Annotated in this window: 50 protein-coding genes and 1 pseudogene (1 of these 51 only partly in view); 16 read left to right on the top strand and 35 right to left on the bottom strand. The window is 75.7% G+C overall.

Going from position 1 to position 57,421, the window contains the following annotated elements; genetic code table 11:
- From HDA31_RS07280 to mraZ, 22 genes are all read right to left on the bottom strand, one after another.
- Positions 1–707 carry the 5' portion of an RluA family pseudouridine synthase gene (locus HDA31_RS07280; protein ID WP_074474445.1) on the bottom strand. It extends 238 nt beyond the left edge of the window, so only the first 707 of its 945 coding nucleotides appear in the window; its start codon is at positions 705–707; its stop codon lies beyond the left edge, outside the window.
- Entirely contained in the window at positions 704–1,312 is a 609-nt protein-coding gene (lspA, locus tag HDA31_RS07275; protein ID WP_074474446.1) for a signal peptidase II, read from the bottom strand. The genes HDA31_RS07280 and lspA overlap by 4 nt, the downstream gene beginning before the upstream one ends.
- Positions 1,313–1,374: 62 nt before the next feature.
- Positions 1,375–1,794, bottom strand: coding sequence for a TraR/DksA family transcriptional regulator (locus tag HDA31_RS07270; RefSeq protein WP_043969309.1), 420 nt, complete (start codon positions 1,792–1,794; stop codon positions 1,375–1,377).
- A gap of 223 nt (positions 1,795–2,017) precedes the next feature.
- Positions 2,018–3,523 carry a potassium/proton antiporter gene (locus HDA31_RS07265; RefSeq protein ID WP_074474447.1) on the bottom strand — a complete coding sequence of 502 codons (1,506 nt, stop codon included), beginning with the start codon at positions 3,521–3,523 and terminating at the stop codon, positions 2,018–2,020.
- Positions 3,524–3,545: 22 nt separating this feature from the next.
- Positions 3,546–3,845 (bottom strand): DUF167 domain-containing protein, encoded by a 300-nt coding sequence (locus HDA31_RS07260; protein WP_178065844.1) that lies wholly within the window; start codon positions 3,843–3,845, stop codon positions 3,546–3,548.
- Between the two features lie 6 nt (positions 3,846–3,851).
- Positions 3,852–4,469 carry a hypothetical protein gene (locus HDA31_RS07255; protein WP_178065845.1) on the bottom strand — a complete coding sequence of 206 codons (618 nt, stop codon included), beginning with the start codon at positions 4,467–4,469 and terminating at the stop codon, positions 3,852–3,854.
- A 73-nt stretch (positions 4,470–4,542) separates the two neighbouring features.
- Positions 4,543–5,346, bottom strand: a complete 804-nt coding sequence (locus tag HDA31_RS07250) for a DivIVA domain-containing protein (RefSeq protein WP_043967314.1) — start codon at positions 5,344–5,346, stop codon at positions 4,543–4,545.
- Between the two features lie 55 nt (positions 5,347–5,401).
- Entirely contained in the window at positions 5,402–5,701 is a 300-nt protein-coding gene (locus tag HDA31_RS07245) for a YggT family protein (protein ID WP_043967312.1), read from the bottom strand.
- Positions 5,702–5,730: 29 nt separating this feature from the next.
- Positions 5,731–6,453 (bottom strand): cell division protein SepF, encoded by a 723-nt coding sequence (locus HDA31_RS07240; RefSeq protein WP_074474450.1) that lies wholly within the window; start codon positions 6,451–6,453, stop codon positions 5,731–5,733.
- Between the two features lie 190 nt (positions 6,454–6,643).
- The gene (locus HDA31_RS07235; RefSeq protein WP_178065846.1) at positions 6,644–7,405 is read right to left on the bottom strand and encodes a YggS family pyridoxal phosphate-dependent enzyme; all 762 of its coding nucleotides are present in this window, start codon (positions 7,403–7,405) and stop codon (positions 6,644–6,646) included.
- Between the two features lie 9 nt (positions 7,406–7,414).
- Complete coding sequence (gene ftsZ / locus HDA31_RS07230) at positions 7,415–8,527, bottom strand: cell division protein FtsZ (protein ID WP_043967306.1); 1,113 nt, start codon at positions 8,525–8,527, stop codon at positions 7,415–7,417.
- A gap of 299 nt (positions 8,528–8,826) precedes the next feature.
- The gene (locus HDA31_RS07225) at positions 8,827–9,645 is read right to left on the bottom strand and encodes a cell division protein FtsQ/DivIB (protein WP_178065847.1); all 819 of its coding nucleotides are present in this window, start codon (positions 9,643–9,645) and stop codon (positions 8,827–8,829) included.
- Positions 9,642–11,096, bottom strand: coding sequence for a UDP-N-acetylmuramate--L-alanine ligase (murC, locus tag HDA31_RS07220; protein ID WP_178065848.1), 1,455 nt, complete (start codon positions 11,094–11,096; stop codon positions 9,642–9,644). Before murC ends, HDA31_RS07225 begins: the two co-directional genes overlap by 4 nt.
- 34 nt (positions 11,097–11,130) lie before the next feature.
- Positions 11,131–12,237, bottom strand: a complete 1,107-nt coding sequence (gene murG / locus HDA31_RS07215; protein ID WP_178065849.1) for an undecaprenyldiphospho-muramoylpentapeptide beta-N-acetylglucosaminyltransferase — start codon at positions 12,235–12,237, stop codon at positions 11,131–11,133.
- Positions 12,237–13,643 (bottom strand): FtsW/RodA/SpoVE family cell cycle protein, encoded by a 1,407-nt coding sequence (locus HDA31_RS07210; protein WP_246384708.1) that lies wholly within the window; start codon positions 13,641–13,643, stop codon positions 12,237–12,239. Before HDA31_RS07210 ends, murG begins: the two co-directional genes overlap by 1 nt.
- A gap of 309 nt (positions 13,644–13,952) precedes the next feature.
- Positions 13,953–15,089, bottom strand: a complete 1,137-nt coding sequence (gene mraY / locus HDA31_RS07205; protein WP_043967300.1) for a phospho-N-acetylmuramoyl-pentapeptide-transferase — start codon at positions 15,087–15,089, stop codon at positions 13,953–13,955.
- A complete protein-coding gene (locus tag HDA31_RS07200) occupies positions 15,086–16,486 on the bottom strand; it encodes a UDP-N-acetylmuramoyl-tripeptide--D-alanyl-D-alanine ligase (RefSeq protein WP_178065850.1) in 1,401 nt (466 codons plus the stop codon). Before HDA31_RS07200 ends, mraY begins: the two co-directional genes overlap by 4 nt.
- The gene (locus tag HDA31_RS07195) at positions 16,483–18,006 is read right to left on the bottom strand and encodes a UDP-N-acetylmuramoyl-L-alanyl-D-glutamate--2,6-diaminopimelate ligase (protein WP_178065851.1); all 1,524 of its coding nucleotides are present in this window, start codon (positions 18,004–18,006) and stop codon (positions 16,483–16,485) included. The genes HDA31_RS07200 and HDA31_RS07195 overlap by 4 nt, the downstream gene beginning before the upstream one ends.
- Positions 18,007–18,097: 91 nt before the next feature.
- The gene (locus tag HDA31_RS07190) at positions 18,098–20,302 is read right to left on the bottom strand and encodes a peptidoglycan D,D-transpeptidase FtsI family protein (protein ID WP_184871942.1); all 2,205 of its coding nucleotides are present in this window, start codon (positions 20,300–20,302) and stop codon (positions 18,098–18,100) included.
- A gap of 5 nt (positions 20,303–20,307) precedes the next feature.
- Positions 20,308–20,946 (bottom strand): cell division protein FtsL, encoded by a 639-nt coding sequence (gene ftsL / locus HDA31_RS07185; protein ID WP_178065852.1) that lies wholly within the window; start codon positions 20,944–20,946, stop codon positions 20,308–20,310.
- Positions 20,943–22,037 (bottom strand): 16S rRNA (cytosine(1402)-N(4))-methyltransferase RsmH, encoded by a 1,095-nt coding sequence (rsmH, locus tag HDA31_RS07180; protein ID WP_178065853.1) that lies wholly within the window; start codon positions 22,035–22,037, stop codon positions 20,943–20,945. Before rsmH ends, ftsL begins: the two co-directional genes overlap by 4 nt.
- 202 nt (positions 22,038–22,239) lie before the next feature.
- Complete coding sequence (gene mraZ, locus HDA31_RS07175) at positions 22,240–22,671, bottom strand: division/cell wall cluster transcriptional repressor MraZ (RefSeq protein ID WP_043967289.1); 432 nt, start codon at positions 22,669–22,671, stop codon at positions 22,240–22,242.
- Between the two features lie 354 nt (positions 22,672–23,025).
- On the opposite strand from mraZ, the gene HDA31_RS07170 reads away from it, so the two are divergent.
- From HDA31_RS07170 to HDA31_RS07160, 3 genes are all read left to right on the top strand, one after another.
- The gene (locus tag HDA31_RS07170) at positions 23,026–24,273 is read left to right on the top strand and encodes a MurT ligase domain-containing protein (protein ID WP_178067681.1); all 1,248 of its coding nucleotides are present in this window, start codon (positions 23,026–23,028) and stop codon (positions 24,271–24,273) included.
- Complete coding sequence (locus HDA31_RS07165; protein WP_074474460.1) at positions 24,263–24,982, top strand: type 1 glutamine amidotransferase; 720 nt, start codon at positions 24,263–24,265, stop codon at positions 24,980–24,982. Before HDA31_RS07170 ends, HDA31_RS07165 begins: the two co-directional genes overlap by 11 nt.
- 70 nt (positions 24,983–25,052) lie before the next feature.
- Entirely contained in the window at positions 25,053–25,775 is a 723-nt protein-coding gene (locus HDA31_RS07160) for a TVP38/TMEM64 family protein (RefSeq protein ID WP_178065854.1), read from the top strand.
- Between the two features lie 105 nt (positions 25,776–25,880).
- Here HDA31_RS07160 and leuS read toward each other — a convergent pair whose 3' ends face one another.
- Positions 25,881–28,718, bottom strand: coding sequence for a leucine--tRNA ligase (gene leuS / locus HDA31_RS07155; RefSeq protein ID WP_178065855.1), 2,838 nt, complete (start codon positions 28,716–28,718; stop codon positions 25,881–25,883).
- A 482-nt stretch (positions 28,719–29,200) separates the two neighbouring features.
- Here leuS and HDA31_RS07150 point away from each other — a divergent pair, with 482 nt between their 5' ends.
- The 3 genes from HDA31_RS07150 to HDA31_RS07140 all read left to right on the top strand — a co-directional run bounded on the left by HDA31_RS07150 (position 29,201) and on the right by HDA31_RS07140 (position 34,102).
- Positions 29,201–30,256 (top strand): AAA family ATPase, encoded by a 1,056-nt coding sequence (locus tag HDA31_RS07150; protein ID WP_074474466.1) that lies wholly within the window; start codon positions 29,201–29,203, stop codon positions 30,254–30,256.
- Between the two features lie 2 nt (positions 30,257–30,258).
- A complete protein-coding gene (locus tag HDA31_RS07145; protein WP_074474467.1) occupies positions 30,259–31,557 on the top strand; it encodes a DUF58 domain-containing protein in 1,299 nt (432 codons plus the stop codon).
- A 67-nt stretch (positions 31,558–31,624) separates the two neighbouring features.
- The gene (locus tag HDA31_RS07140; protein ID WP_178065856.1) at positions 31,625–34,102 is read left to right on the top strand and encodes a transglutaminase TgpA family protein; all 2,478 of its coding nucleotides are present in this window, start codon (positions 31,625–31,627) and stop codon (positions 34,100–34,102) included.
- Positions 34,103–34,145: 43 nt separating this feature from the next.
- On the opposite strand, the gene HDA31_RS07135 is transcribed toward HDA31_RS07140, so the two are convergent.
- The 10 genes and pseudogenes from HDA31_RS07135 to HDA31_RS07090 all read right to left on the bottom strand — a co-directional run bounded on the left by HDA31_RS07135 (position 34,146) and on the right by HDA31_RS07090 (position 45,867).
- Positions 34,146–34,676: a DUF6036 family nucleotidyltransferase gene (locus HDA31_RS07135; RefSeq protein WP_178065857.1), complete on the bottom strand. Its 531-nt coding sequence runs from the start codon at positions 34,674–34,676 to the stop codon at positions 34,146–34,148.
- A complete protein-coding gene (locus HDA31_RS07130) occupies positions 34,673–35,065 on the bottom strand; it encodes a hypothetical protein (RefSeq protein ID WP_178065858.1) in 393 nt (130 codons plus the stop codon). The genes HDA31_RS07135 and HDA31_RS07130 overlap by 4 nt, the downstream gene beginning before the upstream one ends.
- 140 nt (positions 35,066–35,205) lie before the next feature.
- A complete protein-coding gene (locus HDA31_RS07125) occupies positions 35,206–35,604 on the bottom strand; it encodes an SCO2097 family morphological protein (RefSeq protein ID WP_043967266.1) in 399 nt (132 codons plus the stop codon).
- A gap of 115 nt (positions 35,605–35,719) precedes the next feature.
- Positions 35,720–36,979, bottom strand: a complete 1,260-nt coding sequence (locus HDA31_RS07120; protein WP_178065859.1) for a DNA polymerase IV — start codon at positions 36,977–36,979, stop codon at positions 35,720–35,722.
- A gap of 59 nt (positions 36,980–37,038) precedes the next feature.
- Complete coding sequence (locus tag HDA31_RS07115; RefSeq protein WP_178065860.1) at positions 37,039–38,256, bottom strand: alkaline phosphatase family protein; 1,218 nt, start codon at positions 38,254–38,256, stop codon at positions 37,039–37,041.
- Positions 38,253–39,020 (bottom strand): class I SAM-dependent methyltransferase, encoded by a 768-nt coding sequence (locus tag HDA31_RS07110; protein WP_178067682.1) that lies wholly within the window; start codon positions 39,018–39,020, stop codon positions 38,253–38,255. Before HDA31_RS07110 ends, HDA31_RS07115 begins: the two co-directional genes overlap by 4 nt.
- A 67-nt stretch (positions 39,021–39,087) precedes the next feature.
- Positions 39,088–42,498, bottom strand: coding sequence for an error-prone DNA polymerase (locus HDA31_RS07105; protein WP_178065861.1), 3,411 nt, complete (start codon positions 42,496–42,498; stop codon positions 39,088–39,090).
- Positions 42,499–42,588: 90 nt separating this feature from the next.
- On the bottom strand, positions 42,589–44,445 hold the full coding sequence (locus HDA31_RS07100) for a Y-family DNA polymerase (protein ID WP_178065862.1): 1,857 nt from the start codon (positions 44,443–44,445) through the stop codon (positions 42,589–42,591).
- A gap of 95 nt (positions 44,446–44,540) precedes the next feature.
- Positions 44,541–45,299 (bottom strand): annotated as a pseudogene (gene imuA' / locus HDA31_RS07095) (DnaE2-dependent mutagenesis accessory factor ImuA'); the annotation flags it as partial.
- 118 nt (positions 45,300–45,417) lie between these two features.
- Positions 45,418–45,867: an SAV_6107 family HEPN domain-containing protein gene (locus tag HDA31_RS07090; RefSeq protein WP_074474473.1), complete on the bottom strand. Its 450-nt coding sequence runs from the start codon at positions 45,865–45,867 to the stop codon at positions 45,418–45,420.
- Between the two features lie 421 nt (positions 45,868–46,288).
- Here HDA31_RS07090 and HDA31_RS07085 point away from each other — a divergent pair, with 421 nt between their 5' ends.
- From HDA31_RS07085 to HDA31_RS07040, 10 genes are all read left to right on the top strand, one after another.
- Positions 46,289–47,272, top strand: a complete 984-nt coding sequence (locus tag HDA31_RS07085; protein WP_219824940.1) for an EamA family transporter — start codon at positions 46,289–46,291, stop codon at positions 47,270–47,272.
- Between the two features lie 104 nt (positions 47,273–47,376).
- Entirely contained in the window at positions 47,377–48,777 is a 1,401-nt protein-coding gene (locus HDA31_RS07080; RefSeq protein WP_178065863.1) for a ferredoxin reductase family protein, read from the top strand.
- Positions 48,778–48,797: 20 nt separating this feature from the next.
- Entirely contained in the window at positions 48,798–49,259 is a 462-nt protein-coding gene (locus HDA31_RS07075; protein WP_178065864.1) for an FMN-binding protein, read from the top strand.
- Positions 49,260–49,276: 17 nt separating this feature from the next.
- Complete coding sequence (locus tag HDA31_RS07070) at positions 49,277–50,089, top strand: FAD:protein FMN transferase (RefSeq protein WP_178065865.1); 813 nt, start codon at positions 49,277–49,279, stop codon at positions 50,087–50,089.
- Between the two features lie 66 nt (positions 50,090–50,155).
- Positions 50,156–50,644 carry a YbaK/EbsC family protein gene (locus tag HDA31_RS07065; RefSeq protein WP_074474476.1) on the top strand — a complete coding sequence of 163 codons (489 nt, stop codon included), beginning with the start codon at positions 50,156–50,158 and terminating at the stop codon, positions 50,642–50,644.
- On the top strand, positions 50,641–51,378 hold the full coding sequence (locus HDA31_RS07060; protein ID WP_178065866.1) for a monooxygenase: 738 nt from the start codon (positions 50,641–50,643) through the stop codon (positions 51,376–51,378). Before HDA31_RS07065 ends, HDA31_RS07060 begins: the two co-directional genes overlap by 4 nt.
- Positions 51,375–52,001, top strand: coding sequence for a GNAT family N-acetyltransferase (locus tag HDA31_RS07055; RefSeq protein WP_074474478.1), 627 nt, complete (start codon positions 51,375–51,377; stop codon positions 51,999–52,001). The genes HDA31_RS07060 and HDA31_RS07055 overlap by 4 nt, the downstream gene beginning before the upstream one ends.
- Positions 51,998–52,840: a carotenoid biosynthesis protein gene (locus HDA31_RS07050; protein ID WP_178065867.1), complete on the top strand. Its 843-nt coding sequence runs from the start codon at positions 51,998–52,000 to the stop codon at positions 52,838–52,840. The genes HDA31_RS07055 and HDA31_RS07050 overlap by 4 nt, the downstream gene beginning before the upstream one ends.
- Positions 52,837–53,964: a glycosyltransferase family 2 protein gene (locus HDA31_RS07045; RefSeq protein WP_178065868.1), complete on the top strand. Its 1,128-nt coding sequence runs from the start codon at positions 52,837–52,839 to the stop codon at positions 53,962–53,964. Before HDA31_RS07050 ends, HDA31_RS07045 begins: the two co-directional genes overlap by 4 nt.
- A gap of 11 nt (positions 53,965–53,975) precedes the next feature.
- Complete coding sequence (locus HDA31_RS07040; protein ID WP_178065869.1) at positions 53,976–55,466, top strand: phytoene desaturase family protein; 1,491 nt, start codon at positions 53,976–53,978, stop codon at positions 55,464–55,466.
- Positions 55,467–55,571: 105 nt separating this feature from the next.
- On the opposite strand, the gene HDA31_RS07035 is transcribed toward HDA31_RS07040, so the two are convergent.
- Positions 55,572–56,261, bottom strand: a complete 690-nt coding sequence (locus tag HDA31_RS07035; protein ID WP_178065870.1) for a CDP-alcohol phosphatidyltransferase family protein — start codon at positions 56,259–56,261, stop codon at positions 55,572–55,574.
- A 43-nt stretch (positions 56,262–56,304) separates the two neighbouring features.
- Positions 56,305–57,222, bottom strand: coding sequence for a methylenetetrahydrofolate reductase [NAD(P)H] (gene metF, locus HDA31_RS07030; RefSeq protein ID WP_074474483.1), 918 nt, complete (start codon positions 57,220–57,222; stop codon positions 56,305–56,307).
- Positions 57,223–57,421 lie beyond the last annotated feature (199 nt).

Here is a 57,421-nt window from a genome sequence, read left to right as displayed (position 1 = left end):
CGGACGTCGAGCAGGCTCGCCGCCGGGAACGCCTCCAGCGTGTCGTAGTGGGTGATGCTCGGCTTGCCGCCGGAGACCACCGCCCACCGGTAGTCGTGGTGCGGGTGCCGGTCGATCGGGGCGTCGATGGTGCCGCGCGACGGGTCCGGATGCCCCTGCACCACGGCGTGGTAACGCTTCTCCACCTCGCGGTACTTGAAGGCCCGCTTCAGCGCCGTGTAAGCCTGCTCGCTCTTGGCCACCACCATGATCCCGGTGGTGCCCACGTCGAGCCGGTGCACCACGCCCTGCCGCTCGGCCGCGCCGCTGGTGGAGATGCGGTGCCCGATCCCGGCCAGCCCGCCGATCACGGTCGGCCCGGTCCAGCCGGGGCTGGGGTGGGCGGCGACGCCGACCGGCTTGTCCACCACCACGATGTCGTCGTCGGCGTACACGACCCGCAGGCCGGGCACCGCCTGCGGCACCACGGTCGGCGGGGCGACCGGGGCGGGCAGCGTCACCTCCAGCCAGGAGCCGGCCTTGACCTTGTGCGAGTTCGGCCGGACGACGCCGTCGACCAGCGCGTCCCCGCCGTCGACGAGGTTCGCGGCGGCGGTGCGGGAGAGCCCGAACAGCCGGGCCACGGCCTGGTCGAGCCGCATCCCGTCCAGGCCGTCGGGGACGGGCAGGGAACGATGGTCGCCGCCGGCGGCGAACGCGGCCGTCACGCCCGCTCCCGCTGCTCGACGGGGGCGTCGGCGGCGGGCTTGTCCCGGCCGAGCCGGGAACCGTCGCGCTGGCGGCCGGTCAGCTCCAGGAACACGGCGAGCACCACGCCGCAGACCAGCGCGCTGTCGGCCAGGTTGAACACCGGCCAGACCTGCCCGTACGGGTCGAACAGGCTGATCATGTCGACCACGTGCCCGACGAAGTGGCCGGGGGCACGGAAGATCCGGTCGGCCAGGTTGCCCAGCGCCCCGCCCAGCACCAGGCCGAGCGAGACCGCCCACGGCACCGAACGCAGCCGCAGCGCCATCCAGCCGATCCAGCCGATCACCGCGATGGTGATCAGCGGGAACACCCAGGTGTGGTCGCTGCCGATGCTCCACGCCGCCCCGCTGTTGCGGGTGAGGCTGAGGTAGACCGCGCCGCCGAGCAGCTTCACCGGCTCCCGGTCGCTGAGCGCCTGCAACGCGAGGTGCTTGGTGAGCAGGTCGGCCAGGAAGGCGAACAGGCCGACGCCGGCGAGGAGCACGATCGCCCGGCGTCGGGCCCTGCCCCCGCCCGGCTCGGCGGTGCCGGTCTCGGTTCCGGCGGGCGGTGTAGCCGTCATCTGCTCCCCATCGACGCTCCCGGCGGTGATCGCTCACCGCCCTGACCGGCCGGGGAGCGGGGTCAGCGCCGCTCCTCCAGCTGCTTGCACTTCACGCAGAGGGTCGCCGACGGGAAGGCCGCGAGCCGCTCCACCGGGATCGGGTCGCCGCACTTCTCGCACCAGCCGTAGCCACCCTCGTCGAGCCGCTCCAGGGCCCGCTCGACCTGCGTGATCCGTTCCCGGATGCTGTTGGCGAGTGAGATCTCCTGCTCCCGCTCGAACGTCTTGGTGCCGGTGTCGGCCTGGTCGTCCCCGGCCGAGTCGGTCAGCCGGTCGCGCTGCAGCTCGGTGATCTCGCTCAGCGTCTGATCGTACTCGGCGCTCAGCTCGTCGCGGCGGGCCGCCAGCGCCGCCCGGATCTTCTCGGTCTCCGCCGCGCTGCGGGTGGTCCTGGCCACCGGCTTGCGCCCGGCGGTCCTGGTGTCGGCTGGCTTCACCATCGTCACTCCCTCGCGCCACGGGACCGCGGCATGCCACGGCCTCTGGACAGGGGGCACCGGCCTGGCGCCCCCAGGTAACAAAACGGGCGCGCAGCGAGGACCGCCGCGCACTCCGGAGGTTGGCAAGAATACGGAACGTACAGGCGTCCGACAACGTGCCGCACCGCCGCACCGCTAATCCGCCTCGAAAAGCCCTCAAATGGGCAAAACGAACGCTAGCAGATCAGTCGTCGCGGTCGTCGCCGTACTCGCCAAACCACCGCGCCAGACGGCCCCGGCGGCTGACCGCCCGCAGCCGCCGCTCGGCGGCGTCCCGCACCCCGGCGGTGGCCACGATCAACAGGCTGTCGCCCGCCTTCAGCCGGGTGTCCGGGCCGGGCACGAAGCCCACCCCGTCGCGCAGCACCAGCGTCACCGACGCGCCCACCGGCAGCCGCAGCTCGTCCACGTGCACCCCACCCAGCCGCGAGCCCGGCGGCACCTCCAACTGGAGCAAGTCGGCCCGCATCCGCTCCAGCGGCGCGGTCTCGACCCGGATCTCCGCCGGCTCGGCGGGCGCGGTGACCCGCAGCCGGCGCGCGGCCGGGGCGAGGGTGCCCGCCTGGAGCACCGTGAAGATCACCACCAGCACGAAGACCGCGTCGAAGAGCTGCTCCGCCCCCGGGACCCGCTGCGACAGCGGGATGGTCGCCAGCACGATCGGCACCGCCCCGCGCAACCCCGCCCAGGACAGGAACGCCTGCTCGCGCGGGCCGACCCGGAACGGGGTGGCCGACACCGCCACCGACAGCGGCCGGGCCAGCAGCAGCAGCGCCAGCCCGGCGACCACCGCCGGCAGCACCGCCGACTCCAGCCGGCCCGGCGAGACCAGCAGCCCGAGCAGCACGAACAGGCCGATCTGGGCCAGCCAGGCCAGCCCGTCGGCGAAGCCGAGGATCGCCTGCCGGTGCGGCAGCCGGGCGTTGCCCAGCAGCACCCCCGCCACGTAGACGGCGAGGAAGCCCGAGGCGTGCAGCACCGCGCCGGCGGCGTACGCGAGCACGGTGAAGCCGACCACCGCGATCGGGTACAGCCCCGCCGACGGCAGCGCCGCCCGGCGCAGCGCCGCCCGACCGGCCAGCCCCGCGCCCACCCCGACGGCCGCGCCCACGCCCAGCTCGTAGCCGAGCAGCAGCACCTCGTACCACCAGGGGTGGCCGGCCTCGGTGGCCGAGCGGGACAGCAGCACCACCAGCAGCACCACCGGGGCGTCGTTCATGCCCGACTCGGCCTCCAGCGTGGCGACCAGCCGGGGCGGCAGGCGCAGCCGGCGCAGCGTGGCGAAGACGGCGGCGGCGTCGGTGGACGAGAGCACCGCGCCGTAGAGCATCGCCAGCCGCCAGTCCAGCCCGAGCAGCAGGTGCACCGCCAGGCCGACCACCAGGATGCTCACCACCACGCCGACGGTGGACAGCGCCGAGGCCAGGCCGAGCACCGGGCGCAGGGTGCTCCACCGGGCGGTCAGCCCGCCCTCGGCGATGATCACGATCAGGGCGCAGAAACCGAGGGTGCGGGTCAGGTCGACGTCGTCGAAGCGGATGCCCAGCCCGGACTCGCCGATGGCCACCCCGAGGGCCAGGTAGACCAGGAGGCTGGGCACGCCGAGGCGGGTCGAGAAGCGGACCGCGCCGACCGCCACCAGCAACACCCCGGCGCCGAGCAGCAGTGCGAGATCGAACCCGGGGGTCATGCCGGCCCGGTGCGGCCAGCCGTCACCGGCCGGCCCCGTCGCGCAGCCGGCGCAGCGTCTGCGTCAGCTCCGGCGTCGGGCGCTCGACCGCGAAGAGCTTGTCCCGGCTCGCCGCGCCGGCCCGCAGCGCGACGGCCGCCGGCCGGACGCCGAGCGCGTCGGCGAGGGCCCGGCGGGCCGCCTCGGTGGCCCGGCCGTCGACCGGCGGGGCGTTCACGGCGATCACCAGCGCCGGCCCGTGCGGGCCGTCGTGCCGGCCGCCGACGCGGGCGCGGGAGGCACCCGGCCTGACCCGTACGGCGACGGTGAGCGTGTCGTCCATCGGCCGTCAGAGCAGCCGGGCGTCGGCGAGCAGGGCGTCGTCCGGCGCGCAGCGCGAACACGGGGTGAACCCCAGCCGCACCGCCTCGGCCACCGGCAGCGGCTCGGCCCCGCGGCCGTAGAGGTGGGGGCAGTCGGACAGGTGGTAGCGGGGCCGGCCGTCCACGACCTGGACCTCCGCGTCGAGCTCGGCGACCAGCGCCGCGTCGGCCGGGGACACCGGCAGCGGCGGCGGCTCGTCGAGGGGCGTGGCGGCCTCGCCCGCCCCGTCGGCGGACGGGTCCGCCCCGGCGGCCGGCGACCCGGGCGGTTGCCGCCACCCGGGGTCGTCGGCGCCGATCGTGGACGGGACACGCTGGGCCGGAACGTCCGGCCCGGCCGGAGGTTCGGCCGCGTCCCACGGGGCCCGGCCGGCAGGGGGCCGGCCCTGGTCGGACGGGCCGGGGTCGACCCGCGCGGCTGCCGCCCGGGCGGCGGCCGCCTGGCGGGCACCCACCACCAACGCGACGGCGGCCAGCAGGCTGGCCGCGATGGACGCGGCCAGCAGCACGCTGGAGCCACCGGTGAGGCCGACCACCAGGAGCACGACCGCGACGAGGATGAGCAACAGGCTTGCGACTAGCACGGCTCACCCCCGCCGCGTCGGATTCAGGTGGCACGGTCGGCGGCCGTCCCCACGACGGCCGCCACACCGAAGATCAGCGGCCGGACTCCAGCGCGCCGGAGCGCCCGCCGCCGTACGAGCCGGCGAGGCCGGCGGCCGCGAGGCCGTTGCTGCCGCCGACGGCCCGGCCGCCCTCGGCCCGGGTCATCTCGGCCTCCAGGCCCTGACCACGGCCGTCGAGGTCGCGCAGCTGGCTCTCCAGGTAGGCCTTGAGCCGGGTGCGGTACTCCCGCTCGAACTGCTTGAGCTCCTCGATGTGCTTCTGCAACGCGGTGCGCTTGGCGTCGAGGCCGCCCATGGCCTCCTGGTGCCGCTGGCGGGCGTCGCGCTCCAGGGCGTCGGCCTTGGCGCGCGCCTCGCGGGTGACCTCCTCGGCCTTGGACCGGGCCTCGGAGAGCAGCTGGTCGGCCTCGCGCCGGGCGTCGGAGACGTGGTCGTCGGCGGTGCGCTGGGCCATCATCAGCACCCGCAGCGCCTGCTGCTCGCCGTCACCGGCCACGGCCGGGCCGCCCTGGGCGCGGACCTGCTCCAGCTCGGCCTGCATCGCCCGGGCGGCCTGCTCGGCGGCCACCTTGTCGCGCTGCACCCGGTCGAGCTGGGCCTTGACGTCGTTGAGCTCCGCGGCGAGCCGGGCGTCGCCGCCCGGACCGGCGGGGGCGCCGCCGCGACCGCCGCGCTCCACCTGGGCGCGCAGCTCGTTGTTCTCCTCGATCAGACGGGCGAGCTCGCGCTCGACCTCGTCCAGGAAGGCGTCGACCTCCTCCTCGTCGTACCCCCGCTTGCCGATCGGCGGCTTTTTGAAGGCGACGTTGTGAACGTCGGCCGGGGTCAGCGGCATCGAAACTCCTCGGGTCAGTTGCGGCCGCGTAGCGGGCTGGACCTGCGGGTCTTCGTCACCCGAGGATCAGCCGCTTCAACACGAACTCCATCAGCACGAACAGGATAACCAGGAGCACAAGGGAGGCCAGGTCGATGCTCACGGTACCAATTCGCAGCGGAGGGATCACACGCCTCAACGCCTTGAGAGGCGGATCAGTGACGCTCCACACGGATTCCAGTCCGACCGTGGCCCCCCGGCCCGGCTGCCAGCGACGCCCGTAGGCGAGGACCGCGCTGAGGACAAACCGGGCCAGAAGAATGATCAGGAAGACATACAGAATCAGGTACAGCACTTGGAGCAGGATCGACAACACAGCAGGCGACGTCCCTCGGTCGGGCGGGGCTAACTCAGGCTGAAGAACCCACCCTCAGCGATCTTGGCCTTGTCCTCCGCGGTGACCTGGACGTTGGCCGGTGAGAGCAGGAACACCCGGTTGGTCACGCGCTCGATCGTACCGCGCAGCCCGAACGCCAACCCGGCGGCGAAGTCGACCAGTCGGCGGGCATCGGCCTCGTCCATCTCGGTGAGATTGATGATCACCGGGACGCCGTCGCGGAAGTGCTCCCCGATCGTGCGGGCCTCGCGGTAGGTGGTGGGGTGCAGCGTGGTGATCTGGTAACGCTGCTCCTCCTCCACCGGGGCCACCCGCTCCCTCGGCTGGGCCTGCGGGGCCAGGGCGAGGTTGTCCCGGGTGTGGTAGGTCAGCGCGCCGGAGCCCTCCCCGCCGGAGCTGCGGGTGATCGACCGGACGCTGGACCGGTCGGGGCGCTCGACCCGCTCGGCGCGCTCCGGCCGGTCGGAGTCGGCCCGGTCCCGGTCCCGGTCGGAGTCCAGCGGACGGGTCGCGGAACGCTCGGTCAGCCGGCCCCGCTCACCGGCCCGGGGCCGCGGCGCCGGTGGCTCGTCGTCATCGTCGTCGTCGGCGAACTCCTCGGCGTACCGGCCCTGCCGGTAGCGCGACGACTCACGGTAGCCACCCTTGTCGTAGCCACCGTCGTCGTACGCCCGCTCGTCGTCCTCCTCGACCAGACCGAGCCAGACCCCCGCCTTGCGCAGTGCACCCATCCCGCGCCCTTCCGTCCGCCGTGCGGCACGCGCCCCCGTGCCGTGTCGCTTCTCGCGAGTGGACAACCTGCCCACCGGACCGGAACAGCAATCCCCGGCCCACGATTCGCGGTCGTGGGCCGCGCCCCCTGACGACGGGACGCCGCTCCTGAAACAACACTGATGTAATTTGCTTCTCTCGCGGGTCAGGCTACCGCAGCGTGGAACGCATTCCGAGCAACGCGCTGCCGACGCGGACATGTGTCGCGCCGTGTCGGATAGCCGCCTCCAGGTCCCCGCTCATCCCGGCGGAGAGCGCGACCGCCTCCGGATGGGCCGCGCGGAACGCCTCCGCCACCTCCGCGAGCCGGGCGAACGCCCGCTGCGGCTCCCAGCCCAGCGGCGCCACCGCCATCAGCCCCGCCAGCCGCAGCCCCGCCGCGCCGGCCACCGCGCCGGCCACCGGGCCGAGCCCGGCGTCCGGGTCGGCCGAGCCCGGCAACGCCCCACCCCGGGACGGGTCGGCGTCGATGCTGACCTGCACCAACACGTCGACGGGGCGGTCCCGGCCCGCCAGGGCCGCGACGTCGAGCGCCCGGGCCAGCCGGACGCTGTCGACCGACTGGACGACGTCGGCGTAGCGGACCACCGACCGGCACTTGTTGCGCTGCAACTGCCCGATGAAGTGCCAGCGGGGCGTCGCCCCGGCGGCGGCCACCTCGGCGGCCTTGCCGGCGGCCTCCTGGTCCCGGTTCTCGCCCATGTCGACCACGCCCAGCCCGGCCAGCGCCAGCACGTCGGAGGCCGGATAGGTCTTGGTCACCGCGACCATGGTGACCTCGGAGTCGGCCCGCCCCGCCGCCGCGCAGGCGGCGGCGATGCGGGACCGGACCCGGGCCAGCCCGGCCGCCAGCTCGGCCCGGCGGTCGGTGCGCCCGGGCCCGGGGCGCGCCGTCGGGTTCACGTCGGTCATCTCGGGCGGTCAGGATCCGTTCTTGAGGAAGTCCGGCACGTCCACGTCGTCGAAGAGCACCCGCCGCGGCGACTGGGACGGCGCCGGCATCGTGGCGGGGGGCGGCGTCGGCGTGGTCGGCTGGGCGGGCTGGTTCTGGTTGCTCTTGCGGCTCGGCTCGGGCTTGTACGCCGGCGTCCCGCCGTCGAACCCGGCGGCGATCACCGTGACCCGCACCTCGTCGCCGAGGGCGTCGTCGATGACCGCGCCGAAGATGATGTTGGCGTCCGGGTGGGCCGCATCGGTGACGAGCTGGGCCGCGTCGTTGATCTCGAACAGGCCGAGGTCGGAGCCGCCGGCGATGGAGAGCAGCACGCCGCGCGCGCCGTCCATGCTCTGCTCCAGCAGCGGGCTGGAGATGGCCGCCTCCGCCGCCTCGACCGCGCGGTTCTCGCCCCGGGCGCTGCCGATGCCCATGAGGGCGCTGCCCGCGCCGCTCATCACGCTCTTGACGTCGGCGAAGTCCAGGTTGATCAGACCCGGGGTGGTGATCAGGTCGGTGATGCCCTGGACGCCGGAGAGCAGCACCTGGTCGGCGGTGCGGAAGGCGTCCATCATGCTGATGTTGCGGTCGCCGAGCGCGAGCAGCCGGTCGTTGGGGATGACGATCAGCGTGTCGCACTGGTTGCGCAGCTCGTCTATCCCCGCCTCGGCCTGCACCTGGCGGCGCTTGCCCTCGAAGGAGAACGGCCGGGTGACCACGCCGATGGTCAGCGCGCCGAGCTTGCGGGCGATGTTCGCCACCACCGGCGCGCCGCCGGTGCCGGTGCCGCCGCCCTCGCCGCAGGTCACGAAGACCATGTCGGCGCCCTTGAGCACCTCCTCGATCTCGTCGCGGTGGTCCTCGGCGGCGTTCTTGCCGACGTCGGGGTTGGCGCCCGCGCCGAGCCCCCGGGTCAGCTCGCGCCCCACGTCCAGCTTGACGTCGGCGTCGCTCATCAGCAGCGCCTGCGCGTCGGTGTTGATCGCGATGAACTCGACGCCCTTGAGCCCAACCTCGATCATCCGGTTGACGGCGTTGACGCCGCCGCCCCCGATGCCGACGACCTTGATGACCGCCAGGTAGTTGTGCGGAGGTGTCATCTCCGGTCCTTTCCCTTCGAGATTGGCATGGGCCGACCCCACACGGCTTGGCCAGACCAGCGCCGACACGGCCGGGCCCCCAACGAGGCCGAGAGGTGAACCCTCACCCTCTACTAGAGGCTTACTGTTATGTCAACTACTGATCCTCTTCGGGGCAACGTAAGCGGCCCCACGCCCGGAGCCAAGGACCCGCCCGGCGTGTCGCCGCCGGAGAGGGCCACGCCTCACCTTCCGGCCCGCGCCGCCGGCCGGCCCATGCCCCGGGGCGACCCGCCCCGGGTGGGCCGCTGACCGGCCGGTCACCGGAAGGTGACCACGTCCGGCGCGCTCACGTCGATCGTGTCGGCCTTCCGACCGAGCAGGGCCGTGGCGACCCGGGCCTTGTCCGCCCCCCGGGTGGCGTCGCCCCAGACGACGGTCCGGTCGCCGCGCAGCCGCAGGCTGATCCGGGCCAGCCCCTCGACGCCGACCTCCACCAGCTGCCCGCGCAGCTCCGGGGTCAGCGCGCCCAGCACCTCCAGCCCGGCCAGGGTGCCCGGATCCGCCGGCCCCGGCTGGCCGACCCGCACCACCGGCAGGCCCTCCGGCTGCCGGGGCAGCGACCGGAAGACCACCCCGGACCCGTCGACCACGGCGAACCGCTCGCCCTGCGGCACCGCCGCCACCGGCGTGCGCTCCACCACCCGCACCACCAGCGCCCCCGGCCAGTCCCGGGTGACCGTCGCCCGCTCCACCGGGGCGAGCGCGCCGATCCGCCGGGCGACGGCGGCCAGGTCGACCCGCGCCAGCGGCTGGTCGTCCGGCACGGCGGCGGCCTCGCGGACCTCCACGGCGGTGACCAGCTCGGCGCCCTCCACCCGCACCTCGCGCACGCCGAACAGCCCGGTGCCGAGCACCGTCCAGGCCACCAGCGCGGCCAGGGCCAGCACCCCCGCGGCCACCGCCCAGGGCAGCGCCGCGCGCATCCGGCGCTGCCGGGCCCGGGCCATGAACCGCCGGGTCGAGGGCGGCACCGCGTCCGAGCCGGCCCGCACCAGCTGCCAGCGCCGCACCGGCCCCCGCCGGCCCCCGCCCGGGTCCGCGCCGGCCGTGCGGCCCCGCGCCGGACCGGGGCTCATCCGGCGGTGGCCGCCGAGCCGCCCGCGTCACCGGCGCGGGCCGACAGGGCCGCCAGCAGCTCGTCGCCCAGCAGCGAGATCGGCGGGGCGCCCATCGTCACCACCACGTCGCCCGGGCGGGCCCGGCGGGCCACCTCGACCGGCGCGTCCTCCCAGGAGCCGACGAAGACCTTCCGGTCGGCCGGCAGGGGCACCGCCTCCACCAGCGCCGCCGAGCCCTCCCCCGGCTGGCGCAGCTCGCCGGGGCCGAAGACCTCCAGCAGCACCAGCTCGTCGGCGAGGCCGAGGGCGGCGGCGATCTCCGCCTGGAGGTCGCGGGTGCGGTAGAGCCGGTAGGGCTGGAACACCACGAGCAGCCGCCCCTCGCCGGCCACCTCGCGCAGCGTCCGCATGGCCAGCGTCATCGAGGTCGGGTGGTAGGCGTACTCGTCGTAGACCAGCACGCCGTCGGCGACGCCCTTGCGCTCGAAGCGCCGCCGCACCCCGGGAAACGCCGCGAGCGCGGCCTCCGCCGCCTCGACGGGCAACCCCAGCAGGTACGCGGTGAGCACCGCCGACGCGCTGTTGAGCCCCATGTGCCGACCCGGCACCGGCAGCCGGAACTCGCCCAGCGACCGCGCGTCGATCTCGGCGAGGTAGCGCACCCCCTGCGCGGAGGAGACGACCTCGCTCAGCCGCAGGTCGGCGTCGGCCGCCTCGCCGTACGTGTGCACCCGGCGGCCCTCGGCCCGCAGCGTCTGCGCCAGCCGCCGCCCGCCCGGGTCGTCGGCGCAGGTGACGATGAACCCGTCGGGGTCGGTGAGCCGGGCGAACTCGGCGAACGCCGCCTCCAGCGTGGCCAGGTCCCCGTACGTGTTGAGGTGGTCGGCCTCGATGTTGGTGATCACCGATACGTACGGGCGGTAGATGAGGAACGAGCGGTCGCTCTCGTCCGCCTCGACCACGAAGTGCTCGCCGGTGCCGTGGTGCGCCCCGGAGCCGACCTCGGAGATCTCCCCACCGATCACGAAGGACGGATCGGCGCCGGCCTGCTGGAGCACCATCGTCACCATCGAGGTGGTGGTGGTCTTGCCATGGGTGCCGGCGATCGCCACCGTGCGGCGGCCCGTCATCGCCGCCGCGAGGGCCTCGGAGCGGTGCAGCACCCGCAGCCCGCGCCGCCGCGCCTCCACCATCTCCACGTGGTCCTGCGGGATCGCCGAGGAGTAGACGACCGTGTCGACGCCGTCGAGGTTGGACGGCTCGTGGGTCATGTGGACGGTCCCGCCCAGCGCCCGCATCCCGGCCAGCGACGGCCACTCGCGCAGCTCGCTGCCGGAGACCGGCAGGCCCCGGGTGAGGAAGAGCCGGGCCAGCCCGCTCATGCCGACGCCGCCGACCCCGATCAGGTGGATCCGGCCCAGGTCCTCGGCGGTCAGCGTCCCGGCCGGGGTGAACTGCGCGGTGTTCATGACGGGCACCTTCCGGTCGCGACGGCCGCGCCCCTCATCGGGCCACCGCCTCGTAGACGAAGTTCAGCAGCGCCTCGTCGCCGTCGCGCCGCCCGTACGCCGCCGCGGCGGCGCCCATCGCGGCGAGCCGGTGCGGGTCGCGGATCAGCGGGATGATGGTGCGCTCCACCCAGTCCGGGGTCAGCTCGGCGTCGTCCACGAGCAGCCCGCCGCCGGCCTCCACCACGGGCAGCGCGTTGCGCTTCTGCTCCTGGTTGCTGTGCGGGTACGGCACGTAGACGGTGGGCAGCCCGATCGCGGCGACCTCCGCGCAGGTCATCGCCCCGCCCCGGCCGAGCATCAGGTCGGCGGCGGCGTAGCCGATCTCCATCTGGGACAGGTAGGGCAGCGTCACGTACGGCACCGGCAGGTCGCTGGGGACCGGCACCGGCTCGTTGCGGGCGCCCATCACGTGCAGCACCTGCACGCCGTGCCGGGCCAGCTCCTTGGCCGCGCCCGCGACGGCGAGGTTGATCGACCGGGCGCCCTGCGAGCCGCCGGCGACGAAGAGGACCGGCAGGTCCGGCCGGAGTCCGAAGTGGGCGCGCGCGGCGGCGGCGTTGGCCGCCCGGTCCAGCCCGGCGATGCCCCGGCGCAGCGGCACCCCGACCACCCGGGCGTCGCGCAGCGCCTCGGCCTGCGCCGGCTGGTGCGGGAAGCCCACCGCGACGTTGCTCGTGAACTTCATGCCGAGCCGGTTGGCCACCCCCGGCGGCACGTTCACCTCGTGGATGACGATCGGCAGCTCGCGCCGCCAGGCGGCCAGGTAGCCGGGCACGGAGACGTACCCGCCGAAGCCGACGACCACGTCGGCCCGGACCTCGTCGATCACCTTGCCCGCCGCGCGGGCCGCCTTCCACATCCGGTCGGGGGTGCGGACCAGGCTCATGTTCACCGACCGGGGCAGCTGGTAGGCCGGGATCTGCCGCAGGTCGTAGCCGGCCGGCGGGATCAGCTCGTTCTCCAGGCCCTTCGGTGTGCCGAGGCAGGTGATCCGGACGCCCGGGTCGTGTCGGCGCAGGCAGTCGGCGAAGGCGAGCAGCGGGTAGATGTGGCCACCCGTGCCCCCTCCGCAGAGCACCACCGAACGCAGCGGACCCATCAGCGTCTCCTCTCGCTCGCCGTCCCGCCCCGGGCCCGGTCCGGCCGGGCGCCACGGGATGCGGCCTGGTCGTCCTCGCGCCGCGCCCGCGACCGGGGCACGGACCCACGGTCCGCCGGTGGCGACGCCGGGCGACGGCGCCGGCCGGGAAGCGGCGGCAACGGGGCCCAGAGTAGTCGGACCCATCGGGCGGGCGGACGGGCATGCAGGGCTCGGGCCGCGTCGGGTTCGCAGCGGGCGAACGAGGCGAGCATCCCCACCGCCGCCATGGTCACCACCAGGGCGCTTCCGCCGTCGGAGATGAACGGCAGCGGCACGCCGGTCATCGGCGTCAGGCCGATGACCCCACCGATGTTGATGATCGCCTGGCCGACCAGCCAGGTGGTCGCGCCGGCGGCGGCGAGCCGGCGGAACGGGTCCTCGACCCGCCGGGCGATGCGCAGCCCGGTGTAGCCGAGCACCGCGAACAGGGTGATCAGCACCACGCAGCCGACCACGCCCAGCTCCTCGGCGAGGACGGCGAAGATGAAGTCGTTGTGCGCCTCCGGCAGCCAGCCGAACTTGAAGCTGCTCTTGCCCAGCCCGACGCCGAACCAGCCGCCGTGCTCGATGGCGTTGCGGCCCTGGACGAGCTGGTAGCACCACGTCTCGAAGCAGTCCCTGGGCTCGGGCGGATTGAAGAAGATGGTGAGCCGGGCCAGCCGGTAGTTCTCCTCGCCCTTCGCCCCCGAGCCCGCGCCGAGCGAGGCGGCGGCGACGAGCAGCCCGATGCCGACCAGCCCGATCACCGACAGCACGGCGAAGACCTTGGCGCGCACCCCGGCCGCCCAGAGCAGGCCGACGACGAGGGCCAGCAGGCAGAGCATCGTGCCGACGTCGTTGTAGCCGACCAGCACGAACAGCAGCGCGACCACGGGGAACAGCGGGGTGGCCAGCTCCTTCCACCAGCCGAGCCGGGCGCCCTTGCGGGCCAGCACGTCGGCGCCCCACAGCACCAGCGCGAACTTCGCCAGCTCGGAGGGTTGGAGTTGGACGCCGCCGACGAACAGCCACAGCAGGTTGGCCTCCAGCGGCCCCACCCGCTTCACCCCGAAGAACGAGTCGAGCGCGAGCAGCAGGTTGAGCACCAGCAGCAGCACCACGGCGATGCCGAGCGCCGTGCCGGCCACCGACCGGTAGGTGCTCGCCGGCAGCCGCTGGCACACCCAGAACGCCACCACCCCGATCACCGCGAAGATCGCCTGTTGGGTGGCGTCGGCGAAGGCGTTGCCCTCCTCGGCGTAGTTCTTCACGCTGGTGGCCGAGAAGACCATGGTCAGGCCGATGACCAGCAGCAGGCCGGCACTGGAGATCAGCAGATAGTAGGAGGCCAGCGGGCGGGCCAGCAGGCCCCGCAGCGCGGCCAGCCCGCCGGCGGCGTCCAGGCCGAACCCCGGCGCGGCGGCCGGCGGGTCGGCCCCCCGGCCGCCCCCCGGGCCGCGTCGCCCGGCCGTGTCGGTCGTTGTCGCGCTGGTGCCTCGGTCCTCCCCCACCCGCCCATCATCGCCAATGCGGGCGGCCCGTTCCGGCCGAACGCCGTGGTCGGCGTGTCGCCGGGCGAAAGGAGGGGCCCCCTGTTAACGCATTCTGCATAGCAGGGGCCCCTTCTTAACGCCCGGCGCGCCGCGCGAACGGTGCCGGGCCGCGCCGGGCGGGCGGGCGGGCGGGCGGGCGGCTCAGCCCATCGCGGCGAGGAAGTCGCTGTAGAACAGGCCGAGCGCGATGGCCACGCCGATCCCCGCGATGATCCAGAACCGGACCACGATGTTGACCTCGCTCCACCCCGCGAGCTCGAAGTGGTGCTGCAACGGCGACATGCGGAACACCCGCTTGCCGGTGGTGCGGAACGAGATGATCTGGATGACGACCGACATCGTGATGATCACGAAGAGCCCGCCGATGATCGGCAGCAGCAGGATGGTGCGGGTGGACATCGCCATGCCGGCGATCAGGCCGCCCAGGCCGAGCGCGCCGGTGTCGCCCATGAAGATCCGGGCCGGCGAGGTGTTCCACCACAGGAAGCCCACACAGGCCCCGGCCGCCGCCCCGGCGATCAGCGCGATCTCCAGCGGGTCCCGCACGGTGTAGCAGTAGTTGTCGGGGTTCGCCGTGTACGACGGGTCGGCGCACCAGTGCCGGTACTGCCAGAACGCGATCAGCGCGTACGCGGCGAGGACCATCACCGACGCGCCGGTGGCCAGGCCGTCCAGGCCGTCGGTGAGGTTCACGCCGTTGGTGGCCGCCATCACCACGAAGATGAAGATGACCACCGCGCCGATCTTGGTGACGTCCAGCGCGGGGATGTCCCGAATGAAGCTCAGCGTGGTCGCGCCCACGGTCTCGGTGTTGGTGGCCGCCCCGCTGGCGTCGGTCATGCTGCTGGGGAAGTAGAGCGCGACGACGCCGAAGGCCGCGCCGACCAGGATCTGCCCGGCCAGCTTGCCCCGCTTGTTGAGGCCGCCACTGTTCCGCTTGCGGACCTTGAGGAAGTCGTCGATGAAGCCGACCGCGCCGGAGAACACCATCAGGCCCAGCAGGACCAGCGCGGTGATCGTCGGCTCGACCTGGGCGATCTGCGCGTCCGGCAGGGTGGTCAGGGCGAGGTGCCCGGCGACGTACGCGATGACGGTGGCCAGGATGAAGACCACGCCGCCCATCGTCGGCGTGCCCTTCTTGCCCTCGTTGCTGGCGAGCCCGAGGTTCGATCGGATCGGCTGGCCGGCCTTCAGCCGGGCGAACACCTTGATCGCGATCGGGGTGCAGAAGAGCGAGACGAGGAACGCCACGCCGATGGCGACGATCACCGCCCTCATGCGGCGGCACCCCCGTCCGTGGCGTCGGCGCGCAGCGCGTCGGCCACCTCCCAGGTGCGGTACCGGGAGCCCTTCACCAGGACGACGTCGCCCGCCCGTAGTTCACTCCGCAGCACCTCGACGGCCGCCGCCTGATCGGTGAGCAGCACCGATTTTCCTCCCCAGTCCTCTACCGCTGTCGCGCCCTCGTGGATCGGCGCCGCCGGCTCGCCCACCACGAGCAGCCGGTCCACACCCAGCTCGGCCGCGAGCCGGCCGACCTCCAGGTGCCCCTGTCGTTCGTACTCCCCCAGCTCGGCCATGTAGCCCAGCACCGCGACCGCCCGTCCCGCGCCGCGCATCCCGGCGAGCGCGCGCAGCGCCACCGCCGTGGACGCCGGGTTCGCGTTGTACGAGTCGTCGATCACCGTCACGCCGTCGGGGCGCTCGAAGACGTCCATCCGGCGGGTGGAGACCAGGCCCAGCTCGCCCAGCGCGACGGCCAGCTCGCCCAGCGGCATGCCCACCTCCCGGGCCACCGCGGCGGCGGCCAACGAGTTCGACACCTGGTGCCGGCCGGTGAGCCCGAGCCGCACGGCCGCGTTCCCCTCCGGCGTCACCAGGGTGTACGCGGCGCGGCCCCGCCCGTCCAGCGTCACGTCCACGGCCCGCACGTCGGCGTGCGCGGCCTCGCCGTAGCGCACCACGCGGGCGGCGGTGCGGGCGGCCATCGCGTCGACGAGGGGGTCGTCGGCGTTGAGCACCGCCAGCCCGTCGGCGGGCAGCGACTCGACCAGCTCCCCCTTGGCCAGCGCGATGTTCTCCACCGAGCCGAACTCGCCGAGGTGCGCCACGCCGACGTTGAGCACCACCGAGATGCGCGGCGGCACCACCTCGCACAGGTAGCGCACGTGCCCCACCCCCCGGGCGCCCTTCTCCAGCACGAGGAAGCGGGTGTCCGCGTCGGCCTGCAACGCCGTCCACGGGTGGCCCAGCTCGTTGTTGAACGACCCCGGCGGGGCCACCGTGGGGCCGAGCCGCGCGGTGAGCTGGGCGATCAGGTCCTTGGTGGTGGTCTTGCCCGACGAGCCGGTCAGCCCGATCACGGTCAGCGCGGGCAGCCGGTCCACCACCGCGCGGGCCAGCCGGCCCATCGCGTCGAGGGCGTCGCCGACGAGCACCATCGGCACGCCGGGCACCTCCCGGGTGCCGAGCACCGCCACCGCGCCGGCGGCCACGGCACCGGCGGCGTAGTCGTGGCCGTCCACCTTCTCGCCGGGGAACGCGACGAACAGCGCGCCCGGCCCGGCCTTGCGCGAGTCGAACTCCACCGGGCCCGTCACCCGCGCGGCGGGATCGGCGGCGACCAGCCGGCCGCCGACCGCCTCGGCCACCTCGGCCAGCGTCAGCGGGATCATCGCCGGCCCGCCAGGTCCCCGAAGCGGGCGCGCAGCGCGTCGGCCAGCTCCGTGCGGTCGTCGAACGGCAGCACCTCGCCGCCCACCTCCTGCCCACGCTCGTGCCCCTTGCCGAGCACGGCGACCACGTCACCCGGGGCGGCCAGCCGGACCGCCTCGTCGATCGCCGCACGCCGGCCGGCCACCTCGACGATCCGGGCCGGCGTGCCGGCGGCGTACGCCCCGGCCAGCACCTCCGCCCGGATCCCGGCCGGCTCCTCGGTGCGCGGGTTGTCGTCGGTCACCAGCACCACGTCGGCGCCCCGGGCGGCGGCCGCGCCCATCTCCGGCCGCTTGCCGCGGTCGCGGTCGCCGCCGGCGCCGAGGACGCAGATCAGCCGCCCGGCGCTCAGCTCGCGCAGCGCGGCCAGGGCCGCCACGATCGCGTCGGTCTTGTGCGCGTAGTCGACCACCCCGCGCACCGGCCCGGCCGCCGAGACCAGCTCCAGCCGGCCGGGCACCCCGCCGCAGGCGGCCACCCCGGCGGCGGCGGTCGCCGCGTCCACCCCCGCGCCGACCAGCGCGGCGATGGCCAGCAGGGCGTTGGCGACGTTGTGCCGCCCGGGCAGCGCCACCCCGGCCGGCACGGTCACCCCGCCGGGGCCGTGCGCGGTGAACCGCTGCGCGTAGCCCTCGCCGTCGACGTCGGTGGCGTACCAGGTGGCGGTGGGGTCGCCGGCGGCCGAGTAGCTGACCGTGGCGGGGGTGAACAGCGGACGCAGCGCCGGCTCGTCGTGGTTGAGCACCTCGACGGCGCAGCGCCCGTCGAACAGCTGCGCCTTCGCCGCGAAGTAGTCCGCCGAGTCGGCGTGGAAGTCCAGGTGGTCGGAGCCGAAGTTGGTGTAGCCGCCGACGGTGAACCGCACCCCGCCGACCCGCCCCATGGCCAGGGCGTGACTGGAGACCTCCATGACCAGCGCGGTGACCCCGCGCTCCCGGGCGGCGGCGAGCATGGCGTGCAGGTCGGTGGCCTCCGGGGTGGTGCGCACGCTGTCGACGACCAGGTCGCCCAGCCGGGTCTCCACGGTGCCGATCAGGCCCGTTACGTGGCCGGCGGCGCGCAGCCCCGACTCCACCAGGTAGGCCGTGGAGGTCTTGCCGGCGGTGCCGGTGATCCCGATGACGGTCAGGCCGGCGGTGGGGTCGCCGTAGACGGCGGAGGCGAGCGCGCCGAGCACCGCGCGGGGGTCGGGCACCACCAGCGCCGGCAGGCCCGCCGCGGCCACGGCCGGCGCGCCGGCCGGGTCGGTGAGGGCGGCCACCGCGCCGGCGGCGGCCGCGGCGGCGGCGAACTCCGCGCCGTGGCGGCGGGCGCCGGGCAGCGCCGCGTACAGGTCGCCGGGGCGGACCTCCTGGCTGGCGTGGGTCACCCCGGTGACGGCCTGGTCGGCGGCCCCCTCGGGGGCCTCGACGGCGAGCCGGTCGGCGAGTTCGCCGAGCCGGATTCCGGTCACGGTACGTGGGCGTGGATTGCCGGGCACGGCGTCAGACCCTACCCGGTCGTCCGGTTCCGACCGTACAGCCGCCCCGGTGGTTCGTCCCCACCAACCGATGATGTCCCGCCGTGCCTGGTCAGCGCGGAAAGACCTCGAACTTGGGCGCCGGCGCGCCGGACGGGGGGACGCGGTTGCGGCTGAGCGTGAAGCCCATGATGTCGCGGAACGCCGGCGCGGCGACCGCCCCGCCCCCGCCACCGGGGCTCCACACGAAGACCGCCACCACGAAGCGCGGATTGTCCGCCGGGGCCATCCCGATGAACGAGCCGACCTCGCCGGGCTGCTGCTTGCCGTCGACGTAGCGGATGCCGGTGCCGGTCTTGCCGGCGACCCGGTAGCCGGGGACCGCCGCGGCGAGGCCGGTGGCCCCGTCGACGGTGGTGACCGCCTCCAGCATGGTGCGCAGCGCCGCCGCGTTGGCCGGGCTGAGCACCGAGCGGGTGACCGGCGCCTTGCCCGGCGTCCGGCTGCCGTCCCTGCCGCTGATCACCTCCTTGATCAGGTGCGGCTGGACGTACGTGCCGTTGTTGGCGATCGCGGCGTACGCGGCCGCCATCTGCAACGGGGTGGCGTCGACGCTGTGCCCGATCGGCACCGACCCGTACGACGACTCGCTCCACGACTGGACGGGCAGCAGCCGGCCGCTGGCCTCCCCCGGGATGCCCTCGCCGGTGGGCTGGCCGAGCCCGAAGCGCTTCTGGTAGTCGATCAGCCGGTCCGGGCCGAGCTTGTCGGCGATCTCGATGGTGCCGACGTTCGACGAGTACGCGAGCATCCCCGGCAGGCTCATCCGCTGCCCGTTCGCCGGGTGGGTGTCGCGGAACGTGGTGTCGCCCTTGACGATGGTGTCGGGGATCGGCAGCGCCGTGTCGGGGGTGACGACACCCTCCTGGAGCGCCGCGCCGAACGTGATCGCCTTGTGGATGGAGCCGGGGTCGACCACGAAGCTGGTGGCGGCGTCCTCTCGGTCGGTCGGCTCGCTCTCCTGCGGCTTCGCCGCGTTGTAGGTGGGGTGGCTGGCCTGGGCCAGCACCTCGCCGGTGGGCACGTCGAGGACGATGGCGACGCCGACGCTGCCCTGCGCCTTGGCCACCTGGGTCTTGAGCACCTGCTGCGCCTTGAACTGGAGGTCCCGTTCGATGGTCAGTTGCAGGGAGCTGCCCGGCTTGGCGGGGGTGGTGCTGCTGTAGCCGCCGGGGATCGGCGCGTCGAGCTTGCCCTGGCCGGCCTCGTAGACCCGGCGGCCGTTCTCGCCGCGCAGCAGGTCGTCGTAGCGGGCCTCCAGGCCCTCCAGGCCGACCATGTCCTGGCTGGTGAAGCCGATCAGGTTGGCGGCCAGGTCGCCGCCGGGCACCTCGCGCCGCTCGTCGCGGTGCACGCCGATGCCGTACAGGTCGAGCGCCACGATCTTCTTGGCGGTCGGGATGTCGACGCCCCGGGCCAGGTATTCGAACTGGGAGGACTTCCCGTTCTCCAGGGTGCGCGGCTTCATCCGCTCGGCCAGCTCGGAGGCCGGACGGCCGAGCAGGGGCGACAGCGCCCGCGCGGTCTCCGTGCGGTCCTTGACCTGGGTCGGGTCGGCGAAGACGTACCGGGCCTCGACGCTGTTGGCCAGCGGGGCGCCGGTGCGGTCGTAGATCGCCCCCCGGGGGGCGGGCAGGTCCACCCGGGTCAGCCGGTTGGCCAGCCCGCCGCCGGCGTACGCCGGGGTGTCGACGGCCTGGAGGAAGACCAGCCGGATGCCGATGGCGGCGAACAGCACGAGGACGAGCAGGGTGCCCAGGCGCAGCCGGCGGCGCGGGTCGGCCAGCCGGGGCGGCTTGCGCGGCTTGCGCGGCGACCGCCCGGCGGCGGGCCGGGTGGGACGGCGCGGGCCGCGCCCGGGGGGTCGGCGGCGCGGCGGGCGCGGCGCGTCATCGTCGTCGTCGGGCCGCGCCCGGGTGGGCACCGTCCGGACCACCGCGGCCCGCGCGGCCGGGACGGGCTCCCGGCGGGCGGCGCGGCCGCCGTCGAGCACCTGCAACGCCGGCCGGAACGGGTCGCCGCCGGCCCGGGCCCCGCGCGGGGTACGCCGCTGCTCGGCGCCCCCGGCGGTCGGCCGGCCCGCCGCCTGGCGCTCCTCGCGGACGGTGCGCCCCCGGGGGGTGTACGCCCGCGCGTCGGAGATGCCCTGCACGCCGGGCTCGCCGGTGCGCGGCTCGCCCCGCCCGCCGGTGGCCCGCGACGAACCGCGCCGGGAGCCCGAAGGGTCCCGGCGCGGTTCCTCAGCTCTCGGCGGCACCTCGGTCAGCCCCCCGCACCCTGCTGGCTGGTGACCGACGGCTGGCCGTTGGCCGGCTGCGGCACCCCGATCACCCGGCCGTCCGGCAGCCGGATGTACGCCGGCTCCTCCGCCTCGACCATGCCGAGCCGGCGGGCCGTGGCGGTGAGGTTGCCGGGCGCCTTGGCGTCGGCGATCTCCTTCTCCAACTGCTGCTGGTCCACGTCGAGCTTGGCCTGCTGCTGCTGGAGCCGCTCCAGCCGGAACGAGTTTTCGTTGATCTTGGTGTTGACCAGCAGGATGCCGAGCACCCCACCGACGACCAGCACCAGGATCAGCGCCACGAACGGCGCCCGCGGCACCGACACCGGCGGCGGCGGGGCGACCCGCAGCCGCGGCGACGGGGTCGCCGCCGCACCGGCCCGCTCGGTCGGGCTGACCCGCTCCGTCGGGCTGACCCGCTCGGTCGGGCGCAGCGCGGCGCTGCCGTTGGTCGGGAACTCGCGCGCCCCCCGGGCGCGAGTCTCCCCCTGCCGGTCGAGCCGGCCGGCCCCCGGAGCCGGCATCCCGGCCCGCGTGGTCCGCTGCGCCGCGATCCGGCCCCCCGACCGCGGTGCACGCTGCCCGACGCCGGTGTCCCGGCCGTCGCGCTTGTCAGCGTTCATCTTCTTCTTCCCTCCCCCTCTTCGTCCGTCCCTGCGCCCGTCGGCCCCGGATCCGCCGATCCGATTCCCGGTTGGTGCATCGCCCTGACCCGCCGGCGGGGCCGTTCGCGGTCGGCCCGCCCCTGTCGCTCCGCATCCGGGTCGATCCGCTCCGCGGCCCGCAGCCGCACCGACGCGGCACGCGGGTTCGCGGCGACCTCCGCCTCCCCGGGCAGCTCCGCGCCCCGGCTGAGCAGCCGGAACGTCGGACCCGACCCGGGCAGTTCGACCGGGAGGTCGACCGGGCCCTTGCTGCGGACCCGGTCGGTGAGGGCCGCCTTGGTGAGCCTGTCCTCCAGCGAGTGGTAGGACAGGACCACCATGCGGCCGCCCACGGTGAGCTTGTCGAGAGCGGCCGGCAGCGCCGTCTCCAGCGCCGCCAGCTCCCTGTTTACCTCGATCCGTAAAGCCTGAAACGTTCTCTTGGCCGGGTGTCCACCGGTTCGTCGGGCTGGTGCGGGAATGCTCTCCCTGACCAGTTCCGCCAGCCGCGCCGACGAGGTGATCCGGGCCCGTTCCCGCTCCCGCAGGATCGCCGAGGCGATCCTCGGGGCGAACTTCTCCTCCCCGTAGACCCGCAGCACCCGGGCCAGGTCCGGGTGGGAGTAGGTGTTGACCACCTCTTCGGCGGTCACCCCCCGGGTCTGGTCCATCCGCATGTCCAGCGGCGCGTCCTGCGCGTAGGCGAACCCGCGGTCGGGCGCGTCCAACTGGAGCGAGGAGACGCCCAGGTCGAACAGGACGCCGTCGATCGCCGGATAACCCAGCCGCGCCAGCACCTCGGGCAGCTCGTCGTAGACGGCGTGTTCGAGGTGGACCCGGTCGGCGAACCGGGCCAGCCGGACCCGCGCGTGGGCGAGGGCCTCGGTGTCCCGGTCCAGCCCGATCAGCACCGTGCGCGGATGCCGTTGCAGCACCGCCTCGGCGTGACCGGCCAGCCCCAGCGTGGCGTCGACGTGGATCGTGCGGTCGCCCCTGTCCAGCGCGGGGGCCAACAACTCGAGACACCGTTCGAGCAGCACGGGCACGTGCGTGCCGCGAAGCTCCCCCATGTCGACCCCCACCGGTTGGACCGTCCGTTTCTCTCCGCGCCTGTCGTCGGACGACGCCTCCGTCGTACCGCCAGATCCCCATCCGCTCCCGCCCACCGGAGGCCGCGGCCCTCCGGGAGATCGTGCGCCTGGCACCGGGGAAGGGGTGCCAGGAACTCGAAAGCGGCTGGAGATCTCGCAGTACGTCGGGCGTCGTCACGCCCTACAGACCGCCGGGCAACACCCCCTCCTCGATGTCGGCGAAGTCGTCTTCGCTGTCGGCGAGGTAGGCCTCCCAGGCCGCCTTGTCCCAGACCTCCACCCGTGTGCTCGCGCCGATGACCACGAGGTCGCGGTCGAGACCGGCGTAGGCCCGCAGGTGCGCCGGGACGGTGACCCGGCCCTGCTTGTCCGGGACCTCGTCGTGCGCGCTGGCGAAGAAGACCCGGCTGTAGGCGCGGGCCGCCTTGTTCGTCATGGGTTGCGCGCGCAACTGGTCGGCGATGCGCTGGAACTCGGGCATCGGGAAGACGTAGAGACAGCGATCCTGCCCTTTGGTGATCACGACACCCCCCGCCAGCTCATCCCGGAACTTCGCCGGAAGGATCAACCGGCCCTTGTCGTCCAGGCGCGGGGTGTGGGTGCCGAGGAACATCGGCCCAACCCCCTCGCCCTTGCAGCGGCGTTCGCGGCGCCGCTCCCCCCGGGCCGGTGGGCCCTCCCGGCCTCACCATTGGTCCCCACTCTACTCCACTTCCCTCCACCTGCAACCAGATTCGCCGGCGCGGCGCGTCGCCGGTGCCGACAAAACCGCACGTCAGAAGGGGTGGAGCGAAGTGGAGGGCCGCACCGCCCCCACCCCGGCGTCCACTACCCGACATAGATCGACTCCATCCGGTCGAGCGCGTTCCGGCCGTCCGCCCGGGTGCCCCGGCCGAACGGTTCGCCGTCGGCGGCGATCTGGCGGGGGCGGCGGTCCGGTAACCTCGCTCGCGTGACGGACGCGAAGATGCCCCTGCGGGCAAAGGTGGCCAGCTCCGTGTCGCGGACCGCCGCGGCGCTGTCCCGGGCCGCGGGTCGTGGCGACGGTTCGGTGATCGGCGGCTGGATCGGCCTGAAGATCGACCCCGACCTGCTGGCCCACCTCTCGGCGGGGCGCGCCATCGCGCTGGTCTCCGGCACCAACGGCAAGACGACCACCACCCGGCTGACAACGGCGGCGGTCGGCGTCCTCGGCCGGGTCGCCACCAACTCCTTCGGCGCCAACATGCCCACCGGCCACACCTCGGCGCTGGCCAAGGCCGGCAGCACCCCGTACGCCGTGCTGGAGGTCGACGAGCACTACCTGGCGCAGGTCCTGGAGGCCACCGAGCCGCACGTGGTGGCGCTGCTCAACCTCTCCCGCGACCAGCTCGACCGCGCCAAGGAGGTCGCCATGATGGCGCAGCTCTGGCGCGCGGCGCTGGTCAACCACCCCGACGTGCGGGTGATCGCCAACGCCGACGACCCGATGGTCGTGTGGGCGGCCACCCCGCCCGGCGACCCGGCCCGGGGCATCCGGCCGCCGCACGTCACCTGGTTCAGCGCCGGCCAGCGCTGGCACGACGACTCGTGGGTCTGCCCCGAGTGCGGGCACACCATCGCGCGCAACGGCGACCAGTGGTGGTGCAGCGGCTGCCCGCTGCGCCGGCCCGAGCCGCAGTGGGCCGTCGAGGACGACGGGGTGCTCGACCCGACCGGCGCCTGGCACAAGGTGATGCTCCAGCTCCCCGGCAAGGTCAACCTCGGCAACGCCGCCACCGCCCTCGCCGTCGCCGCCGAGTTCGGCGTCCGCCCGGTCGACGCGGTCTCCCGGCTCGGCGCGGTCACCTCGGTCGCCGGCCGCTACGCCCAGGTGGACCGGGACGGGCGCAACATCCGGCTGCTGCTGGCGAAGAACCCGGCGAGCTGGCTGGAGGCGTTCGACATGGCCGACTTCGCGCCGACGCTGCTCTCCATCAACGCCCGGGACCCCGACGGGCTGGACACCTCCTGGCTCTTCGACGTCGACTTCGCCCCGTTGCGCGGCCGGCAGGTGCTGATCACCGGCGACCGGGCGTACGACCTGGCGGTCCGCCTCGACGTCAACGGCGTGCCCTTCCAGCACGTCCGCACGTTCGGCGAGGCGGTCCGGTCGGTCCCGCCGGGCCGGCTGGAGGTCATCGCCAACTACACCGCCTTCCAGGACATCCGAGCGGAGCTGGACCGTGTCAACTGAGAGCCTGCGAATCGTCTGGATCTACCCCGACCTGCTGTCCACCTACGGCGACCGGGGCAACATGCTGATCCTGGCCCGCCGGGCCCAGCAGCGCGGCATGCCCGTGGAGGTGCTGGAGGTCCGCTCCGACCAGCAGCTGCCCGCCACCGCCGACATCTACCTCATCGGCGGCGGCGAGGACGGCCCGCAGGCGCTCGGCGCGCAGCGGCTGCGGGCCGACGGCGGCCTGCACCGGGCCGTCGCCCAGGGGTCGGTGGTGTTCGGCGTCTGCGCCGGCTACCAGCTCCTCGGCACCTCGTTCTTCGCCAAGGGCGTCCAGTGCGCCGGGCTGGAGCTGCTCGACCTCTCGTCCGACCGGGGCCCGTCGCGGGCCGTCGGGGAGCTGGCCGGCGAGGTCGACCCCCGGCTCGGGGTGCCGGCGCTGACCGGCTTCGAGAACCACGGCGGCCGCACCCACCTCGGTCCGGGCGTGTCCCCGCTGGCCCGGGTCACCGCCGGGGTCGGCAACGACGGCGCGACCGAGGGCGCGTGGCGGGGCAAGCTGCTCGGCACGTATTCGCACGGGCCGGCCCTGGCCCGCAACCCCGCCCTGGCCGACCTGCTGCTGCGCTGGGCGACCGGCGCGCACCAGCTCCCGCCGCTGGACGACACCTGGGCCGACCGGCTCCGCGCCGAGCGCCGCGCCGCGGTGGCCGCCGCGCGGGCATGACCCGGGCCGCCCGGCGGCGAGCTGAACGCGTGGGCCATCCCCACCCGTCCGGGCCGCGGCCCCGCCGCGCATGACACCGGCCCCCCGGCGGCTGCTGCCGGCCGTCCGGCGGATCCTCCCGGGCGCCCGGCGGCTGCTCGGGCAGCCGGCGGCGCGCCGGTTCGCCCTGCTGCTGCTCCTGCTCGCCGGGCTGGCGGCGCTGCTGCCGGTGCTGCCCCGCCCGGAGGCGGGGGCGCTGCCCCGGCTCGCCGACCCCCTCGGCGGCTACGCCCCGCTCGCCGCGATCGTCGGCGGGGCGCTGCTGCTGGTCGCCCTGGTGCCGCGCACCTTCGTCACGCTCGCCATCGGCGCGATCTTCGGCCCCCTCGAAGGGGCGGCGTACGCGCTCGGCGCGGCGCTGCTGGCCGCCGCGCTGGGCTTCGCCGTCGGCCGGGCGCTGGGCCGGGAGTTCGTCGCCGCACGGGTCCGCGGGCGGCTCGCCCGCCTCGACGGCTGGTTCGCCCGGCAGAGCGTGCTGGGCGTGGCCACCGTCCGGCTGCTGCCGATCTCCGGGTACGGCCTGGTCAGCTACGGCTACGGCACCACCGGGGCGCGGATGCTGCCGTACCTCGCCGGCAGCGTCCTCGCCTCCGCCCCGACGGCGTTCGGCTACGCGGCGCTCGGCGCGGCGGCCAGCTCCCCCGGCGACGTCAACTGGTACGCCGCCGCCCCCGCGAGCCTCGGCCTGATCGCCAGCGCGGTGCTGCTGCACCGGTGGTGGCGCGCGGAACGCCGCCGCCGCGCGGCCCCCTGACTTCCCGGCCTGACGCCCCCGCCGCGACCGCGCCCCCGCCAGCGGGGCGTTAGGAAGGGGCCCCTGCTATGCAGAATGCGTTAACAAGGGGCCCCTCCTTGCACCTCAGGCGACGACCGAGACCATCCGGCCCTTCACCACGATGACCTTGCGGGGCGCCTTGCCGGCCAGCGCGCCCGCCACCGCCTCCAGCGCCGCCGCGCGCACGTCGTCCTCGGACGCGTCGGCGCTCACCTCGACCCGGCCGCGCACCTTGCCGTTGATCTGCACCGGGTAGGTCACCGTCTCGGCGACCAGCAGGGCCGGGTCGGCGGTCGGGAAGTCCGCGTACGCCAGGGAGGCGTCGTGGCCCAGCCGCCGCCACAGCTCCTCGGCCACGTGCGGGGCGAACGGGGCCAGCATCAGCACCAGCGGCTCGGCCACCTCGCGGGGGGTGGCCGGCAGCCGGGTCAGCGCGTTGGTCAGCTCGATCAGCTTGGCGATCGCGGTGTTGAACCGGATCCCCTCCATGTCGCCCCGGACCCCGTCGACGACCTTGTGCAGCAGCCGCCGGGTGGCCTCGTCGGCCGGGTCGTCGGTGACCCGCGGCGCGCCGGTCTGCTCGTCGACGACGGCCCGCCAGACCCGTTGCAGGAACCGGTACGACCCGACGACCGCCCGGGTCTCCCACGGGCGGGACACCTCCAGCGGACCCATCGACATCTCGTACACCCGGAAGGTGTCCGCGCCGTACGCGGCGCACATGTCGTCGGGGGTCACCACGTTCTTCAGCGACTTGCCCATCTTGCCGTACTCGCGGCGCACCTCCTCCTCGCCCAGGAACCAGGCGCCGTCGCGCTCGACGACCTCCTCGGCCTGCACGTAGGAGCCCCGGGCGTCGGTGTACGCGTACGCCTGGATCATGCCCTGGTTGAACAGCTTGCGGAACGGCTCGAAGCTGGACACGTGGCCCAGGTCGTACAGCACCTTGTGCCAGAAGCGGGCGTACAGCAGGTGCAGCACGGCGTGCTCGGCCCCGCCGACGTACAGGTCGGTGCCGCCGCAGTCGCCCTCGACGCGCGGGCCCATCCAGTACCGCTCGTTCTCCGCGTCGACGAAGCGCTCGGCGTTGGTCGGGTCCAGGTAGCGCAGCTCGTACCAGCAGGAGCCGGCCCACTGCGGCATCACGTTGGTCTCGCGGGTGTAGCGCCGCAGCCCGTCGCCCAGGTCCAGCTCGACCTCGACCCAGTCGCGGCGGCGCGACAGCGGGGTCTCCGGGTTGCTGTCGGCGTCGTCGGGGTCGAACGTCTTCGGCGAGAAGTCGTCGACCTCGGGCAGCTCGACCGGCAGCATCGACTCGGGCAGCGCGATGGCCGCCCCGGACTCGTCGTAGACGATCGGGAACGGCTCGCCCCAGTAGCGCTGGCGGGAGAACAGCCAGTCGCGCAGCCGGTAGGTGGTCGCGCCGGCGCCGTGGCCGTTGGCCTCCAGCCACGCGATGATCGCCGCCTTGGCGTCGGCGACGCCCAGGCCGTTCAGGTCCAGGCCGCGGTCGGGCGCGGCGCTGTTGATCGCCGGCCCGTCCCCGGTGTACGCCTTGCCGGCGAAGCCGTCGGCGGGCTGCACGGTACGCACGATCGGCAGCTCGAAGACCTCGGCGAACGCCCAGTCCCGCTCGTCCTGCGCCGGCACCGCCATGATCGCGCCGGTGCCGTAGCCGGCCAGCACGTAGTCGGCGATGAAGATCGGGATCTGCCCGCCGGTGACGGGGTTCGTGGCGTACGCGCCGACGAAGACGCCGGTCTTCTCCTTCGTGTCGGCCTGCCGCTCCACGTCGGTCTTGGCCGCCGCCGCCTTGCGGTACGCCTCGACGGCCGCCCGGGGGCTGGCGTGCCCGCCGGTCCAGGCGTCCCGCGTGCCGTCCGGCCAGGCGGCCGGCAGCAGCGCGTCGACCAGCTCGTGCTCGGGGGCCAGCACCATGTAGGTGGCCCCGAAGATGGTGTCCGGGCGGGTCGTGAACACCCGCACCGGGCCCCGGTCGGTGGCGAAGTCGACGTGCGCGCCCGTGGACCGGCCGATCCAGTTGCGCTGCATCAGCTTGATCGGCTCGGGCCAGTCCAGGGCGTCCAGGTCCTCCAGCAGCCGGTCGCCGTACGCGGTGATCCGCATCATCCACTGCTTCAGGTTGCGCTTGAACACGGGGAAGTTGCCCCGGTCGGAGCGGCCGTCGGCGGTGACCTCCTCGTTGGCCAGCACGGTGCCCAGCCCCGGGCACCAGTTCACCGGCGCCTCCGAGACGTACGCCAGCCGGTGCCCGTCGACGACCGCCCGCCGCTCGGCGTCGGTCAGCGCGGCCCACGGCCGGCCGTCCGGGGTCGGGCGGTCGCCCGCGGCGAACTCGGCGATCAGCTCGGCGACCGGCCGGGCCCTGCGGGCGTCCGCGTCGTACCAGGAGTTGAAGACCTGCAGGAAGATCCACTGGGTCCAGCGGTAGAAGTCGGTGTCGATGGTGGCCACCGAGCGGCGGTCGTCGTGGGCCAGGCCCAGCCGGCGCAGCTGCGCCTTGTACCGCTCGATGTTGGCCACGGTCGTGGTGCGGGGGTGGGTGCCGGTCTGCACCGCGTACTGCTCGGCGGGCAGGCCGAACGCGTCGAAGCCCATCGCGTGCAGCACGTTGCGGCCGGCCATCCGCTGGTAGCGGGCGAAGCAGTCGGTGCCGATGTAGCCCAGCGGGTGCCCGACGTGCAGGCCCGCCCCCGACGGGTACGGGAACATGTCCAGCACGTACAGCTTCTCCGCGCCGGCCCGGGGGTGGCCGGGGTCGGCCAGCGGCCCGGTCGGGTTCGGGGCGTGGAACGTGCCCTCCCGCTGCCAGGTGTCCTGCCAGCGCTGCTCGATCTCCTCGGCCAGGGCCGCGGTGTACCGGTACGGGGGGATGTCGCCCGCCGCTGTTGCCTCACTCATCGTCTCTCCTCGTTCGCTTCGTCGCGGCGTCGCCGGGCCGGCTCCGGCGGTGTCGGCCCGCCGGCCGGGCCGGCGGTCCCGGCTCGCCGGTCCGGCCCGGTGGAGGGCACAAAAAAGCCCCTCGCGCAGGAGGGGCCGCCGTGCTGTCGCGCGTCAGCGCATCAGCACGGCCCGGTAAGAAGCAGGAAGACTCCGGCCATGTCGGGCAGTGTACCCCGCCGGCCCGCCGGGCACGCGGCCCGCCGCCGCGAGGTCGGCTGCGGGACACCCTCTCACGCTCGGTGACGATGCGTTTCCCCCGTCGGGCGAATAATCCGGGCGTAACCGACCGACTTCCTGCGGGGTTCGGCGTTCACGACAAACATGGTTAGCCTGAGAGGCCAGTGAGATTCTGCGGCAGACGAGGCTCTCCCGTCGCGAACCCAACGGCGGGTCCAGGTGCTCTTAACAGAGCTGCCGTCGTGGCGACGAGGAGGAGGCCCGTGACACAACAGACCTGGGACGAGGTGGGCGGTCTGCTGCCGCACGACGAGTTCCGCGCCGCCAGTGAGGCCATCGTGGCCAACATCGAGCAGGTCATCGAGGGCAAGACGGCCACCGTCCGGCTGGCCCTGGCCGTCCTGCTCGCCGAGGGCCACCTCCTCATCGAGGACGTCCCGGGCGTCGGCAAGACCAAGCTGGCGAAGGCCCTCGCCCGGTCCATCGACTGTTCGGTACGGCGCATCCAGTTCACCCCCGACCTGCTGCCCAGCGACGTCACCGGCGTCAGCGTCTACAACCAGGAGACGCACGACTTCGAGTTCCGCCCCGGCGCGGTCTTCGCCAACCTGGTCGTCGGCGACGAGATCAACCGGGCCTCGCCGAAGACCCAGTCCGCCCTGCTGGAGTGCATGGAGGAGCGGCAGGTCACCGTCGACGGCGTCACCTACCAGCTCCAGACCCCGTTCATGGTGATCGCCACCCAGAACCCGATCGAGATGGAGGGGACCTACCCGCTGCCCGAGGCGCAGCGCGACCGGTTCACCGCCCGCATCGCGATGGGCTACCCGGGGCCGGAGGCGGAACTGGCCATGCTGGACGGGCACGGCGCGGCCGACCCGTTGCAGGAGCTGCGGTCGGTCTCCGACGCCGACACCGTGCGCCGGCTCATCGCCACCGTCCGCGAGGTGCACGTCGCCGACGCCGTGAAGCAGTACGCGGTGGACCTGGTCACCGCCACCCGGGAGGCCCCCGACCTGCGGCTGGGCGCGTCGCCCCGGGCCACCCTCCAGCTCCTGCGCACCGCCCGGGCCGTCGCCGCCCTGGAGGGGCGCGACTACGTCCTCCCCGACGACCTGCAGGCGCTCGCGGTGCCGGTGCTCGCCCACCGGATCATCCCGACCGCCGACGCCCAGCTCGCCCGGCGCACCACCGACGCGATCGTCGCCGAGCTGGTGCACCGGCTGCCGCTGCCGCACGACCGCCAGCGTTCCCCGTACGACAACCGGCCCGCCGCCGACGGCAACGGCCGCGCCCCGTACGAGCCGCGGAGGCGGTGAGCGTGCGCGACGGGCTCCGGGGCCTGACCACCCGCGGCCGCTCGTTCCTGGCCGCCGCGCTCGCCGCGGCGGTCTCCGCCCTCATCCTCGGCGAGAAGGACCTGCTCCGGGTGGCCGTGCTGCTCGCCGTCCTGCCGCTGCTCGCCGCCGCCTACGTGGGGCGCAGCCGCTACAAGCTGGCCTGCAACCGGTCGCTGGACCCGCACCGGGTGCCGGTCGGGGCCAGCTCCCGGGTGGTGCTGCGGTTGCAGAACCTGTCCCGCCTGCCCACCGGCACGCTGCTGCTGGAGGACCGGCTGCCGTACGCCCTGGGCAGCCGGCCCCGCGTGGTGCTGGAGCGGCTCGGCGCGCACCAGGCCAGCTCCGTGGCGTACACGGTCCGCGCGGACGTGCGCGGCCGGTACGAGGTGGGCCCGCTGGTGGTCCGGCTCACCGACCCGTTCGGGCTGTGCGAGCTGACCCGCTCGTTCCCCAGCGTCGACCAGCTCACGGTGATCCCGCAGGTCACCCCGCTGCCCTCGGTGCGGCTCCCCGGCGAGTACGCGGGCAGCGGCTCCAGCCGCGCCCGCTCGGTCGCGGTGCACGGCGAGGACGACGCGGCGACCCGGGAGTACCGGATGGGCGACGACCTGCGCCGGGTGCACTGGAAGTCGACGGCCCGCACGGGCGAGCTGATGGTGCGCCGTGAGGAGCAGCCCTGGGAGAGCCGGGCGACGGTGGTGCTGGACACCCGGGGCTACGGCCACCGGGGCGACGGCCCCACCGCGAGCTTCGAGTGGGCGGTCTCCGCCGCGGCCAGCATCGCCGTGCACCTGCGCCAGGCCGGCTACAAGCTGCGCCTGGTCACCGGCGACGGCGCGGACGTCGACGCCACCGAGGCCGCCGGCGACGGGCTGCTGCTCGACCAGCTCGCGGAGGTCCGCCTCGACCCGCGCGGCGACATCACCACGCTGGTGCGGCAGGTCCGCCAGCGCGGCGACGGCGGCCTGATCATCGGCCTGTTCGGCGCGGTGAGCACCGCCGAGGCGGAGCTGCTCGCCGGCCTGCGCGGCAACGGCGCGACCTGCGTCGGCTTCCTGCTGGACAGCTCCACCTGGCTCCACCTCCCGCCCCGGGCCCGGGCCGAGGCCGACCACGCGCACGGCGCCGCCGCGCTCGCCCTGCTGCAGAGCGGGTGGCGGGTCGTCGGGGTCGACCACGGCGCCCGGCTGCCCGCGCTGTGGCCGCAGGCCGGCCGGGGCTCGCAGGGGTTCGCCCTGCGGGCCGCGCTGGCCGAGACGGTGGCCGGGGGCGTCAAGTGACGATCCGCCGGGTCGGGCGTGCCCGCCGCCCCGGTCCGGCGGGACGATGACCGGAAAGGGCTCCCCCGTGACCGCGACCCGCAACCTCGGCTTCGTGGCCGCCGCCGCGACCCTGCTCGCGGCGGCCCCGCTGTCGGCCATCTTCGAGCGGTGGACCTGGCTCATCCAGGCGGCCATCGCGGTCACGGTGGTCGCCGGGGTGGCCGCGCTGACCCGGCTGGTCCGGGCCCCGCTGTGGGGGCAGGTGCTGGGCATGCTCGGCGGGCTGACGCTCGCGCTGGCCTGGCTCTTCCCCGCCGGCACCGAGCTGGTGGCGTTCCTGCCGACCCCGGGCACCTTCGCCCACTTCGGCGAGCTGCTGAGCGCGTCCGTGGTGGACATGCGCTCGTACGGGGTGAAGGTGCCCGACACCGACCCGCTGCTGTTCGTCAGCGTGCTCGGCATCGGCGGGGTCGCCGTGGTGGTCGACGTGCTCGCCGTCGGCCTGCGCCGCCCGGCGCTGGCCGGGCTGCCGATGCTGGCCATCTACTCGGTGCCCGTCGCCGTCTACGTCGACAGCGTCCCCGCCGTGCCGTTCGTGGTCGGCGCGGCCGGCTACCTGTGGCTGCTGGTCACCGACAACGTCGACCGGGTGCGCCGGTTCGGCCGCCGGTTCACCGGCGACGGCCGCGACGTCGACGTGTGGGAGTCCTCGCCGTTGGCCGCCGCCGGGCGGCGGCTCGCCGTGGTCGGGGTGGTGCTGGCGGTGGCGCTGCCGCTGGCGGTGCCGGGGATGACCGGGGGCCTGCTCAACGCCGTGGGCGCCGGCACCGGCACCGGGTCGGGCAACGGCCAGGGCGGCAACCCGGGCCGCATCGACCTCTTCGCCTCGCTGAGCGGGCAGCTCAACCAGTCCGAGGTCTACGAGATGGTCACGGTGACCACCACCGAGCCGAACCCGTTCTACCTGCGCTACGGCGTCGCCGACGAGCTGCGGCCCGACGGGTTCCGGGTGCGCAACCCGACCGGCCGGCCCGTCACCCGGGACCTGCCCGACCCGACCCAGCGCTCCGGGACCGGCAACGGCGTCGAGCGGACGCGGTACCAGGCCACCGTGGAGGTCTCGAAGAACCTCAACATGCCGCTGCTGCCGGCCTACGCCGAGCCGGTGCGCACCGAGGAGCTCAGCGGCAACTGGCTCTACGACCCCAACCAGCAGGTCGTCTTCTCCAACCGGGAGAACTCCCGCGGCAAGCGCTACTCGTTCGAGTACGTCCGGTCGACGTACACGCCGACGGCGCTGCGGCGGGCCCCGTCGCTGCCGTCGGACCACCCGATCCGGCTCCAGCAGACCGCCACCCCGCCGGTGGAGCAGGTCGACACCCTGGTCGCCGACCTCGTGCGGGGCCGCAGCACCGACTACGACAAGGTCCGGGCGATCTACGACCACTTCTCGGCGGACAACGGCTTCACCTACAGCCTGACGACGAAGGGCGGCACCAGCGGCCAGGACATCGTCGACTTCCTCAACAACAAGGCCGGCTTCTGCCAGCAGTACGCGGCGGCGATGGCGTGGCTGGTCCGGTCGGCCGGCATCCCGGCCCGGGTGGCGTTCGGCTTCACCAACGGCACCGGCCGCACCGACGAGGGGTACGTGCTGACCAACCGCAACCTGCACGCCTGGACGGAGGTCTACTTCGACGGGATGGGCTGGGTGCCGTTCGACGCCACCCCGGCGTACGGCGTGCAGGGCTCGACCCGCTCGGCGTGGGCACCGGACACCGACGCGCCGGAGCCGGCGGCCACCGAGCCGGGCGCCCCGGCCGCCCCCGACGACTCGACGCCGACGCCGGACGCCGCCGACCCGGACGCCGCCGACGCGGACACCGACGCCGGCCTGGCGATCGGGGGGAACGATCCCACCCGGCAGGCCCCGGTGTGGCCCTGGTGGACGGCCGGCGCGCTGGCGCTGCTGGCCCTGCTCGCCGCGCCGGCGCTGCTGCGGATGGCGTTGCGCCGCCGGCGGGCCGCCCGGCCGGCGGTGACGCTCGCACCGGCCACGGTGGACGCCGGCACGGGCCCGGCCGGCGAACCGGGCCGGTCCGTCACCGTGGTGCTGGACCCCGACCGGGCGCGGGCGGACGCGCACGCCGCCTGGGACGAGCTGCTCGACACCCTGGTCGACTACCGGGTCCGGGTGGACCGGACGGAGACGCCGCGGGCGACCGCCGAGCGCCTGGTCACCGAGGCCGTCGGCGAGGACGCCTCCGCCGCCACGGCGGTGCGGCTGCTGGGCCGCGCCGAGGAGCTGGCCCGGTACGCCCGCACCCCGCTCGCGGGCGGGGAGCTGCACCCGGCGCTGCGCGCCGTCCGGGGCGCGCTCGCCACCCGGACCGACCGGCGGACGCGGCTGCTGGCGGCGGTGCTGCCGCCGTCGGTGCTGCTGCGCTGGCGCACCGCGCTGGGCAACACGTCCTCCCGGCTGGTGGCCAGGACGGGCGACGCCCGCTACCGGCTGCTGCGCTGGAGCCCGCGCCGCCTGCTGGCCACCCGCACGGGCCGCTGACCCGGGCGGGTCGTCGAGATCACGCGCGGTTCGTTGACAGGGGCTACCGGCTGTCGAAGACGTCGTCGAGCACGAGTCTCGCCCGGCCCGGTACCTCCTCCTCGGGGAAGATCTCCGCGCACAGATCGAGGACCTCCTCGGCACGGGTCAGCCTGAGGTGATCGACCAGGAAGCGAATGTCGTCGGCGTCTCGACGACGAGCGGCAAGCACCTTCATCGCCAACAGATGTTCCGCAGAGGCTGCCGCAACCCGCAGGCCTGGATGATCGAATACGCGAGGAGCTGCCGCGTCGCCGCCGGGGGCGACATAGGCACTCGCCTGTTCGTTGAGCCACCAGTGCGGCAGGCCGAGTTCGTCAGCGACGGCTCGGGCCTCATCGAGCACGACCCCGTGCGGGTGGAACACGGCATCGATGTCACGGGTCGCCCGTCGTGCGTCGTAGGCCAGCGCCATAGCGGCCCCACCGAAGATGTAAAGATCCGCGACCACGCCTCGCCTCGCCAGCCGCTCCCCAAGCCGACGAAAAGCATCCTCGATCGCGACGCGGTCCAGCAGCGGATCATCGAGGCTCATGCGACGTTCAGCTCCTGCGCCGACACGTACACCCCACGACGACGGAACGCTGCGGGCGCGTGCACCACAGCGTCGACCCGGGCAGCACGGGTGTTGAAAGGAAACCAGAAACGCCGCAGCGACCGCGTCTCGACCCACGGCGGCGCACCGCGCCCATCCTTGGCCGCCACATGCTCGGTCAACGCGGCGAGGAACACGTCCCAGTGCTCGTCCCCCGTCGGGGATGGTTCCTGTTCCAACAGACCAGCACGCATCTCGGACGGTTCCCATCGGTACTCCTCCAGGAACTCCGCCACCAACCGCCATCGTCGCGTCTCGTCGGCCCCGACGAGCAGGGCACCCAGGCGCGCCACCGTCAGCGGCTCATACCTCGCAGCACGCTTCCTCACACCCCTGACGCTAGTGCACAGGGAGGCAGAGGGCATGTAGCCGCGCAAGCGCGGGCAGGAAGCAGCGGCCCGCCGTCGGCGGGCCGGATCAGCGTGGTCCCGCCGGGCTGGCGGGACCGAGGATCAGCGGTGGAACCGGGTCAGCGGTGCCCCTCCGGGCGCTGCCGCCACCGGTCCTCCATCCGATCCACGAATGACGACCGTCGGCCGGACCGCCCGCGCGGGCGGCGTCGGCTGGTGGTCGTCCCCCCGACCACGTGCAGGTCGGGGGACTGCGCCTTGCGGTGCGACTGCACCGCGTACGCCGCCGAACCCAGCATGATGACGAAACCCACCACCGCGAGCGGTGGGGTCTTGATCACCGCACCGTAGACCAGTAGAGCCAGGCCAACGATGATCGCGCCGGCAGCGACGAGCAGACGACGCCGCGCGTGGAAGCGCGGATCGCTGGCACGCACGGCCGAGGCGAATTTTGGGTCCTCGGCAAGCGACCGCTCGATCTGCTCGAACAGCCGCTGCTCGTGCTCCGAGAGCGGCACGGCACTCCTCCCCGGTCACGCTGGTCGGCCCGGTCGGACCGACAGACCGTGGCAGCCAACCGGCTGCTTAACGACAAGTCTACGAGGGGGGTCGCGCGTCGGAAAGCGGGACGACCTATGGGCGGGGCGGATTTTCGGTTCGCCCGGGATCGCGCCGGCCGAGCAGGCTCGCCGGACCTATGACGGAACGCCCGAATCGGGCAGCGGCGGCGTCCGCCACGGCCTCCGCCTCCCGCCAGCCGCGCTCGGGCGCGCCCAGCGTCAGCTGCTGCGGCGTCTCGCCCGCCGGGGCGAGACCCTCCATCCGCACCCCGACGAGGCGGATCCGCTCACCGGGGTCGAGGACGGTGTAGAGCGCCCAGGCCGTGTCGAACATCTCCCGCGCCGTGTCGGTCGCCACGTCGAGGGTGCGGGACCGGCTGACCGTGCGGAAGTCGGCCGTGCGCACCTTGATCGACACCGTGCGGCCGACCTGCCCGGCCCGGCGCAGCCGGGCGCCGACCTTCTCGGCGAGGGCGAGCAGGGCCCGGCGGATCTCCAGCGGGTCGGCCACGTCCGCGTCGAACGTCACCTCCGCGCCGATCGACTTCTCCACCTGCTCGGGGCTGACCCGGCGCGGGTCGCGCCCCCAGGCCAGCTCGTGCAGGTGGGCCGCGGCGGCCTCGCCGAGCGCCTTGCGGAGCATGCCGCGCGGCGCCTCGGCCAGGTCGCCGATGGTGGCCAGCCCGAGCCGGCGCAGCGTCTCGGCGGAGCGCTCCCCCACGCCCCACAGGGCGTCGACCGGCAGGGGGCGCAGGAAGTCGAGCACCCGGTCGGCCGGCACCACGAGCAGCCCGTCGGGCTTGGCCCGGGTGGAGCCGAGCTTGGCCACGAACTTGCTCGGCGCGACCCCCACCGAGCAGGTCAGCCCCTGCTCCTCGGCGACCCGGGCGCGGATGCCCCGGGCGATCTCGGCGGGCGGCCCGAACAACCGGCGGGCCCCGGCCACGTCGAGGAACGCCTCGTCGAGCGAGAGCGGCTCGACCAGCGGCGTGACGTCCCGCAGGATCTGCATCACCGCCCGGGAGGCCGCCGTGTACTGCGCGAAGTCGGGCGGCAGGTAGACCGCGTGCGGGCACAGCGCCCGGGCGCGCATGATCGGCATGGCGCTGCGGACGCCGTACCGGCGGGCCTCGTAGCTGGCGGCGCTGACCACGCCGCGCGGGCCGACCCCGCCGACCACGACGGGCCGGCCCCGCAGCTCGGGGCGGCGGCGCACCTCGACCGAGGCGTAGAAGGCGTCCATGTCGACGTGCAGGATCGGGCTGCCGGAGTCGTCGCCGTCGGGCCCGAAGCGCGGGTCTCCGCCGCGCGGCAACGACTGACTGCGACCCATCCCCGCAGGCTAGCCCCCGGGTACGACACGCCGCGGCCCCCGGGGCCGCGCCGCCCGGCTCAGCCGCGCACCACCAGCAGCGGGATGGTCATCTCGGCGGCCGTGTCCGACCCGTGGTAGGCCACCAGGCGGGAGTCCATGGGGTGCTCCGAGCGGGTGGCGACCACGGCGGACGTGCCCCGGCAGACCACCACCACGTCGCCGATGCGGCCCAGGTGCGCCTCGGGCACCGGCCCGAACCAGCCGGTCGCCACCGCCTCCTCGCGGCGCAGCACCCGGGCCGCGTCGCCGAGCACGGCCGACCAGGCGGCCACCACGTCGTCGGCCGCTCCCGGCGCGACGTGCAGGTAGCGGACCCGGGGCTCCCCCGCGAGCACCCGCACCCCGGCCCGCAGCCGGTCGTCGGCGTCGAAGTCGATCCGGTCGGCCGGCGGCACGTCGAGCTGGCCGTGGTCGGCGGTGACCAGCAGCGCGGCGTCCGGCGGCAGCCCGTCGACCAGCCGGGCGAGCAACGCGTCCACCCCGGCCGCGGCGGCCCGCCACGGCTGCGAGTCGACGCCGGAGAGGTGGCCGTGCCGGTCCAGGTCGGGGTGGTAGCCGGAGACCAGGGCCGGCCCGGCCCCGGCGCGCAGCGCGGTCAGCATCGCGGCGGCCAGCGCGTCGGCGTCGGCCGCGCCCCGGTAGTCCCCGCCCCGGTTGGCGGCGAGGGTGAGCCCGCTGCCGGCGTACTCGGGGCGGCTCACCACGGTCACCGCGACCCCGGCGGCGCGGGCGCGTTCGAGCTGGGTGGCGACGGGCTGCCAGCGCAGCGGCTCCGGGTCGCCGGTCCACTCGATGTGGCTGAGCACCCGGTCGGTGCCGGGCACCCGCACCCGGAACCCGAGCACCCCGTGCGCGCCGGGCGCGGCCCCGGTGCCCAGCGTCACCAGGCTCGTCGGGGTGGTCGACGGGAAGCCGGAGGTGAGCGGGCGGCCGACGGTCGCGGCCAGCCCGGCCAGGGTCGGGGCGTGCGGGGCGGCGGTGGGGATCTGGTACCAGCCGAGCCCGTCGACCAGCAGCACCGCGACCCGCCGCACCCCGGCGAGCGCCGGCGTCAGGCCGAGCAGGTCGACGGCCCCGGGCACGCCGAGCACCGCCAGGGCGCTGGGCAGCACGTCGGCCAGGCTCCCCCCGCCGTAGCGGGGCGGCACCGGGGCCAGCGGATCGGCCGGCGGGCGCGGGGCCGGGACGGCCCCCCGCGCTGGCTCACCGGGCGGGGGCGGGACGGCGGCGGTCATGCCGGGCGGCGGGCGAAGAGGTGCAGCTGGGCGGCGAGGTCCCGGTACGGCGGCCGGGCCGCCAGGGCCCGCTCCAGCTCGACCAGGGCGGCCTGCTGGCCGTCCGCGACGGCGGCGGGGAGGAGGTCCGCCAGGACGCGTACCCCGTGGATCTCCTCGACCGTGAGGCCGGCGGCGGCCAGCAGCGCGGCGGCGCGGTCGGCGTCGTAGCGCCGCCGCAGGGTGTCGCGGGGCCCGGCGGTGCCGGCCGGGTCGGCGGCCAGGGCGGCGGCCACGTCGAGGTGGCCGTTCATCGCCCGGCCGAGCGCCGCCGCGGCCTGCCCGGCCACGAGCACGCTCGCCGCGCCGCCCGGGCGCAGCGCGGTGACCAGCGCGGCCACCACGGGCGCGGGGTCGTCGACGACCTCCAGCACGGAGTGGCAGAGCACCAGGTCGACGCTGGCCGGCTCGACCAGGCCGGCGAGGGCGTCGCCGTCGCCCTGCACGGCGCGCACCCGGTCGGCGACGCCGGACTCGGCGGCCCGGCGGGTGAGCGCGGCGAGCGCGTCGGGGCTGGCGTCGACCACGGTGACCCCGTGCCCGGCCTGCGCCAGCGGCACGGCGAAGCCGCCCGTGCCGCCGCCCACGTCGAGGACCGTGAGCCGGTCGCCGGCGCGGCGTTCCAGCTCGGCGCGGAGCACCGACCAGATGACGGCGGTACGGGGGGTCAACGGCGGGCCGGTGAACCGGGCACTGGTCTGCTCCACACGGTCGAGCCTAGTCAGCCCCGACGGTGTTAACAGGGGGCCCCTGCTATGCAGAAAGCGTTAACAAGGTGCCCCTCCTTACACCTCAGCGGAAGTCGCGGGAGGGCGGGGCGACCGGCGGCTCGATCGGGTCGAGCCGGTCGGCGGTCAGGTTGGTCACCCCCTCGTGCCGCTGCAACCGGCCGCGCACCACCAGCGCGGCGCTGGTGCGCGCCACCTGCCGGTAGCGCTGCCACAGCCCCGGCGAGCAGGTGACGTTGAGCATGCCGGTCTCGTCTTCCAGGTTGAGGAAGGTGACCCCGCCGGCGGTCGCCGGCCGCTGCCGGTGGGTGACGATCCCGCCGACGCGGATCCGCCGGCCCGGCTCCACCCGCCCCAGCCCGGCGATCGGCACCGCGCCGAGGGCGTCGAGCCGGTCGCGCAGGAACCGGGCCGGGTGGCTCTCCGGCGACAGGCCCGTCGCCCAGACGTCGGCGACGAGGCGGTCCACCGCGTCCATGCCGGGCAGCGTCGGCGCGGTCGCGCCGGTCACCGTGCCCGGCAGCCGGCCCGGCCGGTCCTGGGCGGCCGCCCCGGCCGCCCAGAGCGCCTGCCGCCGGGTCAACCCGAAGCAGGCGAAGGCGTCGGCGGTGGCCAGCGCCTCCAGTTGCGCGGCCGACAGGCCCACGCGCCGGGCCAGGTCCGGCATGTCACGGTACGGCCCGTGCGCCGCCCGCTCCGCCTCGATCCGCTCGGCCACCCCGTCGCCGAGGGTACGCACCCCGCCCAGCCCGAGCCGCACCGCCGGACCGCCCAGCCCCCACGCGTGCGGCGGCTCGCCTGGCGCGCTGCCCCACCGGGTGTCCGGGGTGGACTCCAGCACGGCCTTCGCGCCGCTGGCGTTGACGTCCGGCCGGCGCACCTGCACCCCGTGCCGGCGGGCGTCGTCGGCCAGGGTCTGCGGCGAGTAGAAGCCCATCGGCTGGGCGTTGAGCAGCGCGGCCAGGAACGGGCCCGGGTGGTAGCGCTTGAGCCAGGAGCTGGCGTACACCAGGTAGGCGAAGCTCATCGCGTGGCTCTCCGGGAAGCCGTAGCTGGCGAACGCGGTGAGCTTGCGGTAGACGTCGTCGGCCAGCTCCCCGGCGATGCCCCGCTCGGCCATCCCCGCGTAGAGCCGGTCGGCGATCCGCGCCATCCGCTGCACCGACCGCTTCGCCCCCATCGCCCGGCGCAGCTGGTCTGCCTCCGCCGCGTCGAAGCCGGCCAGGTCGATGGCGAGCTGCATGAGCTGCTCCTGGAACAGCGGCACGCCGAGGGTCTTCTCCAGCGCGTTGCGCATCAGCGGGTGCGGGTACGTCACCGGCTCCTGGCCGTTGCGCCGCCGGATGTACGGGTGCACCGAGCCGCCCTGGATCGGGCCGGGCCGGATCAGCGCCACCTCCACCACCAGGTCGTAGAACTCGCGGGGCTTGAGCCGGGGCAGGGTGGCCATCTGGGCGCGGCTCTCCACCTGGAACACCCCCACCGAGTCGGCCCGGCAGAGCATGGCGTAGACCTCGGGGTCGTCCAGCGTCATGTCGCCCAGGTCGAGGGTCTCGCCGATCATGTCGTAGCCGTAGTGCAGGGCGGAGAGCATGCCGAGGCCGAGCAGGTCGAACTTGACCAGCCCGACGGCGGCGCAGTCGTCCTTGTCCCACTGGAGCACGCTGCGGCCGGGCATCCGCCCCCACTCCACCGGGCAGACCTCGATCACCGGCCGGTCGCAGATCACCATCCCGCCGGAGTGGATGCCCAGGTGCCTCGGGAACGTCTGCAACTCGTTGGCGTACGTCACGACCTGCTCGGGGACGTCCTCGGCGTCGACCGCGGCGACGGAGCCCCAGCGGTCGATCCGCTTGCTCCAGGCGTCCTGCTGGCCGGGCGAGAAGCCGAACGCCTTCGCCACGTCCCGCACCGCTGACCGGGGCCGGTAGGAGATGACGTTGGCGACCTGGGCGGCGTGCTCCCGGCCGTACCGGGCGTAGACGTGCTGGATCACCTCCTCCCGGCGGTCGGACTCGATGTCCACGTCGATGTCGGGCGGCCCGTCGCGCTCCGGGGCGAGGAACCGCTCGAACAGCAGCCGGTGCCGCACCGCGTCCACGTTGGTGATCCGCAGCGCGTAGCAGACCGCCGAGTTGGCCGCCGACCCCCGGCCCTGGCAGTAGATGTCCTGCTCGCGGCAGAACGCGACGATGTCGTAGACCACCAGGAAGTAGCCGGGGAAGCCCAGCTCGTCGATCATCCGCAGCTCGTGGTCGAGCTGCGCGTACGCCTCCGGGTGCGCCCCGGGCGGCCCGTACCGCTCGTGGGCCCCGGCCATGGTCAGCTCGCGCAGCCAGCTCATCTCGGTGTGCCCCGGCGGCACCGGGTACGCCGGCAGCTTCGGCGCGACCAGGTGCAGGTCGAACGCCAGCTCCGCGCCGAACCCGGCGGCCCGCGCCACCGCGCCCGGGTAGGCAGTGAACCGCGCCGCCATCTCCGCCCCGTCGCGCAGGTGGGCGGTGCCGGCGGCGGGCAGCCAGCCGTCGATCTCGTCGAGGCTGCGCCGGGCCCGCACGGCGGCCAGGGTGGTGGCCAGCCGGCGGCGGCCCGGGGTGGCGTAGTGCACGTTGTTCGTGGCCACCGTGGGCAGCCCGGCGGCGCGGGCCAGCGCGGCGAGCGCGTCGTTGCGGTCGCCGTCGACCGGGTGCCCGTGGTCGGTCAGCTCCACCGCCACCGTCTCCGCGCCGAACAGCGCGGTGAGCCGGTCCAGTTCCCGGGCCGCCGCGTCGACGCCCGCGGTGAGCAGCGCGGCCGGCACGTGCCCCTTGCGGCAGCCGGTGAGCACCAGCACGTGGTCGCGCAGCTCGGCGGCCACCTCCTCCAGCTCGCCGTAGACCGGGCGGCCCTTCTCGCCGCCGCGCAGCTGGGCCCGGGAGATGGTCGCGGCGAGCCGCGCGTAGCCCTCGTGGCCGTGGGCCAGCACCAGCAGGTGCGCGCCGAGCGGGTCCGGCTCGCCGTTCTGCGGGCCGGGCAGCCCGAGGGACAGCTCCGCGCCGAAGACCGTCGGCAGGCGCAGCGCGCGGGCCGCCTCGGCGAAGCGCACCACGCCGTAGAAGCCGTCGTGGTCGGTGACGGCGAGCGCGGTGAGCCCGAGCCGGGCCGCCTCCTCGGCCAGCTCCTCCGGATGGCTGGCCCCGTCGAGGAAGCTGAAGTTGCTGTGCGCGTGCAGCTCGGCGTAGGGCACCGCGCCGGTGCCGGGGCCGCCGGCGCGGGATGGCTCCGGCGGGGTGTACCGGCCCCGGTGGCGGCTCCAGGCGGGGCCGTCGCCCCCGTCGGCGTCGACGGCGAGGGGATCCACCACGGGCGGGTCCACGGCCCACAGGCGTCGCCCGCCCGCCCCGCCCTGCTCTCTGCTCCGACCCGGCTCGCCGCTCCGCCCGGAGAGCACCCGCTCCAGCTCCCCCCAGCCCATCCCGGGATTGTGAAAGCTCACCGCGCACCCCGTGACACGCAGATCTTGGTACGGTTCGGCCCCTGGAGGGGCCGAACCGTACCAAGATCTGCGGCGGGAAGGTCCCCGCGGTCAGTCATAGATCGCCTCCACCAGCCACCGGCCGGACTCGACCGCCAGCAGGAGGGCCGCGCCGTCGGCCAGGCACACCTGGAACCGGGCGCGGCGGCGGGCCTCCGCCGGGGACCACCAGCGCTCGTCCACCGGCCACGGGCCGGCCCAGCCGACGATCTCCACCGGGCGGGCCGCGCCGACGGCCAGCCGCGCCGGGGCGGCGGTGAGCTGGAGCCGCGCGCTGACCCCGACCGGCTCGCCGGCCGCGTCGTGGACGGTCACGGCGAGCGGGGCGGGCAGCACCACGGCCGGCGAGGGCGGCGGCAGCCGACCCGGCCACGGCGGCGACGCGCCCCGCCCCGACGAGGCCGCCCCGCCCCGGGCAGGCCCACCGGACCGGTCGAACCCGCCAGCCCCACCGGACCGGTCAGCACGGCCCGGCCCGCCAGCCCCACCGGCCCGGACCGGGCCCGCCAACCCGCCGGGGCGGGCAGGGCCGGTCGGCTCGCCGACCCGGGCAGGGCCGGTCTGCGCGTCGGCCCAGGCAGAGCCAGCCAACCCGCCGGGACGGGCAGGGCCGGTCGGCTCGCCGACCCGGGCAGAGCCAGCCAACTCACCGACCCGGGCGGGAGCGGTCGGCTCGCCGGGGCGGGCGGGCAGCCGCTCGTCGCCCCACGGCACCAGCCGCACCTGGTCGCCCGGTGACCGGCCGCCGCCGAGGACCGCGGTGACCACCGCCTCGGGGCCGAGGAGGCCCTGCACCCGGCTCAGCGCCCGGTGCGCCCGCTCGCGTTCCTCGCCCGTCTCCCCCCACAGCCCGGGTTGCAGGTCGGCCCGGGCGAGCACCCCGTCGGGCACCAGGCGCAGCCGGATGATCCCCGCCGTCGGGCGGGTCGGGCGGGCGCCGGGGCGGCCGGCGCTGCCGGTGAGCCAGCCGTCGAGCTGCCACCGCACCCGGTCGGCGATGGCCACCGCGGTGAGCAGCCCGTCGTGCCGCCACACGCGGTGCAGCTCCTGGCCGTGGGCGGTGACCGCCTCGATGCCCAGCCGGGTGCAGGCCAACCCGTGCGCGGCGAGCCGGTCGTGCAGCCGCTCGGCCAGCGCGCGGGCGGCGAAGGCGGCGGCGTCGACCCGGTCGATCGGCTCGTCGTGGTCGGCGGTGACGGCCAGGTCCACCGGGGGCCGGCGGACGGCCAACGGCCGGTGGTCCCGGCCGGCGGCGAGCAGGTGGGCCAGCGCGCCGTCGAACCCGAACCGGGCCAGCACGTCCCCGGCCGGCAGCGCGGCGAAGCCCCCCAGGGTGCGTATGCCGAGCCGGCGCAGCAGGTCGGCCAGGGCCGGCCGGCCGAGCGCCTCCACCGGCAGGTCGGCCAGGAAGCCGGGGGTGCCGCCGGGGGGCACCACCTGCCCGGCACGGGCCGCCAGGCCGGCGGCGAACACCCCGTCGGCGATGCCCACCTGGCTCTCCACCGCACAGGTCTGGGCGACGTGCTCGATGATCCGCTCGGCGGCCGCCTCCTCGCCGCCCAGGTAGCGGGCCGGGCCCCGGGCGGCCAGCGCGCAGGTGCCGGGGCGCACCACCTCGACGCCGGCGGCCAGCTCCTCGACGGCGGCGACCACCGGCTCGAAGGCCCGGGCGTCCCGCCCCGGGTCGTGGTCGACGACGGTCAGCCGGGGGCAGCGCGCCTGCGCCTCCCGCTTGCGCAGGCCCCGGCGGACGCCCTCGGCGCGGGCCGCCTCGGAGCAGGCCACCACCCGGTTGGCGTGCAGCACGGCCACCGCCCCGGTGGCCGGCACCCCGTCGACGATCTCGGCGGCGAGCACCGGCCAGTCGGGACACCAGAGCAGCAGCGTCCGCACCGGCGCACCGGTCACGCGGGACCGACCACGGTGAGCGCGCCACGGCGGGGCGGTGCGCCCGCCGACGAGGACGGGACGCCCGACGAGGACGGGACGCCCGACGGGGGCGGCGGCGGGGCGACCGACGGCAGCGGCGGCGGGACGGGGCGGAGCCGGCCGGCGGCCGAGCGGCCGGTGGCGGAGACGCCCGGCGCGACGGGCGGGTGGGGGACGACCCGGGTCAGCGCGTCACCGGGGAGCCAGACCTTGATCTCCTTGGGCCGGGCCGCCGCGCCCCGCCCCCGGGCGCAGATGGTGACCTCGCGCCGCCGCAGCCGACCCCGGCCCTGGCCCAGCCCCTCCCAGACGCCCCGGACCACCTGCAACGTGACGTCCGCGCCGTCCCACCGGCCGTACGGGACGAGCACGCTGCCGCGCTGCCGCGCCCGGGCGGCCAGCCGGCTGGCCACGGAGGCGGAGACGGTGGCCGGCACGGCGGCGACCACCACGTCCACCCCGTCGATCAGGGCGGCGACGACGGTCGGCCAGTCGGGCCCGGGCTGCGGCACCAGGGCGAGCCGGTCCAGGGCGATGCCGGCCTCGGCCGCCGCCCCCGCGCCGAAGGTCGGCACGCCCACCACGGCGCACCACGAGCCGGCCCGGGACGCCTCGGCGAGCAGCGCCAGCACCAGGGAGGTGCCGCCGCTGCGCCGGGGCTGGCCGGCGGCGACCGCGATCGTGCTGCCCCGGCGCAGCCCCCGGCTGGGCAGCAGGCCGGTCAGCTCGGCGGCCACCGGCAGTGTCCGGTGCGCCCCGGCCGGGTCCGGCGCGCTCGCCGGACGGACCAGGCCGGCCAGTGCGGCGGAACCGACCACCATGCGGCCCGCCATCGGACCTACCCCCTGTCGTGCCTCGCCCGTCGTTGCCGAAGTGCCGTACCGAAGTGCTAGTGCTGTGCCGAAGTGCCGTGCGGAAGTGTCGAAGTGCCGCGCGGGGTGGGTGTCGCGGTCAGGCGGCGAGGCCGTCGAGCTCCGGCTGGTGGGCCAGCCCGAGGGAGGTCTCCACCACCGTCACGAACTGCTCGGCCGCCCGGAGCAGGTCGTCGGCCTGCCGGGCGCTGACCACCCGGGGGATGCCGGCCTCGGCGGCGGCGCGCTTGCCCGCGCCGGCGGCGAAGTAGGCGGCCCACTCGTCCAGCTCGGGGGCGACCGTGCAGAGCAGGACCCAGACGCTCGTGATGCGGTGTCGCCGGGCCGGCGCGGGGCGGGCGCGGGCGGCGAGCACGGCCGCGGCGGCGCGGAGGGCGGCGAGGTGGGCCGCGGCGTAGCGCAGGCCGTCGGGGCGGGTGCGGGCGGCCTCCGCCAGCCCGTGCCGGGCCACCGCGAGGAGCTGGGCCGGGGTGCGGTTCGGCAGCACGTGCGCCGGCACCGTCGGTGGCTGGGCCGAGTTGGTCGGCATGGGCTGCCTCCTCCACGTGGCCGGGGCCGGGCACGGCGGCCGGGGCCACCGGCACGGGCCGGGTCGGGTGGTGCGGAGGAAGACGCACCGGGTGGGGCCGGCCGGGTGTGGACGCTTCCCCACACCACACCCGGCCGGCGACCGGCGGGTTCGTCGCCCGCCGCCCGGGGGTCGTGGGCGGCGGGCGACGCTCCTGCCTGACGGGCCCGGACTCGCGACTGCCCGGGACCCAGGTGCGGCCCGCGGAGCCGCACCGCCCGGGGCCGGCGCCGCGAAACACCACCCCGGGTGGTTGGAACGGGCGTTCGAGGAAATCGAACACTCGTTCTAACTACTGCTGACAGTACACCTCGCGCCCGACGAAAACGCAACGTGTGGCGGGCCGGCGTGCCGAAACAGACGACGACGCTAGCCTCTGCTGGTGACGACTCCCCGCCCCGCCCTCGGTGTCGCCATGGTGCTCGGCTCGGGAGCCCTGTTCGCCGTCAACGGCACGGTCTCCAAGCTGGTGCTCCGGGCCGGCCTGAACGCGCAGCAGCTCACCCTGCTGCGCGCCCTGGGCGCGGTCGTCGTCCTGCTGCTGCTCAGCGTCGCGCTGCGGCCGGGGGCGCGCCGGCTGCGGGTCACCCCCCGGCAGCTCCCGCTGCTGCTCGGGTACGGCCTGACCGGCTTCTTCCTGGTGCCGATGCTCTACTTCGTCGCCATCTCCCGGCTGCCGGTCGGGATCGGCCTGCTGTTCGAGTACTCCGCCCCGCTGCTGGTCGCCCTCTGGGCGCGGTTCGGCCAGCGGCACCGGGTCCGCCCCCGGCTCTGGGTCGGCCTGGCGCTGAGCCTCGTCGGGCTGGGCTGCGTGGCCGAGGTGTGGGGCGGGCTGCGCCTGGACGGCCTGGGCGTGCTGGCCGGCGTGGGCGCGGCGGTCTTCCTGGCCGGCTACTACGTGCTCGGGGCGCGGGGCGTGCAGGGCCGGGACACCCTGTCGCTGTGCACCTGGGCGTTCGGCGGCTCCGCGGTGGCCGGGCTGCTCACCCGGGCGGTCACCGCCGGCGCCGGGGGCTGGGAGCCGCTGACCGGCCGCGCCGGGGGCGTGCCGGTCGCCCTGCTCTGCGCGTACGTGGTGGTGCTCGGCTCGGTCGTGCCGTACCTGCTGGTGGCCGGCGCGATGCGGCACCTGCCCGCGACCAGCGTCGGGATCGTCGGCATGGTGGAGCCGGTGCTCGCCGCGGCGGTCGCCTGGGTCGTCATCGGCGCGGGCGAGACGCTCAACGCCGCCCAGCTCGGCGGCGGCGCGCTGGTGCTGCTCGGGGTGGCGCTGGCCGAGACGGCCCGGTCGGCCCCGCCCGGACGGCAGACCGTGCCGCCCGCGCCCGACGCCGTGGTCACCGGCGCGCCCGCCGCCGGCCGCTGACCGCCGCGGCTCCCAGGACGCGCACAGGCTTCGCAAAGGACCGGTCGAGGTCACCGCCGCAGGGTGGGGACCATGAACGTCAGCCGTACCGAAACGATCGTCGGATGAGCGCCGCCGTCGCCGGGCGACCGGCCCCGGCCCGGCTCGTCCCGCCGGGGGCGCCCGGCTGGTGGGCCGACGCGGCGGGCGTCGCCGCCGTGCTCAGCCTGCTCGTGGTCACCGCCCTCTGGACGGCCGACCGGGGCGTGCAGGAGCTGCTGTCCGGGGTGGCCGGCGGCCTCACCTCCGCCGGCCGGCTCACCGGCCTGCTCAGCGCCGACCTGATGCTGATCCAGGTGGTCCTGATGGCCCGGGTGCCGCTGGTCGAGCGGCGCTTCGGCCAGGACCGGATCGCCCGCTGGCACCGGCTCGCCGGCTTCGCCTCGTTCCACCTGCTGCTGGCCCACGTGGCGCTGACCACCATCGGCTACGCGGGCACCGCCCGCGAGGGCGTCGTCACGCAGTTCTGGCTGCTGGTCACCGGCTACCCGGGGATGCTGCTGGCCACCGCCGCGCTGGGGCTGCTGGTGCTGGTGGTGGCCACCTCGGTGCGGGCGGCCCGCCGCCGGCTGCGCTACGAGTCCTGGCACCTGCTGCACCTGTACGCGTACCTGGGGATCGCGCTGGCCCTGCCGCACCAGCTCTGGACCGGCGCGGACCTCGTCGCCGCCCCCGCCGCGCGGGCGTACTGGTGGACGGTCTACCTGCTGGCGCTGGGCAGCGTGCTGGTGTTCCGGCTGGGGCTGCCGGCGTGGCGCTCCCTGCGGCACCGGGTCGAGGTGGCGGCGGTGGTGCCCGAGGCGCCGGGGGTGACCTCGGTGTGGCTGCGCGGGCGGGACCTGCACCGGCTGCCGGTGCGGGCGGGGCAGTTCTTCTCCTGGCGGTTCCTCGACGGCCCCGGCTGGTCCCGCGCCCACCCGTACTCGCTGTCGGCGCCCCCGGCGGGGGACCTGATGCGGATCACCGTGAAGGACCTCGGCGACGGCAGCGCCCGGGTGGCCGCCCTGCGCCCCGGCACCCGGGTGCTGCTGGAAGGCCCGTACGGGCGGCTGACCGGGGAGCACTGGCGCGGCGGCGGGATCACCCTGTTCGCCTGCGGGGTCGGCGTCACCCCGCTGCTGGCGCTGCTGTGGGAGCTGCCGTACGCACCGGGGCAGGCGGTGCTGCTCTACCGCGCGCGTACCGGGGAGGAGATCGCCTTCCGCGCGGAGCTGGACCGGCTCGCGGCCGAGCGTGGGGTGGTGGTGCACCACCTGGTCGGCCCGCGCGCCGGGCGACCCGCCTGGCTGCCGGCGTACGCGGAGGGGGCGACCGACGCCGAGGCGCTGCGCCGGCTCTCCCCCGACATCGCCGACCACGACGTCTTCCTCTGCGGCCCGGACGGCTGGGTCGACGCGGCGCGGGCCGCGACCCGCGCCGCCGGGGTGCCCGACGAGCACACCCACCACGAACGTTTTGCCTGGTGACAGGCGCGAAGGGGGTTTCCATGCGACGGATCACCGTGTGGCTGCTGTCCACCGTGGCGGCGCTGGTGCTGCTGTTCAGCTACAAGACCAGCACGATGGGGGTGGGCGGGGAGAGCAGCGCGATCGCCGCCGGCACGGGCGGCGACGCCGGCACCGACGCCGGCCCGTCGGGCACCGACGCCGGCACCGGCTCGTCCGGCACCGGCGCCGGGCGGTACGACGGGTCGGTGGCGCAGACCCGGTGGGGGCCGGTGCAGGTCCGGATCACCGTCTCCGCCGGGAAGATCACCGACGTCACCGCGCTCCGGGTGCCCGACGGCAACCACCGGGACCAGCAGATCAACGACTACGCGGTGCCGATCCTGCGGCAGTCGGCCCTGGCCGCGCAGAGCGCCGACATCGACACGGTCTCCGGGGCCACCGTCACCAGCGACGGCTACCGGGAGTCCCTCCAGGCCGCCATCGACGCGGCGCACCTGTGAACGGGAAGCTGGACACGATGGCCACGGCCACCGAGCCGGGCCGGCGGGCCTGGGTGGAACAGGTGATGGGCCTGCCGGTGAGCGTGCACCTGCGCGGGCCCGGGGTGCGCGACGACGCCGTCGCCGCCCGGGTGGAGGCGTTCTTCGTCGAGCTGCGCGCGGCCGACGACACGTTCAGCACGTACCGGCCGGACAGCGTCCTCGGCCGGCTCGCCGGCCGGTCGCCCGACCCGGCCACCGCCGACCCGGCGGTGCGGGAGGTCGTCGAGCTGTGCGAGCTGGCCCGGCTGCGCACCGGCGGCCGGTTCGACGCCCGGCGGCTGCCGCTGCCGCGCGGCGGTGTCGGCTTCGACCCGTCCGGGCTGGTCAAGGGCTGGGCGGTCGCGCGGGCCGCCCGGCGGCTGACCGACCTGCCCGACCACGACGTGTGCCTCAACGCCGGGGGCGACGTGCTGCTGCGCGCCGCGCCCGACCGGCCCGCCTGGCGGGTCGGCGTCGAGGACCCGCAGCGCCCCGGGCACCTGCTCGACGTGCTGGAGCGGGCGGGCGGCGCGGTCGCCACCTCCGGCACCGCCCGGCGCGGCGCGCACGTCACCGACCCGCGCGCCGGCCGGCCCGCCGGGGCCGTCCGGGCGGTCACCGTGGTCGGCCCCGACCTGCTCTGGGCCGACGTGTACGCCACGGCGGCCGTCGCCGGGGGCCCGGCCGCCCTGGACTGGCTGGCCGCCCTCGACGGGTACGCCGCCCTGCTGGTCACCGCCGACGGCCGGGTCCGGGCCACCCCCGGCTGGCCGGGGACCCGGCCGGCGGCGTGGGCCGCCGCGGCGTAGCCGGCCTGCGGGGGGCGCGGGTGGGTGGGTGCGCCGGGCCCGGCGGGGGCGGGGAGAATGGGCGGCATGCAGCCACACCCGAACGTGCGGGCCGTGCAGGAGGCCCTCGACGCCGCGGGCGCGCGGGACGGCTCCGGCCGGCCCAGCGAGGTCCGCCTGCTGCCCGAGGCGGTGCACACCGCCGCCGCCGCGGCCGACGCGCTCGGCGTCGCCGTCGGCGCCATCGCGAACTCGCTCGTCTTCGACGCCGACGGCGCGCCGCTGCTGGTGCTCACCTCCGGCGCGCACCGGGTGGACGCCGCCGGCCTGGCCGCGCACCTCGGGTTCACCCACCTGCGCCGGGCCACCCCCGAGTTCGTCCGCGCCCACACCGGCCAGCCGATCGGCGGGGTCGCCCCGCTCGGCCACCCCGGGCCGCTGCGCACCCTCGTCGACGTGGCCCTGGCGGGCCACGACGAGGTCTGGGCGGCCGGCGGGGTGCCCCAGGCGGTCTTCCCCACGACGTACGCGGAGCTGCTGCGGATCACCGCCGGCACCGCGACCGAGGTGGCGTGAGCGGCGTCCCCGACCTGGTCACCCTGCACGTCTGGCGGATCGGGCGGGCGGCCCTGCCCGGCGCGCTGGGCCGGATGGCGGCGCACCCGGCCCGGCTACGCCGCACCCCCGGGGTCCGGTTCGGCAAGCTGCTCGGCACGGGGACGGGCACCGGCTTCGGCCCCGGCGACGCCGACCCGACCCGCTGGGCGGCCCTCGCCGTCTGGGACCGCGCGGCCGACGCCGCCGGCTTCGACGCCTCGCCGGTGGGCCGCTCCTGGGCCCGCGTCGCCCGCTCGGCGGCGCGGGTCGACCTGCGCCCGCTGACCAGCCGGGGCGAGTGGTCCGGGCGGCGGCCCTTCGGCGAGCCGTCCGGCGGCCGGGTCGCCGGCCCGGTGCTGGCGCTGACCCGGGCCCGGCTGCGGGCCCGCCGGGCGGCCACCTTCTGGCGGGCCGTCCCGCCGGTGGCCGCCGCCCTGCACGCCGCGCCCGGCCTGCTGGCCCGGTTCGGCGTCGGCGAGGCCCCGCTGGGCTGGCAGGGCACGGTCAGCGTGTGGCGCGATCCGGCGGACCTCGTCGCGTTCGCGTACCGTCACCCCGAGCACCGCGCCGCCATCGCGCGCACCCCCACCGAGGGGTGGTACGCGGAGGAGCTCTTCGCGCGGTTCGAGGTGCGCGACGTGGTCGGCGACCGGGCGGTGCTGGGGTGGGTCGCCGACGGCGACGCGGCAACGGCGAAGGATGGACGGGCATGAGGTTGGTGCGCTGGACGCCGGACGACCTGGTCCGACGGCTGGACGACGTGGTGGCCGTCTACGGCGAGGCGATGAACTACCGGGCCGACCTGCTGGAGGCGCGGCGCGGCTACATCGCCACCCACGTGCGCCGCCCCGGCTTCCGCGCCGTGGCCAGCCTCACCTCGGAGGGGCACCTGGCCGGCTTCGGCTACGGCTATCTCGGCACGCCCGGCCAGTGGTGGCACGACCAGGTGCACCGGGCGCTGACCGCCGGGGCCCGGCGGCGCTGGCTCACCGACTGCTTCGAGGTGGTCGAGTTGCACGTCCGGCCGCCCGCCCAGGGGCACCGCCTGGGCACCCGGCAGCTCACCGCGCTGCTCACCATGGCGCCGGGCGGCACCACCCTGCTCTCCACGCCCGAGGCCGACGAGCAGCGGTCCCGGGCCTGGCGGCTGTACCGCCGGTTCGGCTTCGTCGACGTGCTGCGCCACTTCCACTTCCCCGGCGACGAGCGCCCGTTCGGCATCCTCGGCCGGGACCTCCCGCTCACCCCGCCGGCCCCGGCCGCCGGCCCGGCCGACCGGGCGGGTTCCGGCGCCCCCGCGCAGGCCGGCCCGGCATCGGGACCGGCCGCGCCGTGACCCGGACCGGCCTCCGGCCGCTGCTGCCCTGGGTGGGGCTGGGCGCGCTGGTCCTGGCCCAGATCTGCTATCCGCTCACCGCCGACGCCACCCGGGCCGGGCTGACCGTGGCCACCGTCGTGCTCGGCTACGTCCTCTCGGTCGGCCACGCGCTGCTGACCCGGGGGCCCCGCGCGGCGGCGGCGCTGGTCGCGGTGGCCACCGGGGGCGGCTTCGCCATCGAGGCGCTCGGGGTGGCCACCGGCTTCCCGTTCGGCAGCTACGACTACTCCGGGGAGCTGGGCCCGAAGCTGGCCGGGGTGCCGCTGGTCATCCCCCTGGCCTGGACCTGGATGGCCTGGCCCGCCTGGCTCGCGGCGGCCCGGCTCGTCGCCCCCGGCGTCGCCCGGGTGGCCCTCGCCGCCGTCGGGCTCGCCGCCTGGGACCTGTTCCTCGACCCGCAGATGGTCGCCGAGGGCTACTGGGTGTGGCGCGACGCCACCCCCGCGCTGCCCGGCCTGCCCGGCGTGCCCGTCAGCAACTACCTCGGCTGGCTGCTGTTCGCGGTGCTGCTGATGGCGGCGCTGCGCCCGCTGGCCGGGCCGGTCGTCGACCGGGCCGGCCCCGGCGACGCCCCGATGTTCGCGCTCTACCTGTGGACGTACGCCTCCAGCATCCTGGCGCACGCGGTGTTCCTCGGCCTGCCCGCGTCGGCGGCGTGGGGCGCGGCCGGCATGGCGGTCGCCGCCGTCCCGCTGGCCCTGGCGCTCGGCCGCGACCGCCGACCGGACCGGCAGGACCGCGACCGCCGGCAGGACCGGCAGCCCCAGCAGGGCCCGCCCGCCGACGCGACCGCATGACCGGCGTCCTGCTGCTGCTCGCCGCCGTCGCCGCGCTCACCGCGCACACCTGGGTCAACGCGACCCGGTGGCTGCGCCGCCCGGCCGGCGGGCCCGTCGAGGTCGCCGAGGCCGTCGCGGTGCTGCTGCCGCTGCGCGACGAGGCCGACCGGGTCACCCCGTGCCTCCGCTCGCTGCTCGCCCAGCGCGGCGTGCCCGGGCTGCGCATCGTGGTGCTCGACGACGGCTCCACCGACGGCACCGCCGACGTGGTCCGCGCCGTCGCCGGCGGCGACGACCGGGTCACCCTGCTCACCGGCGTCGCCCCGCCGCCGGGCTGGCTGGGCAAGCCGCACGCCTGCCACCAGCTCGCCACCCGCGCCGACCCGGCCGCCACCGCGCTGGCCTTCGTCGACGCCGACGTCGTCCTCGCCCCGTACGCGGTGGCGGCGGCCGTCGCCGAGCTGCGCGCCGCGCGGGCGACGCTGCTGTCGCCGTACCCGCAGATCGTGACCCGGACCCCGGCGGACCGGCTGGTGCAGCCGCTGTTGCAGTGGCTGTGGCTGACCTTCCTGCCGCTGCGGGCGATGGAGCGCTCGCCGCGGCCGTCGCTGGCGGCGGCCGGCGGGCAGTTCCTCGTGGTCGACCGGGCCGGCTACGCGGCGGCGGGCGGCCACGCCGCCGTGGCCGACCGGGTGCTGGAGGACATCGAGCTGGCCCGCGCGGTCAAGCGCTCCGGCGGGCGGATCGCCCTGGCCGACGGCTCCCGGCTGGCCACCTGCCGGATGTACGACGACTGGCCGCAGCTGCGCGACGGCTACACCAAGTCGCTGTGGGCCTCGTTCGGCCACCCGACGGCGGCGGCGGCCGTGCTGGCGGCCCTGCTGCTGCTCTACACGGCTCCCCCGCTGGCCGCGCTGGCCGCCCTGGTCGCGGGCGCCCCGGCGGTGGCGACGGTGGCGGCGCTGGCCTGGCTGCTCGGGGTGGCCGGGCGGGCGGTCAGCGCCCGCGCCACCGGCGGCCGGTGGTGGCCCGACGCGCTCGGCCACCCCGTGTCGGTCGTGGTCCTCGGCTGGCTGACCGCGCGGTCGTACCATCTGCGGAAGCGGCGTCGCCTGTCCTGGCGGGGTCGCCCGGTCAGCTAGGAGGGCACGTCATGGCGCGGATCGTGGTCGTCGGTGCCGGGGTGGGTGGGCTGGCCACCGCCGCCCGGCTGGCCGCCACCGGGCACGAGGTGACCGTCTTCGAACAGGCCGGCACGGTCGGCGGCAAGCTCGGCCGGTACGTCCACGACACCCCGGCCGGCGCGTTCCACTTCGACACCGGGCCCAGCCTGCTCACCCTCCCGGAGGTCTTCCACGACCTGTTCGAGGCGACCGGCGCGAAGCTCGACGAGTATCTCGACCTGACCCCGCTGGACCCGATCGTCCGGCACGTCTTCCCCGGCGACGGGCCCGCCCTCGACTCCTGCGCCGACCCGACCGAGTTCGCCGGCCGCGTCGGCGCGGCGTTCGGCGACCGGGCCGCCGCCGACTGGCAGCGGCTGTGGCGGCGCGCCGCCCGGGTCTGGGGCGCCTCGCAGCGCGACATCCTGCGCCGGCCCATCGACTCGCCGCTGGACCTGGCCGCGCTGGCCTGGCGGCTGGGCGACCTCGCCGCCATCGCCCCCGGGCGCACCCTGCGCGGGCTGGGCCGCCGGCACCTGGCCGACCCCCGGCTGCGGATGCTGCTGGACCGGTACGCCACCTACACCGGGGCCGACCCGCGCCGGGCCCCGGCGGCGCTGGTCGCCGTCCCGTACGCGGAGCTGGCGTTCGGCGGCTGGTATCTGCGCGGCGGCCTGGGCACCCTCGCCGACGCGCTGCTGACCCGCTGCCTGGACCTGGGCGTGGTCGTGCAGACCGGCACCGCGGTCACCCGGATCGACGCGGCGGGCGGCCGGGTCCACGGGGTACGCCTCGCCGGCGTCGCCGCGCCCGTGCCCGCCGACGTGGTGGTCGCCAACGTCGACGCGCTGACCCTCTACCGGGACCTACTGCCCAGCCCGCGCCGGCTGGCCGGGCTGACCGACCGCAGCCTCGCCGGCTTCGTGCTGCTGCTCGGGGTGGCCGGCGAGAGCGGCCTGGCCCACCACAACGTGTTCTTCCCGCGCGACTACGACGCCGAGTTCGACGCGGTCTTCGGCCACCCCGGGCGGGGCGTGCGGGCCCGGCCGGCCTCCGACCCGACCGTCTTCGTCACCGTCGCCGACGACCCGGCGGTGCGCCCCGCCGGGCACGAGGCGTGGTTCGTGCTGGTCAACGCGCCCCGCCACGGCACCGCCACGGGCGCGGTGGACTGGCGGCGGCCGGGCCTGGCCGACGCGTACGCCGACCGGGTCCTCGACGTGCTCGCCGAGCGCGGCGTGGACGTGCGCGACCGGCTGGTGTTCCGGGAGGTCCGCACCCCGGCCGACCTGGACGCCGCCACCGGCGCGCCCGGCGGCGCGATCTACGGCACCGCGGGCGGGCTGCTGCGGCCGGCGAACCGGGGGCCGGCGGCCGGGCTGTGGCTGGTCGGCGGCTCGGGGCACCCCGGGGGCGGCCTGCCGATGGTCACCCTCTCCGCGCAGATCGTCGCCGACGCCATCGGCCCTGCCTGGGAGTAAGGAGGGGCACCTTGTTAACGCATTCTGTAGAGCAGGGGCCCCTTCTTAACGCCCCGCTGCGGCTTAACGCCCCGCCGCGGCGGGTCAGCCGGCCTCGATGAGGGGTCAGCCGGCCTCGATGAGGGCGCGGCGGACGGCGGCGAGCAGCTGCCCCAGCCCGAAGCCGGCCAGCAGCACCCAGACGGCGGTGGCCATGGTGATCGTGCCGGCGGTCAGGTCCGGGTCGATCAGCCCGGCCAGGCCGGACAGCAGCAGCCCGACCAGGGCCACGCAGACCCGGGTGGGCCGCTCCCCCACGGTGACCGCGCCGATCTCCCGCATCCCGGCCGACACGGAGCGGGCCCGGACGTACTCGTGCAGCCAGGACAGCCCGCCGGCGGCGGCTACCAGCGTGCCCGGCGCGCCCACCAGCCAGAACGCGGCCAGCCAGGCGGCCTCGCCGAGCCGGTCGGCCACCGAGTCGTAGACGTAGCCGAGCCGGGTGGTGCGGTTGGTGGCCACCGCCACCGCGCCGTCGACGCTGTCGGCCACGGACGCGGCCAGCACGAACAGCGCCGCGAGCACCGGCCCGCTCACCGGCCGGACGGCGAACAGCGGCACGCAGAGGCAGAGCAGCACCCCCGCCACGGTGACGGCGGTCGGGGTGACCCGGAGCCGGCCCAGCACATAGCCGACGTGGTAGGCGAACCGCAGCCAGGCACGGACCACCGGGGCCGCCGCCCGGGGGTCGAACCCCCCGTGCAGCCGCGCCCACGCCGTCGCGTACTCGTCCCAGTTCAGCGAAGTGCCCACCACGGAACAACCGTCGCACCGGCGCTGTGGTGTCGCGCCACTGGGGTCACACCTGCGCGCCGACCTGCAACTGCTGCCAGACCTCGCGGGTCGCCGTGGACCGGTTGAGGGTGATGAAGTGGATGCCGGGCACGCCCTCGTCGAGCAGTCGCCGGCACATCTCGGCCGCCTGCTCGATGCCGAGCCGGCGGACCGCCTCCGGGTCGTCGGCCACCTCGGCGAAGCGCGCGGCCAGGGCCGGCGGGAACGGGGCCCCGGACAGCTGCACGGACCGCTCGATGGTGCTGAGCTGGGTGACCGGCATCACCCCGGCCAGGATCGGGGTGTCGCAGCCGGCCGCCGCCACCCGGTCCCGCAGCCGCAGGTAGTCGTCGGCGTCGAAGAACATCTGGGTGACCGCGAACTCCGCCCCGGCCCGGCACTTGCGCACGAAGTGCGCGGTGTCGCTGGCCACGTCGGGTGAGCGGGGGTGCTTGTAGGGGAAGGCGGCCACGCCGACGCTGAAGTCACCGGAGTCACGCACCAGCCGCACCAGGTCCTCGGCGTAGAGCACCCCCTCGGGGTGGCGGACCCACTCGCCGCCCGGGTCGCCGGGCGGGTCGCCCCGCACGGCGAGCACGTTGCGCACCCCGACGCCGGCCAGCCGGCCGATGACGTTGCGCAGCTCGGCGACGGAGTGGTTGACGGCGGTGAGGTGCGCCATCGGCAGCAGGGTGGTCTCGGTGGCGATCCGCTCGGTCACCGCGACCGTGGTGTCCCGGGTCGACCCGCCGGCCCCGTAGGTGATCGAGACGAACGAGGGACGCAGCGGCTCCAGCTCGCGGATCGCCTGCCACAGCAGCCGCTCGCCCTGGGCTGTCTTGGGCGGGAAGAACTCGAACGAGAAGGTGGGCTGACGGTCACGGATCAGCTCCCCGATCGCCGGCTGCGGGTTGGGGAGGACCGATGGTAGACCGAGAGCCATGGTCCGACTCTAGCGGCCGGGCGGCACCGCACCCAGGACCTTCCCACCTGACGCGACCGCCCCCGACCGCCACGCGGGACGGGCGCGAGACGACACGGGGTCGCGGCACGGACACGGCACGGAGTCGCGGCACGGCGGCGGGCCGGGGCGGAACGTCGTACCCCCGGGGTAGACAGGCGTAGCGCGGACGGGGCCCGCG

This window comes from Micromonospora carbonacea, from assembly GCF_014205165.1.
Lineage (GTDB): Bacteria > Actinomycetota > Actinomycetes > Mycobacteriales > Micromonosporaceae > Micromonospora > Micromonospora carbonacea.
Note: the sequence above shows the minus strand (reverse complement) of the source record. Positions and strands in the feature narration are given on the sequence as shown.

Coding starts and splice junctions, on each gene's coding strand:
- lspA (WP_074474446.1), bottom strand. CDS start 1,312: ATGACGGCTACACCGCCCGCCGGAACCGAGACCGGCACCGCCGAGCCG.
- HDA31_RS07270 (WP_043969309.1), bottom strand. CDS start 1,794: ATGGTGAAGCCAGCCGACACCAGGACCGCCGGGCGCAAGCCGGTGGCC.
- HDA31_RS07265 (WP_074474447.1), bottom strand. CDS start 3,523: ATGACCCCCGGGTTCGATCTCGCACTGCTGCTCGGCGCCGGGGTGTTG.
- HDA31_RS07260 (WP_178065844.1), bottom strand. CDS start 3,845: ATGGACGACACGCTCACCGTCGCCGTACGGGTCAGGCCGGGTGCCTCC.
- HDA31_RS07250 (WP_043967314.1), bottom strand. CDS start 5,346: ATGCCGCTGACCCCGGCCGACGTTCACAACGTCGCCTTCAAAAAGCCG.
- HDA31_RS07240 (WP_074474450.1), bottom strand. CDS start 6,453: ATGGGTGCACTGCGCAAGGCGGGGGTCTGGCTCGGTCTGGTCGAGGAG.
- HDA31_RS07235 (WP_178065846.1), bottom strand. CDS start 7,405: ATGACCGACGTGAACCCGACGGCGCGCCCCGGGCCCGGGCGCACCGAC.
- ftsZ (WP_043967306.1), bottom strand. CDS start 8,527: ATGACACCTCCGCACAACTACCTGGCGGTCATCAAGGTCGTCGGCATC.
- HDA31_RS07225 (WP_178065847.1), bottom strand. CDS start 9,645: ATGAGCCCCGGTCCGGCGCGGGGCCGCACGGCCGGCGCGGACCCGGGC.
- murC (WP_178065848.1), bottom strand. CDS start 11,096: ATGAACACCGCGCAGTTCACCCCGGCCGGGACGCTGACCGCCGAGGAC.
- murG (WP_178065849.1), bottom strand. CDS start 12,237: ATGGGTCCGCTGCGTTCGGTGGTGCTCTGCGGAGGGGGCACGGGTGGC.
- mraY (WP_043967300.1), bottom strand. CDS start 15,089: ATGAGGGCGGTGATCGTCGCCATCGGCGTGGCGTTCCTCGTCTCGCTC.
- HDA31_RS07200 (WP_178065850.1), bottom strand. CDS start 16,486: ATGATCCCGCTGACGCTGGCCGAGGTGGCCGAGGCGGTCGGCGGCCGG.
- ftsL (WP_178065852.1), bottom strand. CDS start 20,946: ATGAACGCTGACAAGCGCGACGGCCGGGACACCGGCGTCGGGCAGCGT.
- rsmH (WP_178065853.1), bottom strand. CDS start 22,037: ATGGGGGAGCTTCGCGGCACGCACGTGCCCGTGCTGCTCGAACGGTGT.
- mraZ (WP_043967289.1), bottom strand. CDS start 22,671: ATGTTCCTCGGCACCCACACCCCGCGCCTGGACGACAAGGGCCGGTTG.
- HDA31_RS07170 (WP_178067681.1), top strand. CDS start 23,026: ATGCCCCTGCGGGCAAAGGTGGCCAGCTCCGTGTCGCGGACCGCCGCG.
- HDA31_RS07160 (WP_178065854.1), top strand. CDS start 25,053: ATGACACCGGCCCCCCGGCGGCTGCTGCCGGCCGTCCGGCGGATCCTC.
- leuS (WP_178065855.1), bottom strand. CDS start 28,718: ATGAGTGAGGCAACAGCGGCGGGCGACATCCCCCCGTACCGGTACACC.
- HDA31_RS07135 (WP_178065857.1), bottom strand. CDS start 34,676: ATGAGCCTCGATGATCCGCTGCTGGACCGCGTCGCGATCGAGGATGCT.
- HDA31_RS07120 (WP_178065859.1), bottom strand. CDS start 36,979: ATGGGTCGCAGTCAGTCGTTGCCGCGCGGCGGAGACCCGCGCTTCGGG.
- HDA31_RS07115 (WP_178065860.1), bottom strand. CDS start 38,256: ATGACCGCCGCCGTCCCGCCCCCGCCCGGTGAGCCAGCGCGGGGGGCC.
- HDA31_RS07090 (WP_074474473.1), bottom strand. CDS start 45,867: ATGCCGACCAACTCGGCCCAGCCACCGACGGTGCCGGCGCACGTGCTG.
- HDA31_RS07080 (WP_178065863.1), top strand. CDS start 47,377: ATGAGCGCCGCCGTCGCCGGGCGACCGGCCCCGGCCCGGCTCGTCCCG.
- HDA31_RS07075 (WP_178065864.1), top strand. CDS start 48,798: ATGCGACGGATCACCGTGTGGCTGCTGTCCACCGTGGCGGCGCTGGTG.
- HDA31_RS07070 (WP_178065865.1), top strand. CDS start 49,277: ATGGCCACGGCCACCGAGCCGGGCCGGCGGGCCTGGGTGGAACAGGTG.
- HDA31_RS07065 (WP_074474476.1), top strand. CDS start 50,156: ATGCAGCCACACCCGAACGTGCGGGCCGTGCAGGAGGCCCTCGACGCC.
- HDA31_RS07055 (WP_074474478.1), top strand. CDS start 51,375: ATGAGGTTGGTGCGCTGGACGCCGGACGACCTGGTCCGACGGCTGGAC.
- HDA31_RS07045 (WP_178065868.1), top strand. CDS start 52,837: ATGACCGGCGTCCTGCTGCTGCTCGCCGCCGTCGCCGCGCTCACCGCG.
- HDA31_RS07040 (WP_178065869.1), top strand. CDS start 53,976: ATGGCGCGGATCGTGGTCGTCGGTGCCGGGGTGGGTGGGCTGGCCACC.
- metF (WP_074474483.1), bottom strand. CDS start 57,222: ATGGCTCTCGGTCTACCATCGGTCCTCCCCAACCCGCAGCCGGCGATC.